Genomic DNA, 57,671 nt, shown 5'->3' with positions numbered 1-57,671 from the left:
TATGAAATTCACCACGATCTTCGTAGTTTTTTAAGGCAGTACCAACGCCAAAGAAGCCAGGAACGTTTTGTTTTAACTGACTCCATGACCCTACAAATGGAATGGCTCTTAAATCTGAAAATATTAATTCATCAGACTTTGAGCGTTTTGAAGGTCTACTACCAATATTGGTTTTTGCGTAATATTTTAACGTACTCATACGCTCTAAATACGGGATAAACATTGGGTGATTTTTAAAGTCCTTATAAACTTCGTAGCTGGTAACGGCCAAATCGTTCATTACGACTTTATCTTCTTCAGACATTTTATTTTTACTGCCATCAATGCTGTTCTTAATGCCAGAACTAATAAGTTGTTCGATGTTATATTGAGCAGAATCTAATGTTCCGAAGTTAGAGCTAATGGTTTGCCCTTGAATAGTAAGTTGTACTTCTTTGTCCTCAATAGTTGGGCCTAAAGATGCGTAGAACTGGTGGGTTTTTCCACCTCCGCGTGCTGGTGGTCCACCACGGCCATCAAAGAATATAGCCGTTACATCATATTTTCGTGACATTTCGGTTAGTAATTCTTTGGCTTTGTAAATGCCCCAGTTGGCCATTAAATAACCACCATCTTTGGTCCCATCAGAGAATCCTAGCATGATGGTTTGTTTATTTCCACGGCTTTTTAAATGTGCGGCGTAAGCAGGATTTGTATATAATTGCTCCATAACTTTTGGAGCATTTTCTAAATCGGTAATAGTTTCAAAAAGCGGTACAATGTCAACAGTTAATTCCTCTTTAAACGCTGCCATTTTAAGCATGGCATAAAGTTGCATAACGTTTAAAGCAGTTTGGTTATTACTTATAATGTAACGGTTAGCACCTTTTTCTCCGTTCGATTTTTGAATGTATTTTATGGCTTCAATCGTTTTTAGGGTGTTGTAAACCATTTCATCTGTGAAAGCATCAAAATCTAAATTTTCATTTGAAACTTTTGAAAGAATATCAATTTGTTCTGCTTCCGATAATTCGTGATAATTGGCAGGGAATATCGTGTCTCCTTTTTCTATCAGCTGATCAACAACGCCTGTAAACACCGAGTGATGGATTCTACTATCTTGTCTAATATCAAGAGTTGCGAAATGATATCTGAATAAGTGAACTCTGTTTATTAAGCTGTGAATTTCATTTACATATAGTGATTGGTGCTCATTAACCACCACATTTCGAATGCTTAAAAGTTCTTTTATTAATTCTTCGCAACTTATAGCATCAGGTGTTTCAAGATCGATACTATAATTATACATGATGGTTTCTAATCGAATCACGCGTTCTTCAACCCCTCTAAAGGTTAGTTTTCTACGCAATTGCTTTAAATCGGCATAATACTTTTTAAGAACCGCTTGTTTTAGTTTCTTAGCAACTTTTAGGGTCGTATCAGGTTTAACAAAAGGGTTGCCATCGCGATCTCCACCGGGCCAGAATCCTAAATTGATAATTTCGTTATGCTTTTTACCGTCGCCGTAAATATTTTGTTGAATGTAATTGTAAATTTGACCAAAGGTTTGGTAGTATACATTCTCTAAATACCAAATTAAGCTAATGGCTTCATCGTACGGTGTAGGTTTTTCATGCTTAAAGAAAGGTGTTTTTCCTAACTGAGCGAATAAGTTATTAATTTCCGAAAGGTTGTTGCTTTTAATTGCAGCGGTTAAATCGGTTATAATGCCTAGTACTGTTCCAGGGTAAAATTGTGTTGGATGTGCCGTTAAAACTATACGGACCTTAAATTCTTCTAAATAGGCTTTTAATGCTTCAAGTTGATTTTCAGAATTTGCAGACTCTTTTAAGTTTCTAAGGGTTCCAATACCTTCCATGTTATTTACAATGGGGAAAGCTGCATCTTCAACAGCATCGAATAACACCACCTGGCGTTCGATATATTGAATGAATCTGAACAAGAGGTTTATTTGGCTTTCTTTTGAGCGTCTGCCTTGGTATTTTTTAAAAAATGTATCTACTATGGTCGTTGGATCATCGCCATTTGCAAATCCTTTTTTACATGTTTCATGAAAAAGTGGTAACAAAACTCCCGTTTTTGTAATAGTATCGAAAGGTAAGGTCATAAATATACTGTTGTATATTTGATACTTCGATAATACGTTTTGTTTGAATCTTGCTAATTTTGGCTCTACTGACATAAATCTTTCTATTTTTTATTTAACCATAAAAGTAATGAAGCTATAATTAAAGCGTGCAGACTCAAAGAAGTTTTATTAATTTTTTTTAATAATTCAGTTCTTATTGTGAATAATTAAAAAAATGATGCGCTTAATCAAAATCTTTATAATCGCCTTACTTGCCTTTTCTTATAAAAACAGCGACGAGGCTTTAAGCCTATTATAATGTCGTATTATGGGAGTATGATAAATGTCATAGTTAGTCCGTAGCATATGTTATAATTTTGCTCACTTAACCAAAAAATAACTTAGATGAATAAAATACATTCATTTCATATTCCGGTAATGGGCATAGGTTTTACTATCGATAGTCCGATAAAAGTTGCGCATTTGGGAATAGACTCTGTTATATCTTTAGTTGATGATATTTTGATTGAGAAGATTAGAAAGATGTACAGTGAAAAATTTGAATTGCCGTATAAAGAAATAACAGAAAAAGTTGAAGATTTTAGAGCGAAGCGTATTACTTCTTATTTAAATCTAGTGAATGAACTTGTTGATAAAAACTTTGAGGCTTTAAAAAATGTTACTAACGAAAAGAGTGAAGCTTTAAAAACTTATCTAAACCTTTTGCCTTCAAATTCTTCTTTATTGGCAGAATATAAAAGTTTGGTTCAGAAAAAGGGATTTCATGTTTCTGAGATAAAACAGTGGGCTTCTCAGCATTTAAAAAAGGGAAGTATAGATGTTAATATCATGACGAAAGTCGATAAGGATAACTATGTTAAAGACGAACAATTACCTGTGGAATTTAACGATGCCCATGCAGCTTTACGTGGTTTTGCTAAAAGTGATTTAGAAGCTTCTGTAGTTCTATCGGCGGGTATGAATCCGAGATTATATGCTTACATGAGTGAGTTCGACGATTTTTATCCTAATGCACAAGGCGAGTTTAAAAAGAAGATTATTTTAAAGGTGAGCGATTATCGTTCCGCATTAATTCAAGGTAAATTTCTAGCTAAAAAGGGCTTATGGGTTTCTGAATATCGCATCGAATCTGGGTTGAATTGCGGAGGTCATGCCTTTGCTACCGATGGGTACCTTTTAGGGCCTGTATTAGCTGAATTTAAAGAAAATCGGGAAGAATTAAGAACGACTATTGAAGCTGTTATAGTAAAGGAATTGGAGCAGCAAGGGCGCGAAATTCCCCCAAGTGCATTACAATTTAATGTGTCGGCTCAAGGTGGTGTTGGAACCAATGAAGAGCACGAGTTTTTATTAAACGAATATGAGCTAGACGCCATTGGATGGGGAACACCATTTTTATTAGTTCCTGAAGCATCGACAGTAGATAGGGATACTTTAAATCAATTAGCTCAAGCCAATGAAGACGATTTATATTTAAGTGATATTTCTCCCCTAGGAATTCCATTTAATAACCTGAAGAATAATACAAAAGATTTAGAGAAGGAGTTAAATATTTCTAAAGGAAGACCTGGTAGTGCATGTCCTAAGAAGTTTGTGGCGCTTAATAAAGAGTTCAAGGAGAAAGGAATTTGTACTGCATCAAGAGAGTACCAGCATTTAAAACTAGAGGAGTTAGATAGCCAAGACCTTTCTGAACTTGAGTATAAGAAACAGTATAATAAAATTATTGAGAAGTCATGTACTTGTGTAGGTTTAGGGACTTCAGCTCTGTTAGCTTATAATTTGGAAACAAGGACAGAAGGAGCAGGGGTTTCTATATGTCCTGGACCAAATATGGCATATTATTCAAAAGTGATGAGTTTGAAAAATATGGTAGATCACATATACGGACGTGATAATATGTTAAATTCTAAATATAGACCAAACCTTTTTATTAAAGAACTCCATATTTATATAGATTATTTAATTAATAAAATCAACGACGTAAAAGAGTCGATGACAAAAAAGGATGAAAAATATTTATTCAATTTTATTAAAAACCTAAGCCAGGGAGTTGCCTATTATCAGGGGTTATTCCAAAAAGTGCAAACCTCTTTTTACTCTATTAAAGTAGAGGTTTCTAACGAATTGCATAAAGCAGAAAACATATTGGAAATTCTCAGGCTAGAAGTTGAATCGGCCGTTATTAAATTAGAGGCTTCTAAAGTCCTAGCTTAATACAAACTATAAATAGGATAAAATCCATTTCAATTTTGTTAATTAACTACGTGTTTAATTACTGAGAATTTAAAGATTTGATAAATAGATAAAATGTCCTTAAATTTCTTTTATTTTTTAAAGTAAACTCAAATACATATAATTTTAATTAAGATATTTGCAAAATATATGTTGAGCCAAGTTTAGGCTTCAAAAGAGTTGTTTTAAAGTAGATTAAAATTGAAATGGATTTAGTAAAGGAGATAAAACGTCTTAAAGAAGAGAAAAATGCTGTAATTCTTGCGCACTATTATCAGGTAGGGGAAATTCAGGATATTGCAGATTATGTTGGAGATAGTTTAGGTTTATCGCAAAAGGCAGCGGAGACCGATGCCGATGTTATTGTGTTTGCAGGCGTTCATTTTATGGCTGAAACGGCTAAAATTTTAAATCCATCAAAAACAGTTGTACTTCCTGATTTAAACGCAGGTTGTTCTTTGGCCGATTCTTGTCCGCCGGATGCTTTCGAGAAATTTACTAAAGCACATCCGGATCATGTTGTAATTACTTATGTAAACTGTTCTGCTGAAATTAAGGCATTGAGTGATATTGTTTGTACTTCATCTAATGCCCTTAAAATTGTAGAATCTATTCCTAAGGAAACGCCAATAATATTTGCTCCAGATAGAAATTTGGGTGCTTATATTATGAAAGAAACAGGTCGTGATATGTTGCTTTGGGATGGTAGCTGTATAGTTCATGAAGCATTTTCTATGGATAAATTAATAGAACTTCATAAAAAACATCCGGATTATAAGATTATTGCACATCCAGAGTCTGAGGAACATATTTTAAATACAGCTACTTATATCGGATCTACTTCAGGGATGATTAATTATGTAAAAGCACATCAGGATGAGAAATTTATCGTGGCAACTGAGGCGGGAATTTTACATAAAATGCAACAGGAAATGCCAAATACTGAAATGATTCCAGCACCTGCAAAGGAAGATAATACATGTGCTTGTAGCGAATGTCATTTTATGAAAATGAACACGCTTCAGAAATTGTACGATTGTTTGTTAAACGAATCGCCACAAATTAATGTACCTGAAAATATTATAGAACGTGCGCTGTTACCTATCGAGCGTATGCTAGAATTGTCGAAATAAAACATGATAACTGCAGATTATTTGGTAATTGGCTCAGGAATTGCGGGCTTAACATTTTCCGTTAAGATAGCCGAGAAATATCCTGAAAGAAAGGTTGTTGTTGTAACAAAAGCTAATGAAGATGAATCTAATACCAAATATGCCCAAGGTGGAGTTGCTGTTGTTTCAGATAAGGAAAACGATTCTTTTAAAAAGCACATAAAAGACACTTTAATTGCGGGCGATGGTTTGTGTAATGAGGAAGTTGTTGAGATGGTCGTTAAAGAGGGGCCAAAGCGTCTTCAGGAGCTTCTACATTGGGGCGCGAATTTTGATTTGGATGACAAGGGTGTTTTTGATTTAGGAAAAGAAGGTGGACATTCAGAGTATCGGGTCGTGCACCATAAAGACATTACAGGTTATGAAATAGAACGTGCTTTGTTAGCTAGGGCACATCAGTTACCAAATATTTCTATTTTACCGCATCATTTTGCGATCGATTTAGTCACTAATCATCATGTGAAAAATATTCAGTCTGAACAATTACAATGTTACGGAGCCTACGTTCTAGATCAAAAGTCAGGTGAAATATTCACAATAAGGGCAAATAGTACTTTATTGGCTTCTGGAGGTGTTGGATGTGTATATGGACATACTACCAATCCTAAAATTGCTACAGGTGATGGTATTGCAATGGCCTATCGTGCCAAGGCAAAAATTAGGGATATGGAGTTCGTGCAATTTCATCCTACGGCTTTATATGAAGAAAAAGGAGAGTCTTCTTTTTTAATTTCTGAAGCAGTAAGAGGTTTTGGGGCGTATCTTAGAAATAAGGACGGGGTTCGCTTTATGTTAGACTACGATGTGCGTGCCGAATTAGCTTCCAGAGATATTGTGTCACAGAGCATTGATAGTGAATTAAAAGAATCAGGTGATTCGCATGTATACTTAGATTGTACCCATTTAGATATGGATGAATTTAAAAAGCATTTCCCAAATATTTATAAGAAGTGTTTAGATCATCATATCAATGTAGAACGCGATTGGATTCCTGTGGTGCCTGCTTCACATTATTTATGTGGAGGTATAGAGGTGAATAAAAAAGGGCAAACCAGTATTGATAATTTATTTGCTTGTGGTGAGTGCACACGGACCGGTTTACATGGCGCGAATAGATTGGCGTCTAACTCGTTGTTAGAGGCTTTAGTTTATGCGCATAATATCTATAAGTACCTTTGCAAACATGGTTATGAAATGTCTGATGTGGAGATTCCAGACTGGAATGATGAGGGAACTACACTAACAAAGGATAATGTCGTTATTAGACATAATACGCAGCAATTGCAGGCTTTAATGCGTGATTATGTTGGTATTGTACGCAGTAATGAACGATTACATCGTGCTGTAAAACATCTTGATTTGATTTATGATGAGGTAGAAGAACTTTACAGAACGTCTAAAATTACCACCTCGTTATGTGAATTACGAAATATGATAAATGTGGCACACTTAATTATTGGTCAGTCATTAGAAAGAACAGAAAATAAAGGTGGTTATTACAATTTAGATAACGTAAAAAAGATGTAATTACTAATTGATATGCGCTAAAGTTTTAGTGCATAAAAAAGGCGAAACTTGCAAGTTTCGCCTTTTTTATTTTTGTATTCAGTAAGTTTTAGTCTGCTAAAACAATTACCTTATTATCCTTCATTTCTAAGGTTCCTGATTGAATTTCTAAATGCAATATTTTATTGTCATCTTTTGATGGAATAATTTTCCCATGCAAATCATCAAGAACTAAGTGGCTTTGGGTATGTGTGTAAATTTTAACGAACCCTGATTTTAAAGTTGAAACTATAGGGGCGTGATTATTTAACACTTGAAATTCTCCATTTACACCAGGAACAGCAACAGAATCAACTTCACTAGTAAATAATGTGGCTTCAGGTGATACAATTTCTAAATACATATTTCTTAATTAGATTAAGCCTCGGCTAACATTTTTTCTCCAGCTTCAATAGCTTCTTCGATAGTACCTTTAAGGTTAAACGCTGCTTCTGGTAAGTGATCTAATTCACCATCCATAATCATGTTAAATCCTTTAATAGTTTCTTTAATATCTACTAATACACCTGGAATACCTGTAAACTGCTCTGCTACGTGGAATGGTTGAGATAAGAAACGTTGTACACGTCTTGCTCTACCTACAGCTAATTTATCTTCTTCAGATAATTCTTCCATACCAAGGATGGCAATAATATCTTGTAACTCTTTGTAACGTTGTAATAACTCTTTTACTCTTTGCGCACAGTTATAGTGATCAGCTCCTAAAATATCAGCTGTTAAAATTCTAGATGTAGAATCTAAGGGATCTACCGCAGGGTAAATACCAAGCTCAGCAATTTTACGAGATAATACGGTTGTAGCATCTAAGTGGGCAAATGTTGTTGCAGGAGCAGGGTCAGTTAAATCATCCGCAGGTACGTAAACCGCTTGTACAGATGTAATAGATCCTTTTTTAGTTGAAGTAATACGCTCTTGCATTGCCCCCATCTCTGTTGCTAATGTTGGTTGGTAACCTACTGCAGAAGGCATACGACCTAATAATGCAGATACCTCAGAACCGGCTTGCGTAAAACGGAAGATGTTATCTACGAAGAAAAGTACGTCTTTCCCTTGTCCGTCTCCAGCACCATCACGGAAATATTCAGCAATAGTTAATCCAGATAAGGCAACACGAGCACGTGCTCCAGGAGGCTCATTCATTTGTCCGAATACGAAAGTGGCTTTAGATTCTTTCATTTTAGATTTGTCTACTTTAGATAAATCCCATCCGCCTTCTTCCATAGAGTGCATAAAGTCATCACCGTAACGGATAATTCCAGACTCTAACATCTCTCTTAAAAGGTCATTTCCTTCACGAGTTCTTTCACCTACACCAGCAAATACTGATAAACCACCGTGACCTTTTGCAATATTGTTAATTAACTCCTGAATTAATACTGTCTTACCTACACCAGCACCACCAAATAATCCAATCTTACCACCTTTTGCATAAGGTTCGATTAAGTCGATTACTTTAATACCCGTAAATAAAACTTCAGTAGAAGTTGATAAATCTTCAAATTTTGGAGCTTCTCTGTGAATTGGTAAGCCAGCTTCTCCTGCTTTAGGTAAATTACCAAGACCATCGATAGCGTCTCCTATTACATTAAACAAACGTCCATATACATCATCACCAATCGGCATTTGTATAGGAGCACCAGTAGCTGTTACTTCAATACCTCTGCTTAAACCATCAGAAGAATCCATGGCTATGGTACGCACAGTATTTTCACCAATGTGAGATTGTACTTCTAGTACTAATAAAGAACCATCAGGTCTTTTAATTTCTAACGAATCGTAAATTTTTGGAAGCTCTGCGCCTGCACCGAATGCGACATCGATAACCGGACCAACTATTTGTGCAACTTTACCTGTAACTTTAGACATTACTTATATGTTTAATATTATGCGTTTTAATTGTATGAAAACGGTTTTTGTTTTCGCGTGCAAAGATAGTTGTTTTAATTTAAAATAAAAGCGGTTTTTTCTTTTTTGCCCATAAAAAAACACCTTAATTATTAAGGTGTTTTTTATTATGGTTTATATTGTAAGGAATTAGTTGTTAATTGTCCAAGACAGGTAATACATGGAACCTATAAATCCAGTACCAAAAGCTGTGAAATATTCATGTCCGGTTAAATTGGTAGCTCCCGCTTTAAATACCGATTTGATTACTGGCACTTTGTAGTTTACCTGGGCGTCTATCGTATGGAATGCGGGTACATCACCATTACCAAAAGTGGCTTCCCAATAGTAATCGTCACTCCAACGCCATGACACATTAAATCCGAAGTTTTTAAATACTTCAGTATTACCAAAAGTAGCTTTTACTTTATGTTCTGGAGTATTAAAGTTGGTTGGGAAATCGGGATTGGCCGCTGTGTCAAAATCCTGTTTAGCATAGGTGTAATTAGCTTGTAAATCAAAATTACCAAATAATTTTTTCATGAATCCGATAGAAGCTCCATAAGAACTAATGTCGACATCGGCATTCGTATAAGCACCATATATTCTATAATCGCCATTGGCTATAGCCGCAATAGAAAGTGAATTGTCACCAACGGTACCATATAAAGGAGCTACTACGGTGGGTTGCGTAATAAAGTCTTTGTAGTTATTGTAATAGGCATTAAAGTCTATAATAAAGTCGTCAAACTTACCACGATATCCTATTTCATAGGAAGTTATCTGTTCTGGTTTTACTAATTCTGGATTAGCAATAGCATTTGGATCAGCCAATACGGCTGGGTTTCCAGTGGCCGATAAGGCAAGAACGGAAGATAATTTGTATGAGTTTTCATAGGCTGCTCGCCCCGTTTGAGTAAGTTGTGCGGGTACACCTATTTGTTGTCCCGCCGAACTTATATTGTAAATTTCAGAGTATCGATCCAGATTTGTTGGTGCAGCTCCTACTAGTACAGCAAGTCCGGCATCCAAGCCTATAAATAAATCCTGTGTGGTAGGGTTTCTAAAACCTGTTTGTACTGACGCTCTAAAATTATGATTTTCATTTAATGTAAAACCGGCCGAAAGTCTTGGAGAAAGAAATCCGTCGAAGAACTCAGACTTGTCATATCTTACAGAACCTGTTAGTTTTAAATCTAAGTTTTCACTTAAGTCTATATTTTTTTGAATCTGTGTATAAACTCCAAATTCTTCATAATTAATTGGTCCGTCAAAATCGGTGTATATGGTACCTGATGAGTTTAAACTATATTGTCTGTAGGATCCACCAACCTGAATTTCAGCCCAATCTAATAAGTGACCGAAATTATAATTTCCGTCTGCATGATAATATTTGGACTGGTCCTGAAATTTAGACCCCGTTACTAAACTAGGATCATTAATTGTTCTGTTAAACGCCGCTTGAAATTCCGGTGTTCCAGGTTCCAAACGTCCGATGTCTGCAAATGCTCTAGCCTGTTGATGAATGAGAACCGGATTTGGTGCCCCCCCACTTCCTAGTTCCGTTAAAAAGGTTGAAATATATGCTTGGGTATATTGGGTGTACCAATCTTCATCAGATTTCCAGGCTCTATTGATATTTGTTCCTGTAGAAACCATATCATAAGAGTCTCCTGCTTTATCGCCAACCAGATAACCACGTAAGAAGAAATTATCATTTTTAACTTCAAATTTATGCTGTTCCTGGAAGAATCCATTGATATTATAGCGATTCGTGCCTTGATAAATAGTTGATCCAACGCCTACTTTTCCAACGTATGAAATTTCAAAATCATTCGCCCACGGACGATAGTAAAGTCCCCAGTCGGCTTTAACGCTTTCTGCATTATAATTGGTTAAACTTCCTTCCTCATATCCAGTTCGAGTAATGGCTTGCGATCCCATTAAAATGGTACCAGGAGGTAAAAGACCTAAGCCTATGGCCACTTGATCAAAGTTGATAGGGACTGCTAATTCGTCCCCATATAGATTGATTCCATCATAATCAGGATTAACTCTTGTGTATCCGCGGTTAAGTTTGTCGGCATCATTGTTAGCAGCCCAGTCTGTACCTTTTAAAAATCCGAAATTTACTTTTCCGGCAAATTTATCGCTAAATTTATAAGCAGCACGTATACCTAAATCGGTATAATCATTGGTGCCGGAGGCTTCTTGAGATGTAGCCCCTTTTTTAATATAAGCACTAATCCCTGGAAAGTCAAATGGGTTTTTACTGCGCATAAACAGAATTCCGTTAAATGCATTGGCTCCATAAAGAGCTGAAGAAGCTCCAGGGAGTAACTCAATACTTAAAACATCTGTTTCATTCATTCCAACTAAGTTCCCTAGAGGAAAGTTAAGTGCTGGTGAGGAATTATCCATACCGTCTACTAATTGCATAAAGCGGTTATTAGCGAAGGTTGCGAAGCCTCTTGTATTGACAGATTTAAAAGTTAAACTATTGGTGTTAACATCAACACCCTTTAAGTTTTCTAATTCTCCAAAAAAATCGGCAGAAGCAGTTGATGCAATTTCTTTTAACCCAAAACGCTCAATAGTTACTGGAGACTCAAATAATTTTTCTGGTGTTCTCGACGCCGAAATTACAATTTCATCGAGGGAGGTACCTTCTGTAAGTATGAAATTTATAATTTGATTATTAGTACTAACTTCTTGTTTGTCAGATTCAAATCCTATGCTGCTCGCTTGAACCAAGAATGGAGGATTTTGATTGTAGGTCAATACAAATTTACCATCAAAATCGGTAACTGTCCCAGTAGTTGTACCTACAACTAAAATATTGGCGCCAGGAATAGGTTGCCCATTATTGTCGGTTACAATTCCGGATAGTTTCGTTTGTGAGTAGGATAGAGAGATAAATACTAAAAACAAAGGGAGAATAAATGTTTTCATGAATTAATTAGTTTAGTTGAAAATAGTTCTTGGATATTTAGTTGATTATAAAAATATAAAAAAAATTATGCACGCATAATAAATTTGATAAAATTTTAAGGCAACTATTGCTATATCTTAAATTAATGTGCAAAATATTAAATAAATTTAAATATTAAATGCAAGTAAAATATAATTATGGGAAATGGTGTCCTATAAAATAGTTCAGCGAATAATTAGGGTAACTTGGCTTAGGCTAATAAAAAAAAGCCTTTGACTGTAATGTCAAAGGCTTTTTAAATATTTATAATTCTGCTATTCTACCGTAACGGACTTTGCTAAGTTACGAGGTTGATCAACATTTTTACCTAACAAAACAGCTATATGATAAGATAATAGTTGTAATGGTATAGTCGTTATTAAAGGAGATAATGATTCTAAAGTTTCGGGAACTTCAATAACATGATCTGCTAAAGCTCTAACTTGTTCATCACCCTCGGTAACAATACCAATAATTTTTCCTTTTCTGGATTTTATTTCCTGAATGTTGCTAACTACTTTTTCGTAATGGCCTTTTTTAGTGGCAATAACCACTATCGGCATATTTTCGTCGATTAATGCAATAGGGCCATGTTTCATTTCGGCGGCTGGATAACCTTCAGCATGGATATATGAAATTTCTTTTAATTTCAAAGCGCCTTCCAAAGCGACAGGAAAATTATAACCACGTCCTAAATACAAGCAGTTGCGTGAATTTTTATAGATATCAGCAATTTCAGCTATGAGTTTGTCTGATTTTAAAGCTTGTTCTACTTTTTTAGGAATTAGCTCTAATTCTAACATATGCGTTCTGAAATCAGAACTACTAATGGTACCTTTTGCTCTAGCTAGTCTTAACGCTATTAACGTTAGAACCGTAATTTGCGTGGTAAAGGCTTTCGTTGAAGCGACACCAATTTCGGGCCCAGCATGGGTGTATGCGCCTGCATCAGATTCACGCGCAATAGATGATCCTACTACATTACACACGCCAAAAACAAAAGCGCCTTTAGATTTGGCTAATTTAATAGCAGCTAGTGTGTCTGCTGTTTCACCTGATTGTGATATGGCTATAACAACATCCTTCTCGGTAATTATTGGATTTCTATATCTAAATTCGGAAGCATATTCTACTTCTACAGGTATACGAGCCAAATCCTCGAAAATGTATTCGGCTACTAACCCCGCATGCCAAGAGGTTCCGCAAGCTACAATAATAATACGATTGGCGTTCAGAAATTTCTTCATGTTATCTTCTACGCCTGCCATTTTTATAATGGCTTCGTTTCTTAATAAACGACCTCTGTAGGTGTCAGTAATAGCTTTGGGTTGTTCATGAATTTCTTTTAGCATAAAATGGTCGAAACCATTTTTTTCAATTTGCTCCAGGTTTATTTGTAACTCTTGTATATAAGGGTCAACCAAAGAATCATCTTGAATCTTTCTTATTTTTATTTCTTTATTTAAATGAATAATGGCTAATTCTTCATCTTCAAGATAAATAGCGTTTTTAGTATATTCTAAAAACGGTGAGGCATCACTGGCAATAAAAAATTCATTTTCACCAATTCCAATGGCTAACGGACTCCCTAAACGCGCTACTACAACTTCATCAGGTCTATTTTTATCGAATACCGCAATAGCATAGGCTCCTATTACTTGATTTAGAGCTATCTGTACGGCTTTGCCTAATTTAACGCCTTCCTGCTTTTGAACGTCTTCGATAAGGTTAATTAAAACTTCGGTGTCTGTCTCGGATTTAAAAGAGTATCCTCGGGTGATTAATTCTTTTTTTAGTGATTCATAATTTTCTATAATTCCATTATGAATAATAACAAGATTGCCTGAGTTTGAGACATGAGGATGTGAATTTACATCATTTGGGACGCCATGAGTTGCCCATCTTGTATGACCAATTCCTATATTGCCAATAGTCGTGATTTCTTCTTCCGAGCGTTTTTCCAAATCAGAAACCTTACCTTTCGTTTTACAAACTTTAAGGTTTGTACCGTCGTATAAAGCTATACCGGCACTATCATAACCTCGATATTCCAGACGTTTTAAACCCTCAATTACAATAGGGTAAGCTTCTCTTTGTCCTATGTAGCCAACAATTCCGCACATAAATTTGTTCTTTGTGTTAGTGTGTAGTATGAATAATACGAGCATAACCTTTAGTTTGGTTCGATTAAAGGTTATGCTTTGTAAGTTTTAGAACGTGTCGTTGTAATTTACTAAGTCTAAATAGTTATAGGAATGGCTATTCGTTTAATTTAGACTCCGTAAAATAAACTTCGAGTTTCATTTTTTTATTTTCATCAGTAGACGAGACGTTAGTTCCATACAATACAGTTCCTCTTGGTGTAATCAGAGAAGAAGCAGGAACGGCGTTAATGTCGTCTTCGCCGTTTAATATTCTTGAGTTTGTTATGTAATTAACATTTGTAGACAAGCATAATCCAATTTTATTATTAGTTGAATCTCTTTTTAATACATTTATTAAATGTTCAGTTAATCGTATTTTATATTTTGATGTACCCGAATCTTCGTTTGTAATTCGTTGTCCTAAGTGAAGTATTTTCGAGTTGAATGGTACTTGAGTGTTTTCAAGCGGATCAACTGAATAATCTACAATGGGAATGTTATTCTTTACATCGTAAACGTATAACCTGTCATACTTGTGGAAATCCTCATTTTCACCTACCTCTATATTTTCATCTTCCGTTATGATTAGTTGAGCGTCGTTTATTAAACGTTTCAAGATAAATTCTCCATTTCTATCTTTTATGTATTCACCTGATTCATCTGTTTTTCGATAGGTTTTTTTGAAAGTTTCTAATTCAGCTTCAGATTTGAATAATTCCACAATACCTAAAGATCCTTCCGAGCCTTTTATAAATACTTTTTCATCACCGTCTGTGCTGTTACCGTCTTCTAATGGAATGCTAAAATCGTTAATCATCGGATTTAAAATATTGCCTTTAAAATTGAAGGTATATGTAGATTGTGTTCTTTCTCCTTCTACCGTTGAATCTTTAGAATAATAAATTACAATATTAGCATTTGAAGATTGCATATTAATTAAGATAGCGCTTCCAGTTTCTGGACTTATCGCTTCGGCCTTAAAATAAAGGCCTCTAAAATAATTAGCAAAACTGTTGGCGCTGCTTAATTCTGTACTGCCCTCTTTGTCTAAAATTGTAGTTTTCCAGAATGTAGGATCCAATTTTTCTCTTAAAGCAGGAGTCAGATATTCAGTGTCTGCGATTTCACCTTCATCATCGAATTTGTATAATTTAATACGTTTTGCACTTGGAGTAAAGTTTGGAATTTCTAAAATAGTTTCACTCTTATGTTCATCAAAATTTATAGTAGAAGACCCATTAAGCACAAAATTATCAGTCGCATTTATTTCCTTATCTCCTTTTGAAAAGTAGCGCTGAGATTGTGTAATATTTCCCGGATTAAAACTTCTTAAAAAATAATCGTTTTTGAATATTGATAATTTTATCTCTCCGCTGCCGTATAATGAATCACTTATAGTATAAGTAGAGTCAGTAATAGCTCTGTTGTAGTAAGGTATTTTCAATACCACCGAGTCAATAACAGGGTTGTCTCCAAAATCCGGATTGTAGGTTGTAGGGACAATTTGAGCTACAATACTAGACGTTGTGGTGCCAAAGGCAGGATCGTGGAACACACCTAGTACATTTGAATTTAACCCATTAATTTGTAGTGACTTTAATTTTTTACTATACGCTAGAATATTTAAATTTTCCTGACCTTTTTTAAAGTTGACATTGTCTTCACTAATAACATCGCTATCAATATTAGTGAAATCTTTATCACAGGCAATAAAAGACGATGTGATTAATATAAGAGCTGCAGAAAATTTAAGGGCTTTAATTGTCTTTTTCATATATATGTAATGAAGATATGGGTGTTTGTTTATAGAACGTTTTCTGTAACAAAACTTGTATAAGCAGGACCAAAATCTTCTTTGCTTTTGTATTCTAGAACAGGTTTGTCTGATGATTCAACATAATTTTTAAGCTCTTCAGGAATTTCTTCAGAACCAATAATTAAGGCATCAGAATAATCTATAGCCACTTTCATAAGATTTACATATGATGGCTCTTCTAGAACTTGTATTTTTTCTTCGTTTATTTCATCAAATTTAACCTTATTCAGCATATCTTCATTTAAGGTATTGTTAAAACTTTGATTATAAACAGAAGTTACAATTTTACTTTCGTTAAATAATGGTTCGTCTTTATAGTATTCTTTTAGGTATACTGGTAATAACGAAGCTAACCAGCCGTGCACATGAATAACATCTGGCGACCAGTTTAATTTTTTTACAGTTTCGATAACACCTTTGGCAAAGAAAATAGCACGTTCGTCATTGTCAGGAAATAAATTTCCATCTTCATCTGTTAGTGTTGCTTTTCTTTTGAAGTATTCATCGTTGTCAATAAAATACACTTGAATGCGTTCCTTTGGAATAGAAGCCACTTTTATAATGAGCGGCATATCCAAATCGTTAATTACTAAGTTGATGCCTGAGAGTCTGATAACCTCATGTAATTGATGTCTTCGCTCATTAATATTGCCGTATCGGGGCATGAATATTCTTATTTGTCCACCTTGTTGATTTACTAATCTTGGTGCTTCAAAAGACATTGAAGAAATCTCGGTTTCGGGTAAATAAGGTACTACTTCAGATGATACATATAATATCCTCTTATCTTTCATGTGTTTCTATTTATATCTTTAATAGGTAATGACTTACATTCAATTTCTTGAATGATTATTGTAATTATTTCCGTATTTTACAAATAAAATGAATGCAACATCCTTACCGCGCTTTCCTGCAAAAAGGATGCCGTAATTGTGTTACATTATGTTAGCACATTATAAAATATGAAATAAAAACCATGCAAAAGTACAAAAATTTATGCAGTTTGGATGTAAAATCTTAATTTTGCACAAGTTGATTTGAAATTACACTGTGAAAGTTTACTCGAAAAAAGAACAATTAGGTCAGGCTATTTCTGGCTTTAAAGGGCAAGACCTTACAATAGGTCTTGTGCCGACTATGGGGGCGCTTCACGAAGGGCATTTGGCCCTGGTTAAATCTGCTTTAAAAGATAACAACAAAGTGGTTGTGAGTATTTTTGTAAATCCTACCCAATTTAATAATCAGGATGACTTGAAAAAATACCCTAGAACTATGGAAGAGGATATTCGACTTTTAGAAGCGGTGGATGCTGAAAATATTCTTGTTTATGCACCAACGGTGGAGGATGTATATGAAGAAGGTGCAGTGTCAGAGCATTTCGATTTTGATGGGCTAGAATTTGAAATGGAAGGGAAATTTAGAGCCGGTCATTTCGATGGGGTTGGAACTATTGTAAAGCGATTATTCGAAATTGCTACACCTGATAAGGCGTATTTTGGAGAAAAGGATTTTCAGCAATTGCAAATTATTAAAAAGCTTGTTGCAAAGCATAATATCCCAGTCGAAATTGTTGCTTGCGAAATTTGTAGAGAACCATCAGGTTTAGCTATGAGTTCAAGGAATGTTCGATTGCATGGTGGTTATAAAGAAGCCGCACCATTTATTTATAAAACCTTAAAAAGTGCTAAAGTAAATTTCGGCATAAAAAGTGTTAATGATGTGGTGCAATGGGTTGAAAATCAATTTTATGAAAATGAGTTTTTAGATTTAGAGTATTTTATAATCGCAGAGGAGTCTACCCTAAAATCTATTGATACCAAGAATAACAATACAAATTACAGAGCATTTATAGCAGTGTATGCGGATGACGTTCGACTGATTGATAATATTGCTTTAAATTAATTATCTTTGCCACATGCAAATTCAAGTAGTAAAATCTAAGATTCATAGAGTTAAGTGTACGGGTGCTGAGCTCAATTATATTGGTAGTATCACTATCGATGAAGATTTAATGGAAGCCGCCAATATAATACAGGGAGAAAAGGTTCAGATTGTAAATAATGATAATGGTGAGCGATTAGAAACCTATTGTATTCCAGGACCACGTAATACAGGTGAGATAACTTTAAATGGCGCCGCTGCCAGAAAAGTATCGGTGGGCGATACACTTATTTTAATTACTTATGCCTTTATGGATATTGAGGAAGCAAAAGTTTTTAAACCTTCGTTGGTATTTCCTGATGAGGCTACAAACCTTTTAAAATAAAGGTGTGAACCGAAAGACAAAAAGAATGCTTAAAATTATACTCCCATTATTATTGGGAGTTTTTTTAGTCTGGTATTCACTGTCTAAAGTTTCTCTAAGCGATATCATGACTTACCTAAAAAAGTCCAATTATGGCTGGATTATAGCGGGTATGTTCTTAGGGTTGCTTAGTCATATGTCAAGAGCTTATCGTTGGAGGTTTCAGTTAGAACCTATGGGGTATAAAATTAAATATGCCAATAGCTTTATGGCGGTTTTTGCTACGTACTTAATTAATTATACGATCCCAAGGGCGGGCGAAGTAGCACGCGCATCTATTCTTGCTAATTACGAAAAAGTGCCTTTTGAAAAAGGTTTTGGTACTATAGTGGCCGAGCGTATAGCCGATTTGCTTGTTATGCTATTTATAATAGCGATTACATTGTTTCTGCAATATGATTTTATTTATGCATTTTTAGTTGAAAGATTTCATCCGTTTAAAATCGGTATTTTGCTTGTTATACTAATAATTACAGTCTTTGTATTATTCAGATATATTAAACAAAGTTCATCAAAATTCGCATTAAAAGTAAAGACTTTTATGAATGGTTTGTTGGAAGGTATACTTTCCATATTTACTATGAAAAAGAAATGGGCATTCATTTTTCATACCTTATTTATATGGGGTATGTATATTTTAATGTTTTATATCACTTCTCAAGCCATACATGATTTAAAAGATATTTCTATCGGAACTATTTTAATCGGTTTTATATCTGCAAGTTTTAGTATTGCTGCTACCAATGGCGGCATAGGATCATACCCAGTGGCTATTTATGCGGCATTTTCAATTTTTGGTATTGCGCAGGAGCCAAGTATTGCATTTGGTTGGATTATGTGGTCGTCTCAGACTCTTATGATTATTGTTTTTGGAGGGATTTCACTGGCTTATTTGCCTATTTATAATCGTAAAAATAACAGGTAAATCAATTTCTGTAGGTTTGAATTGTTCTGGCATATTTTATACCTTGCCAATAATAATTCTCAAATCGGATAATTATGATGAAAACCAAACTTGCTACTCTGTTTTTTTGTGTGTCTTGTCTGTTGTTAAATGCACAAGTTAAGTACGAATCTATCGAGTCTTCAAAATTAGGAGAAAGCAGACAATTAAAAATTCAATTACCAAGAAGTTATAATAGTAATGAAGACAAAAGCTATCCTTTGTTTGTGGTTTTAGATGGTGATTATTTGTTTGAGGTGGTAGCAGGAAATGTCGATTATTATTCTTATTGGGAAGATATGCCAGAGGCGATTATAGTTGGAGTTAATCAAAATGGTTTTCGTTACGACGACTGTATGTATTCACAACAGAACTCGTTACCTATCGAAACTGGAGCTAGCTTTTTTGAATTTATCGGGACAGAATTAGTCCCTTACATTGAACGAAATTACAGAACAGCAAATTTCCGATTGGCGGTTGGGCATGGAGAAACAGCGAATTTTATAAATTATTATTTATTAAAATCCAATCCACTATTTAGTGGTTATATTGCTATTAGTCCGGACTTAGCGCCCAATATGATAGATTATCTTCCTACGCAATTGGGTAAAATTCAAAGTACATTATTTTATTATCTGGCTTGCTCTGATGGTGATACAGCTACGGTTCAGGAAATGGCTTCAGCTTTAAATTTAGATATTTCCCTGTTGAGTAATGATAATTTAAAGTACAAGTTTAATAATTTCGAAGAGGCTTCACATTATTCGGCCCCTATGCATGCAATACCAAAAGCATTAGAGTCGATTTTTGAAGTGTATCGCCCAATAAGTAAGCATGAGTATAAAGAGACTATTCTAAAACTAGATGGTTCCCCAGTAGACTATCTTCAAAAGAAATATAATACAGTATATGAATTATTTGGTGTAAAAAAGCAGGTTTTAATTAATGATTTTCGTGCTATTTCTGCGGCAATAGAAAAAAATGAAACTTATGAATATTATGAAGCTTTAGGAAAGCTGGCGAGAGAGGAGTACCCAAGTACTATGTTGGGGAATTATTATTTGGCTAGATTTTATGAGGAAACAGGAGAGTCTAAAAAGGCTATGCGTACCTATCAAACCGCATTTACTTTTGAAGAGGTTGCTGGACTTACAAAAGATTTAATGTTAGAAAGAGCAGAGGCAATAAAAATTGATTTTGGATATTAATGGCGAAAGTAAAAACGACTTTTTTTTGTCAGAATTGTGGAACACAATTTGCAAAATGGCAGGGGCAATGTAATGCTTGTAAAGAGTGGAACACCATAGTTGAAGAGCTGATACAAACATCTGTCAAAAGCGATTGGAAGTCGCCAACTTCAGTTGTGAAAAAGGTAGCAGTGCCACTTAGAATAAAGGATATTGATTCCTCAAAAGAAGCGCGATTAGATACATTTGATGGGGAATTAAATCGTATTTTGGGAGGAGGTGTCGTGCCAGGTTCCTTAACGTTATTAGGAGGAGAACCGGGTATCGGTAAAAGTACTTTGCTGCTCCAAGTGTCTTTAAAATTACCATATAAAACCCTTTATGTTTCTGGAGAGGAAAGTCAGAAACAGATTAAAATGCGTGCCGAACGTATTAATCCTGACAACAGTAATTGCTATATTCTAACAGAGACTAAAACTCAAAACATTTTTAAACAAATCGAAGCCTTGGAGCCCGATGTAGTAATAATAGATTCCATTCAGACCTTACATAGCGATTATATCGAGTCTTCATCCGGAAGTATTTCTCAAATAAAAGAGTGTACGACTGAGTTAATAAAATTTGCCAAAGAAACAGCGACTCCAGTTATTTTAATAGGTCATATCACCAAAGATGGTAATATTGCCGGACCTAAAATATTGGAACATATGGTCGATACCGTTTTGCAATTTGAAGGTGACCGTAACCATGTGTTTAGGATATTAAGAGCGCATAAAAATCGTTTTGGGTCTACTAACGAATTAGGGATTTATGAAATGCAGGGTACTGGATTAAGAGAAGTGTCTAATCCTTCTGAAATCCTAATTTCTAAAAAAGATGAAGAGCTATCCGGTAATGCGGTAGCAGCTACTTTAGAAGGAATGCGTCCGTTAATGATTGAAGTTCAGGCGCTGGTAAGTACGGCAGTTTATGGTACGCCACAGCGCAGTGCCACAGGATTTAATTCCAAAAGGCTTAATATGTTACTTGCAGTTTTAGAAAAGCGAGCAGGTTTCCGTTTAGGCGCTAAAGATGTGTTTCTAAATATTACAGGAGGGATTACTGTAGACGACCCTGCAATCGATTTAGCAGTTGTAGCTGCGATTTTATCGTCTAATGAAGATGTGGCGCTTCAGAAAGATTTTTGCTTTGCTGCCGAAGTCGGATTATCTGGCGAAATTCGACCGGTACAACGGGTGGAGCAACGCATATTAGAAGCTGAAAAACTAGGGTTTTCGGCCATTTTTGTGTCTAAGTATAATAAAATTTCCTTGAAAAATACCGCTATCAAAATTCAGATGATTTCAAAAATTGAGGATTTGGTAGGTTTTATTGTTTAATTTACCAGTATTCAATCACGCTATTTTAGCAAAATTCATTAATTTCGCTGCTCGAAATGAAAATTGATATAATGAGTGCTAAATTCCCTGAATATAAAGGTCTTGACTTGCCAAAAGTAGCAGAAGAAATTCTAAACTACTGGCAAGAAAACAATATTTTTGAAAAGAGTGTTTCAACCAGAGAAAATAACGAATCGTTTGTGTTTTTTGAAGGACCCCCTTCTGCAAATGGTTTACCTGGGATTCACCACGTTATGGCACGAGCTATAAAAGATATATTCTGTCGTTATAAAACTCAGAAAGGTTATCAGGTAAAACGTAAGGCGGGTTGGGATACTCACGGACTTCCGGTGGAGTTAGGAGTTGAAAAAGAGTTAGGAATTACCAAAGAAGATATAGGGAAAACTATTTCAGTTGAAGAATATAACGCAGCCTGTCGTAAGGCAGTGATGCGCTATACAGATATTTGGAATGATTTAACAGAAAAAATGGGGTATTGGGTAGATATGGACGATCCATATATTACCTATAAACCAAAATATATGGAATCTGTATGGTGGTTGTTAAAACAGATTTACAACAAAGAACTTTTGTACAAAGGTTATACCATTCAGCCATACTCTCCAAAAGCAGGTACAGGTTTAAGTTCACATGAGTTGAATCAGCCAGGAACGTATCAGGATGTTACAGATACCACCATAGTAGCTCAGTTTAAAGCAAAAGGAGATTCGCTTCCGGAATTTTTACAAAATGAAGGTGATATTCATTTCTTGGCTTGGACGACAACACCTTGGACGCTCCCAAGTAATACCGCGTTAACCGTTGGGCCAAAAATTGATTATGTATTGGTTGAAACGTATAACCAATATACGTTTGAGCCTATAAAAGTGGTGTTAGCTAAGAAATTAGTGAGTTACCAGTTTTCAGGAAAATTTAAGCAGGTTGAAAATCAAGAAGAAATAGCAGCTTACAAGCAAGGCGATAAAAAAATACCATTTTATATTGTTAAAGAGTTTGTAGGTAAAGATTTAGTAGGCATTACTTATGAACAGTTATTGCCATTTGTTTTACCAAACGATAATCCTGAAAATGCTTTTAGAGTAATTTCTGGAGATTTCGTTACCACAGAAGATGGTACAGGTATTGTACATACAGCACCTACTTTTGGTGCAGATGATGCCTTGGTTGCTAAACAAGCAACTCCAGAAGTGCCACCAATGTTGGTTAAAGATGAAAATGGAAATTTAGTACCGTTAGTGGATTTACAAGGTAAGTTTAGACCTGAAATGGGTGAATACGCTGGTAAGTATGTGAAAAATGAGTACTATGCCGATGGGGAAGCTCCTGAAAAATCGGTAGATGTAGAAATTGCCATTCAGTTAAAAACAGAAAATAAAGCCTTCAAGGTTGAAAAATATAAACACAGCTATCCTAACTGTTGGAGAACCGATAAACCCATTCTTTACTATCCGTTAGATTCTTGGTTTATTAAAGTTACCGATGTTAAGGAACGCATGTTTGAATTGAACGAAACCATTAATTGGAAGCCTAAAGCAACTGGTACGGGACGTTTCGGTAACTGGTTAGCGAATGCTAACGACTGGAATTTATCGCGTTCACGCTACTGGGGAATTCCGTTACCTATTTGGAGAACTGAAGATGGTAAGGAAGAAATCTGTATCGGGTCGGTTGAAGAATTGAAAGCTGAAATGTCTAAGGCTGTTGAGGCTGGCCTTATGGCTAAAGATATTTTTGAAGGTTTTGTGGTTGGAGATAATTCTGAAGAAAATTACGATCTTGTCGATTTACATAAAAATATAGTTGATGAGATTGTTTTGGTTTCAGCTTCAGGACAGCCTATGAAACGTGAGAGCGATTTAATAGATGTTTGGTTCGATTCAGGGTCTATGCCTTACGCACAATGGCATTATCCGTTTGAAAATAAAGAATTGATTGATAACGGAACATCGTATCCGGCCGATTTTATAGCAGAAGGCGTCGATCAAACACGAGGGTGGTTCTATACTTTACATGCTATTGGAACTATGGTTTTCGATTCCGTAGCCTATAAAAATGTCGTATCAAACGGATTGGTATTAGACAAGAACGGACAAAAAATGTCTAAGCGTCTTGGTAATGCTGTTGATCCTTTTGAGACTTTAGGTAGCTACGGTGCCGATGCTACGCGTTGGTATATGATTAGTAATGCCAACCCTTGGGATAACTTAAAATTTGATTTAGAAGGGGTCGAAGAAGTGAAACGTAAATTCTTCGGAACTTTATATAATACCTATTCATTCTTCCAGTTATATGCTAATTTAGACGGCTTCAAATATCGAGAAGAAAATATTCCTTTAGAAGAGCGTCCTGAGATAGACCGTTGGATTCTTTCAGAATTACACACCTTAATTAAAAAGGTTGATGTATTCTATGCAGAGTATGAGCCTACACGTGCAGCTCGTGCTATTTCAGATTTCACACAGGATTATTTAAGTAACTGGTACGTGCGTTTATGTAGAAGACGATTCTGGAAAGGTGATTATCAAAAAGATAAAATATCAGCTTATCAAACGCTTTATACTTGTATGGAAACAATTGCCAAATTAGGAGCGCCAATTGCACCATTCTTTATGGATAGACTGTATTTAGATTTAAATAAAGCAAGTCAGAAAGAAACGTTCGAGAGTGTGCATTTAGCGGATTTCCCAACTTTCGATGAGTATTATGTAGATAAGGCTTTAGAGCGTAAAATGGAAAGTGCTCAAACAATATCTTCATTAGTGTTGTCGTTAAGAGCTAAAGAGAAGATAAAAGTGCGACAGCCGCTTCAAAAAATCATGATTCCAATTGCTAGTAAGCAGCAAAAGGAGGAGATTTCAGCAGTTTCAGATTTAATAAAACATGAAGTTAATGTTAAGGAAATTGAGTTGTTAGAAGAGGCTTCAGAAATATTGGTTAAACGTATTAAGCCTAATTTCAAAGCTTTAGGTCCTCGATTTGGAAAAGACATGAAAGCTATTGCTAATGCAGTAATTAACTTTTCTGCAGAAGATATTAACAAAATTGAACAAAAAGGCTCTTTAGACATTGTAGTTAACGAAAAAAATATAACTTTAGCCTTAGGTGATGTAGAAATTACCTCGCAAGATATTGAAGGATGGCTAGTGGCAAATGAAGGTAGTTTAACCGTAGCATTGGATGTTACAATTACCGACGATTTGCGCAGAGAAGGAATCGCTCGAGAACTGATTAATCGTATTCAAAACTTACGTAAAGATTCAGGTTTCGAGGTGACAGATAGAATAGATGTTGTACTTCAAAAAGATGATCAAATTGTAAATGCGATCGATTCAAACATGGCTTATATAAAAATGGAAACATTGGCAAATGAGCTTGAAATTATTGACAATGTAGAAAACGGTATAGAAATTGCTTTTGATGATGTAAATACCAAATTGTATATACAAAAACACTAACACTAAACAATTATGAGTGAAGATTTAAACGTAAGATATTCAGATAAGGAATTAGCTGAATTCAGGGAGATAATTCAAGATAAAATTCAAAAGGCGCAGCACGATTTAGAACTAATAAAAAGTGCATATATGAACGACCATAATAATGGTACAGATGATACTTCGCCCACGTTTAAAGCATTCGACGAAGGTAGTGAAGTAATGAGCAAAGAGTCTAATTCGGCATTAGCTATTAGGCAAGAGAAATTTATTCGCGATCTTAAAAATGCTCTTATTAGAATTGAAAATAAAACCTATGGTATTTGCCGTGTAACAGGTAAACTTATTAATAAGGAGCGATTAAAGTTAGTGCCGCATGCTACGTTAAGCATTGAAGCGAAAAACATGCAATAATAAATTAATAAAATAGTATATTTGAACGTCTCATATTTTATGAGGCGTTTTTTATTTAACCCTATGTCTTTAAAAAAATCGATAATTCTAATCGTTTTGGTTTTACTGCTCGATCAGATTAGTAAGATTTACATAAAAACACATTTTAAACTTCAGGAAAGTGTTGAGGTATTTAGTTGGTTTCAAATATATTTTATTGAGAATGATGGCATGGCCTGGGGAACAAAAATCAGTGATTTTATATCTTTTATTTCAGAAAGGTCGGCAAAAATAATTTTAACGCTATTTCGTGTCGTTGCTATTTTCGGGATTGGGTATTGGCTGTATGATTCTACAAATAAAAAAGCGACTAAAACTTTAATAGTTGCGGTAGCCTTAATTTTTGCGGGTGCCTTAGGTAATATAATTGATTCGGTTTTTTATGGTGTGCTGTTCGATGATAGTTTCAGTCAAGTGGCACAATTTTTACCAGAAGGAGGTGGTTATGATACGTTTTTACACGGTAGAGTGGTAGATATGCTTTATTTCCCCCTATTTGAGATTGATTTGCCAGAATGGATGCCGTTTTATGGTGGAAAGAGATTTAATTTTTTTGAGCCAGTATTTAATATTGCCGATGTGGCTATAAGTACCGGTTTTGTTATGCTTATCGTGTTTAATAAGCAAGCTTTTTCAAAAAAAGAGGCTTAAATACTGTATGATATGGAAAATACGTTTAGGTAGGTATTTTCGAGCAAAATATTTGTTTATCTTTATAGAATATTAATTTAATCTCTCTCAATTAAATGAAAGGTCAGTCCCTCCTGTTTGCCTTTATATTGCTCGTCGTGTCATTTGGATATGCTCAAAACTCCACTTTCGATATTAATATTCCTGGAAAAGATAGAGCTGAAAAGTGCAGCGAATGCTTAAAGGTTTTTAAACAAAAGCCGAAGGAAGTCAAGTTTTCTATAAAGCGAACTCAGAATAAACTCTACTTCGAAATTAATGATACATCCTGGTTTAACCTGTTATTTGATAAACCTGGCGATGGCATCGCAGTCGATGTGGTGACTAAAGATCGCTACGATTGTAATCTGAAATCAATTGAAAACGTACAAATAAAAGGTACTCTTCTAAAACCTGTGTATTCAAAGGCTTTAAAAAAGGGTCTTACTGATGTTGGCAATAATATTTTTACTGTAGAAGTAGGGACGATTCCAGATGTGCTATTGAATTCAGAATTGGAATTTAATATTCTTTTTTTAAGTGATAAAAATCTTTGTCAGTATTATGTGATCTATGATCTAGATGCTTACGATTGGGATTTACTAGATATGGGAGTTTATCTGGATTCTATATACTATAACACTAAGCAAATTAAAGCCTTAGGAGAACAAAGTTATATTACCAGAAGTAAAAGTTTAAAGTTTCAAATACCCTTTAAAAAAAATAAATCGAATTATTCACAGACCGATATAAAACCAATTTACGATTCACTTCGTTTAACAGATTTCAATATAAAGACTATAAATATTAAAGGTTATTCTTCAATCGAGGGTATTGAAAGTCGAAATCTAGAACTTCAGGATTTAAGAGCAAAAAGCATTGTGGCTGCCCTTCAAGCATTTCAAAAACCAACTATTAAAACTACCGTGTCGTCATCTGAAAACTGGGTGGAATTTTTTAATGATATAAAAGGAACTAAGTATGAGTTTCTGGCACCCTTAAGTAAAGTTGAAATAAAGGACAAAATAGCCGGTGCCTTATCCAGAGAGATGGAACCTATTTTTAAAAACCATAGAAAAGCAGTTATTGAGCTGGAGTTAGAAAAAAAGGACAAATACAGTACTGATTCAGAAGAGGAGTTATTAGCCAAGTTTAATGCAAGTGTTGCAAAAGAAAACCTGGTGGAAGCTAATGATATTCAAAACTCCATTTTTGAAAGGTTTTATATTTCTGAAGGGTTTCCTGAATATTCGCAAAAAATGTCACTTCCAAAACAAGGAAAGTACGTCAATATGTTAAATAAAAATTCTGTTTATAAATTCATGTTGGATTTCAGGCAAGCGGTTATTGTATACCATGAATTATTAGAGCTCGAAAAAATTGCACCCAACAACCCTGCTATTAATTATAATATCGTTGCCATTAAATTAAATTTATGGCGTTATAATGCTGTTGAAGTTACAGAGAATATGCTTGTCAATGAGATAAAAGCATTAAGAAATTATGGTATCGATTCGGATTTGATTTCACGAATGCTTGTAAATTATCACATTATTAAAGCTGAAAATTTAATGAAGACAAGAGATTATACCGATAAGGATAAATCTGTGGCATTTGTGAGAAATAATTATCATAAATTTAAATTATCGGATTTTGATTATTTAAGTTTAGCTCAGTTTTTTAGTTATTATGGAACCGTGGCTATGGCCGCAGAATCTTTGGAAGAAAAGGCAAGAAGTATCGATATAAACGAAAATTTATTGTTCTATTATCTTAACCTTACCTTAATAAACAAGGAGTTAACGAATGATGATGATTATAGAACCATCATGTTTAATGCTATTAACATAAACAAACAGCGTTTTTGCCAGTTGTTTAACTCTAATGAAGACGGTGGTATTACTTTTCAGTTGTTAGATGATAAGTATTTAAGAAAAACCTATTGCGAGAGTTGTGCCCATTAGAATTTGTAAATCTTTTTCGGAGTCACGCAATAATCTAACGGTATGTCGTTTTCGTAGGCATCCGAAATTACGGTTTCAGCTTCAAAAAACGATAGTCCAATTTTAAGAACGTGTGGTTTACATTTTGAAAGAAAACGATCGTAGAATCCTTTGCCGTAGCCAACACGTTGGCCTGTTTCATCGAAAGCTAACAAAGGAATGAAGACGACATCGATTTTATGGTCTGCTATTTCAATACCATCTACAGGTTCGGGTATATTGTAACTATTTTTCTTGATTACCGTATTGTCGGTAAGTAAAAAATGGTCCATCCCACCAGTTTTAAAATCACTTTTCGAAATTAAAATGTTTTTATCCTTGCCGGAAAGAATATTTAAAATGTAATCGGTATTTATTTCTTTTTGCTCTTCAATGGTTAAGAATATATGGTAGAAATTGTAGGTCCAAATAGGTAATTTTAATAGCTGATTAGCAATGTCAATACTAAGCTCATCAGTTTGTTCTATACTTAAAGGGTTACGAAGATGTTTGTATTTTTTTCGTAATTCTGATTTTAGCATAAATGGAAATTTATCGTTTTAATTTTTTTGAAATATGAAATAAAGCATCACCCTGATAGACAATGGGAGATTCGTTCACGTTAATTATGTAGCCAGAATGCGGAGCTTTTACAGGATGATTAAACTTTCCATAGGGATCCGTGATATTGCCTAAAATATCTCCTTTTTTAACAAGACTACCTATAGCAATGGAAGCACGGAACATACCCGAATAATTAGCACGAATCCACCGGCTTTCATTTATAAAAACGGTATCATTTTTAGGTTTTCTGGCTTTTAATTTCGTGTTAAGCATACCTAAATGCTGTAAGAGACGTTTTGAGCCATTTACGCCTGATGCCGTAACAGACTCATCGATATGATAGGATTTTCCACCTTCAAAAAGAAGCATGGGTTTCCCCATCTTGTAGCAGGAATTTCTAAAGGATTTATTCAGGTTTTTAGAATATAAAACAAACGGGGCGCCAAAAACTTTGGCAAGTTCATTAAGGTCTTTATTCTCTTTAGAAATGCGAATTTGAGGCGCATTAAAACGTCCGGCACCACCGGTATGAAAATCGATAATGTAATCGACATGCGGAATAATTTCTGCAATGAGTTTATAGGCCACTCGACTGGCTAGCGAACCGTCTGCAGTACCCGGAAAGACACGATTTAAATCACGTCCATCGGGGAATTCTCGCTTTAAATTGATGAAGCCAAAAATATTAATAACCGGCATGCAAATAATGGTGCCTATTTTGGGTTTATTAATTCCTTTAGAGATGAGCTGTCTAACAATTTCTACCCCATTTACTTCATCACCGTGTATGCCGGCAGTAAACAATACAATAGGGCCTGGTTTTTTAGCTCTTTCTATAATAACAGGGACATTAACATTAGAAGAGGTATGTAGGTTGGCTACATCAAAATTTACTTCCTTACTTTCGCTAGGGTAAACCTTCGTATCTAATATATGTAATATGTTATTTGGAGGTAGTGGCATTTATTTTCTATGGCGATTTCTTTCTATATACGTAATAATACTTTTAGCAATATTACGCCCGGTGGCAGCTTCAATGCCTTCAAGTCCGGGTGTAGAGTTTACCTCTAATAGTAATGGGCCGCGTTCGGATTGTAGCATATCAACACCACAAACAGGCAGTTTTAAAACTTTAGATGCATTGTTAGCTAATTGTAATTCCTCTTTGCTTAATTTTATTATGTTGGCGGAGCCACCACGATGTAAATTAGAACGGAATTCACCTTCTTTGCCTTGACGCTTCATGGCACCAACAACTTGTCCATCAACAATTAAAGCACGTAAATCGGCGCCTTTAGCTTCTTTAATAAATTCCTGAACAATTACTCGGGCTTCCAGTCCATTAAAGGCTTCTAGTACCGATTCTGCAGCATTTTTTGTTTCAGCTAAAACAACTCCAAGTCCTTGAGTCCCCTCCAGTAATTTAATAATCACTGGTACGCCACCAACATGCTCTATGACCTCTTCAACATCACGAGAATAATTTGTAAAAACCGTTTTAGGCATACCAATACCAGCCTTGCTTAAGCGTTGTAAACTGCGAAGTTTATCACGTGAACGCTGAATGGCATCTGAAGTTGCTATGGTAAAAACATTCATCATTTCAAACTGGCGCACAACGGCACAGCCATAAAATGTAATCGACGCCCCTATTCTTGGAATTACGGCATCGACATAGTCTAAATAGCGGTCTTTATAATAAATTGTAGGTTTTTCCTTTTCAATGATAATATCACATTTTAAAGGATCGATAATTTCCATTTTATGTCCTCGACGTTCACCCTCTTCAACAAGTCTGTCGGTTGAGTATAAATTAGGGTTTCTGGATAAAATGACTATGTTCATATGGGTTTGTAATTATAGGAAGCATTTTCTATGTCTACATCGACTAAAAATTTACGTTTTAGAAACTGTCTTCCAATTAACACGGGAAACTTCATGTCGTCTCGTGTGCTTAAAGTTAGATTAATCTTATAAGTTTTACCAAAAAAAATGACTTCAGATTTAACTTTGTAGCGATTTTCTTTGAATCCGTTACTGCTACGAACATTGGTTCTTGAGAATTCGTTAAACACAATTTCGGTTTTACCAAAGTTATTATGAACATCACTATTGAAAACACAGCGCAATTTGTCTTGTTCTACAATAATTTCAGAGCAATGAATAGCCGAGGTGTAAGCTCCTGTGTCAATTTTAACATCGATGTTGAAGAGTCCTAACTTAGGAAAATCAACGCGATCTTTTCTTCCAAGAATTTTTTTACTCATAACAATTTATAAAAGTGGCGCAAGGTAGCAAATTAGTTAATTCTAAAACTAATACAATATAAAAGATTAAATAATTTAATTAAAGGTAATAAAAGTTAAAAACCTTAAAATAATTACCTTTGAAATAATGGATAAACCTACCCTAGAAATACAGTTGAAAACCTTGCCAAATCAGCCTGGAGTGTATCAGTATTATGATGCCAGTGGCACAATAATTTATGTAGGAAAGGCAAAGAATTTAAAAAAGCGGGTGTCCTCGTATTTTACAAAAACACACGAACAAGGGAAAACTCGTGTTTTGGTAAAAAAAATAGCTGATATTAAGCATATTGTTGTAGATAGCGAAACAGATGCTTTGTTATTGGAAAATAATCTGATTAAAAAATACCAGCCTCGCTACAATGTGTTGCTTAAGGATGATAAATCTTATCCTTGGATATGTATAAAAAAGGAACGTTTCCCACGTGTGTTTTCTACCCGGCGTGTCATTAAGGATGGGAGTGATTATTTTGGACCGTACACCAGTGTTAAGACGGTGCATACTTTGCTTGATTTAATTAAAGGCTTATATTCCTTACGTACCTGTAATTATGATTTGTCTGAAGACAAAGTTAATTCCGGAAAATATAAAGTGTGTTTAGAGTATCACTTAGGAAATTGTAAAGGCCCCTGTGAAGGATATGAAACAGAGGAAGAATATCAAACGAATATTCAGGATATAAAGGAAATTCTGAAAGGAAATTTTAAAGATTCTTTATCGCAGTTTCGAAACCAAATGAAGCAATTAGCGGTCGAAATGCGTTTTGAAGAGGCCCAAAAAGTTAAGGAGAAGATAGAAATATTAGAGAATTATCAGGCTAAATCTACAATTGTTAATCCTAAGATAAGTAATGTTGATGTTTTTTCAATTGTAAGTGACGAAAGTTATGGATACATCAATTTTTTACAAATATCTTACGGCTCTATTATTAGGTCGCATACATTGGAAATAAAGAAAAAATTAGATGAAACGGATTTAGAGTTATTAGAGTTGGCTATAACGGAAATTCGACAACGATTTCATTCAAAATCCAGAGAAATTTATGTACCTTTTAAAGTAGATATAGGAGAAGATATAAAAGTGACTGTGCCACAGCTAGGCGATAAAAAACACATTTTAGATCTGTCTGTTAGAAATGCTAAATATTATCGTATGGAGCGTTTCAAGCAAATAAAAATTACTGATCCGGATAGGCATGCCAATCGTATTATGGCGCAAATGAAAGTTGATTTGCGATTACATGAAGAACCGAGGCATATTGAATGTTTTGATAATTCTAATATTCAAGGAACCAATCCTGTAGCAGCCTGTGTAGTTTTTAAAAATGGAAAACCTAGTAAAAAGGATTACCGTCATTTTAATATAAAGACTGTTGAAGGACCAGATGATTTTGCTTCCATGGAGGAGGTGGTATACCGAAGGTATAAGCGCTTGTTAGAAGAAAATCAACCTCTACCACAATTAATAATTATTGATGGCGGTAAAGGACAGTTGTCATCGGCTTTAAAAAGTTTAGATGCCTTAAATCTAAGAGGAAAAATTGCAATTATCGGAATAGCAAAACGTTTGGAAGAATTATTTTACCCGAATGATCCAATTCCCTTATATTTAGATAAGAAAAGTGAAACTTTAAAAGTAATTCAGTTTTTAAGAAATGAGGCGCATCGTTTCGGTATTGAGCATCACAGAAACAAACGTAGCAAAAATGCTATAAATACGGAATTAGAAACGATTCCTGGTATTGGCGAGAAAACTATTGTTGAATTATTAAAAAAGTTTAAGTCCGCTAAACGTGTTGCAAATGCAAAATTAGATGAATTAGAAGATGTTGTAGGAGCTTCAAGAGCTTCAAAAATTTATAATTATTATCATGAAAAGTAAAACGCCTACTAAAGCAAAATAACCCTATGAAGTATGCAGTCTTTATCTTAATGGTGTTTACTGTTTGGGAAGGGTTCTCCCAAGAGACTTCACATGAAGATATAAAAGTGGGCTTGGTGTTAAGTGGTGGAGGGGCTAAAGGTTTAGCTCATATTGGTGTTTTAGAGGTAATTGATAGTCTGGGGGTAAATATAGATTATATTGCTGGAACCAGTATGGGGGCTATTGTTGGTGGGTTGTATGCTTCAGGGTATTCAGGGAAGCAATTAGATTCTATTTTTAGATCTATAGATTTCGAAACCTTAATAAGTGATGATTTACCAAGATCTTCAAAAGCTTTTTTTGAGCGTAATAATTCCGAGAAATATGCTGTTTCATTACCGTTTGAAAATTTCAAAATAAAGTTGCCATCTGCTATATCCAGAGGGCAAAATATGTATGATTTGTTTTCAGAATTAACTTTGCATACCAGTGGTATTCGTGATTTTAGTCAGTTATCCATTCCGTTCTTTTGTGTTGCTACTAATGTAGAAACAGGGGAGCCTGTGTTTTTAAAAGAAGGTAGTTTGGCCAGGTCCATTTTAGCGAGTGGTTCGTTTCCTTCTTTATTTCAGCCAGTTAATATTAATGATCAGGTGTTAATTGATGGAGGTGTGGTAAATAATTACCCAATTGACGAGTTAAGAGCCAAGGGGATGGACATTATAATTGGGGTAGATGTTCAGGATGGGCTTGCAAGTCGCGAGGAATTATCATCGGCAATCGATGTTTTGGTTCAAATTAATAATTATCGAACAATAAACGACATGAAGCTAAAGGCCGATAAGACTGATATCTATTTAAAACCAGATATAAAGGAATATGGCGTGATATCATTTGATGCAGGAGCTCAGATTATAGAAAATGGGAAGCAATCGGCAATTAATAAAATTCAAGATTTAAAGCATCTTTTAGTAGTTGATGGCGTTCATTTTAGAGAAAAGTTGAAAATAGAAAAGCAAGATTCTATTACTATAAATGAGATTCAGGTAAAAGGCTTAAAAAATTACACCAGAGCTTATGTGTTGGGTAAGTTAAAGTTAAAAACGAATGAAAGAATTAGTTATAAAAGTTTTGTTGATGGAATTAACAACCTGATTGCGACAAATAATTTTGATGCTTTTCAGTACGAATTGCATGAATCAGAGGATCAAAAGGGCTATAATTTGTTATCTAAAGTGGAGGAGACCAAGGCTAATACTTTTTTAAAGTTGGGCGTGCATTATGATAAGCTATATAAGTCGGCGGTGCTATTAAATTTAACAAAAAAGAGATTGTTATTCAATAATGACGTGGCATCATTAGATTTGATTTTAGGAGATAATGTGCGTTATAATTTCGAGTATTTTATAGATAAAGGATTTTATTGGAGTATTGGGGTTAAATCGAGGTATCAGCAATTCGATAAAAATATTAATGCAAGTATGCTTTTATCTGAAGACGAGCTAAATACAAGAGGAATCAATAAATTAGATGTCGAATTGGGAGACCTAACAAATCAGTTTTACTTACAGACTCTTTTTAGAAAAGACGTTGCTATAAGTGCAGGTATTGAGCACAAACGATTAAAAGTTACCTCGGAAACTTTTGTTGATACTTCAGAAGATTTCGAAACGGTTTTTGATAACACCAATTATTTAAGTCTGTTCGGACAATTAAAAATAGATACCTACGATAATAAATATTTTCCAACTAAAGGAGGCTTTTTTAAGGGTGATTTGCATAATTATTTTTATGCATCACATTTCAATGCTGGTTTTAATAACTTTACTCTGGCAAAGGCTAATATGGGGTATGCTTTTACGCCATTTCGTAATATGTCTTTCATTATCCAGTCCAGTGGAGGTTTTAAAGTTGGTGATAAATCAACCAAAACTTTAGATTTTGCACTAGGTGGATACGGTAATAATCTTATAAATAATTTTGTGCCATTTTTGGGCTATGATTTTATATCTCTTACAGGAAATAGTTATGTTCAGGGGTCTTTAACTGTGAATTATGAATTTTTAAAAAAACACTATATTTCGTTAATAGGTAATTGGTCTAATATTGAAGATGATATTTTCGATTCAGGGGAGTGGTTCACTGCCCCCGATTATAGTGGTTATTCCTTGGGGTATGGTTTCGATACATTTTTAGGGCCTATTGAAATTAAATACACCTATTCTCCTGAATTGCATGATAGTATCTGGTTTTTTAATGTAGGCTATTGGTTTTAGCAGGTTAATGCTAATTGTTAAAAGCTTTTTTAATTATTGAAATTTTTGCGATATTTGTTCAGATATGAAACTTTTTTGGCAGGACCTTTTACTATTACTTCATTTTCTTATCAAGAGAAATCCTGAATAAGTTTTCTTTATTGTATCTTTATATGTAGTTCATTTTTAAGATGTTCACCTTAAAAATGATTAGATTTTATTAAATTTTAAATTTAAAGTTATGCCTTTTTATCATAAATTAGGAAGCATTCCGCATAAACGTCACATACAGTTTAAAAAAGCTGATGGTAGTTTGTATTACGAGCAGTTATTTGGAACTATTGGATTTGATGGTATGTCCACAAACAGTTATCACGAGCAGCGTCCTACACAAGTAAAAGAAATTAAAAAACAATATAGCGTAGCGCCTAAAATAAGTAAAGCTAATAATATTCAATCGTATCGATTCAAAGGGTTTCAGGTGGCACCGGAGACCGATTATTTAGAAAGTAGAAAAACAGTTCTTGTTAATTCTGATTGTGCTATTATTTTGGCTGCACCAATGCAAAAATCACAGGATTATTTTTATAAGAATACCGATGCCGATGAGCTAATTTTTATTCATAAAGGTTCTGGTAAGCTTAGAACCCATTTGGGAAATCTTGATTTTAAATACGGCGATTATTTGTTAATCCCGCGTGGAATTATTTATAAAATCGATTTCGATTCCGAAGATAATCGCCTCTTTATTGTAGAGTCACGCCGGCCAATATATACTCCCAAAAGATATAGAAACTGGTTCGGACAGTTGTTGGAACATTCACCATTTTGCGAACGTGACATTCGTCGTCCGGAAGAATTAGAAACATATAATGAATCAGGTGATTTCACAATAAAAGTTAAAAAACAAGATGATATTATTGAAATGGTCTATGCCTCACATCCTTTCGATGTGGTGGGGTACGACGGTTATAACTATCCCTATGCTTTTTCAATTCATGATTTCGAACCTATAACTGGTCGTGTTCATCAACCACCCCCAGTGCATCAAACTTTCGAGACCGATGCCTTTGTAGTGTGTAGTTTTGTGCCGCGCTTGTATGATTATCATCCCCAGGCGATTCCGGCACCATACAATCACAGTAACATTGATAGTGATGAGGTGTTGTATTATGTCGATGGCGATTTTATGAGTCGTAATGATATCGAAGCCGGGCATATTTCGTTACATCCTGCTGGTATTCCGCATGGTCCACATCCTGGAGCAACAGAGCGTAGTATTGGTAAAACAGAAACGGAAGAACTTGCCGTCATGGTCGATACGTTTAAACCGCTAATGGTGACTGAAGAGGCTTTAAAAATTGCCGATGAGGATTATTACAAATCTTGGTTAGAGTAATTTTTTAAGAAATTGAAACAGGCTTTTGACGATTTCTTTTTAAAAAAAGGATATCGTTGCTATCATGGCTATAAATATTAATACCTAGTAAACTAAAAGATAAAAACTAAAAGCAATGAGTAAAGAAATTAAATCTGTAAACTACGGATTAGAAAAAATATTTGAAGGTGCACAAGATTTTTTGCCCCTTCTAGGGACCGATTATGTAGAATTTTATGTGGGTAATGCTAAGCAAGCTGCACATTTTTATAAAACAGCCTTTGGTTTTCAGTCGTACGCCTATAAAGGTCTGGAAACAGGATCAAAAGATAGTGTGAGTTATGTGTTATTACAAGATAAAATCCGCTTGGTGTTAACCACACCATTACATAGTAAGTCACCAATTAACGAGCATATCGTTAAGCATGGCGATGGTGTAAAAGTTGTGGCGCTTTGGGTTGAAGATGCGAGAAAAGCCTATGAAGAAACCACGAGCCGTGGTGCAAAATCTTATATGGAACCGGTGGTAGAAACCGATGAGCATGGTGAAGTTGTAAGGGCAGGAATTTATACTTACGGTGAAACAGTTCACATGTTTGTAGAACGTAAAAATTATAACGGATCCTTTTTGCCAGGATTTAGAGCTTGGGAGTCCGATTATAATCCAACTCCGGTAGGATTAAAATATATTGATCATATGGTAGGTAATGTTGGTTGGGGGCAAATGAATACCTGGGTAAAATGGTATGAAGATGTTATGGGTTTTGAGAACTTTTTGTCTTTTGATGATAAACAAATTCATACAGAGTACTCGGCGCTCATGAGTAAAGTGATGAGCAATGGTAACGGTCGAATTAAATTCCCAATAAACGAACCAGCGAAAGGAAAGAAGCGTTCGCAAATTGAGGAGTATTTAGATTTTTATGAAGGTGCCGGTGTACAGCATATTGCAGTTGCAACTGATGATATTATTGAAACCGTAAGTCAATTAAAGGCGCGAGGGGTTGAATTTTTATCGACACCACCTGAGGCTTATTATAAGGCCGTGCCGGAACGTTTGCAGGCGCATGATCATGAATTACGTGAGGATATCGAAACTTTGAAGTCGCTTGGAATTATGATTGATGCTGATGAGGAAGGCTATTTATTACAAATTTTCACCAAACCAGTAGAGGACAGGCCAACATTATTCTTTGAGATTATTCAACGTATGGGGGCGCGCGGATTTGGAGCCGGTAATTTTAAAGCCCTTTTCGAATCTATAGAACGTGAGCAAGCCAATCGTGGAACCTTATAAGTAATTAAAACATAACTAAATTATAAAGCGTCATCAATGTTTTGATGGCGTTTTTTGTGTAACAAATTATTGTTAAGCTCGTCATGTTACAACTAAGAGTCTAAGTTATTTTTATATTTTTGGAATAGTAATTGTAAATAGCTTTATTGTACAATGAGTGTAAAAAATTAAAGTTACTTTACTATTACCCAAAATCACATGAAAAAGATAATTGTTATAATCCTTACTTTGTGCCTGTTTAATGTTGTTTCTTCACAGCAGGAATCGGCATTTAAAGATGGTGAATGGTTTCAATTTAGAATGAGTTACAGTGGTTTTTTAAAGGCCGGAAATGCCACACTGAAAGTTAAAGAAACCAATCTTGAAGGGCGTGAGGTATATCATGTGATGGGAAAAGGTTGGACAACGGGTATGATTAAGTGGTTCTTTAAAGTGAAAGATCGTTATGAAAGCTATTTCGACAGAGAAACTTACCAACCGTACAAGTTTATTAGAAATATTGATGAAGGCGGATATACCAAAGATTTAGAAATTCATTTCGACCATGATAAAAATTTAGCTCGAGTAACAGATAAAAAGCACAATACTGTAAAGGAATTTTCTACGCCGGATAATATACAGGATATGGTATCGACTTATTATTATTTGCGAAGTAAGATAGATATTAATAGTTTAAATAAAGGTGATGAAATTAGAACCGATATGTTTTTCGATGAAGAAAATTATGGTTTTAAATTGAGGTATCTGGGTGAAGAGATTATTGAAACCGATTTTGGTAAAATACAAACATTAAAATTCAGACCTTATGTTATGGCGGGTCGTGTATTTAAAGAGGAAGAAAGTTTGACGCTTTGGGTGTCAAAAGACAAAAATAAAGTACCTTTGCGAATTAAGGCAGATTTGGCGGTTGGATCATTAAGAGCAGATTTAGAGGCTTTTAAAGGATTGAAGTATCCGTTTAAAATTTTTGTAGAGCGTAGATAATTAGTAAGAGATCTTGAAAGACGATATAACAAAAGCATTACAAGAAAAATACGAAGCATTAGGTCAGGATTTAGAAGATCATCTGGAAGGCTTATTGCATAGTAAGCCATTAAATTATTGGGATTATATTCAAACAGATGCCTTATTAAATCTTCAAACAACACGTAGTAGTTATCCGGATGAGATGGTATTTATTATGTATCATCAGGTAAATGAACTTCTTTTTAAAATGGTATTGGTTGAGATTGATCAACTGGCCAAAAGTAGACAAGTTAATGCCAGTATTTTTGCAGATAAATTACATCGTATAAGTAGGTATTTTGATATTTTGACCTCTTCATTTAGTATTATGAAAGATGGTATGAGTGTCGAGCAATATAATAAGTTCAGAAAAACTTTAACACCTGCTAGCGGATTTCAAAGTGCACAGTATCGTAAAATCGAGTTTGCCTCAACCGAGTTAATAAACTTAATTGATAAACGCTTTAGAGATACCATCGACAGAAATTCCTCTTACGAAAATGCCTTCGAACATTTATATTGGCAAGCCGCCGGTAAGGACTATAAAACGGGAAAAAAAAGTTATACTTTAAAGGTTTTTGAAGAAAAATATAAAGACGAATTTATTAGATTTACCAAATTTTATTATGGTAATAATTTATACTCTAAATATAAGGGGCTTCCAAAGGAAGCTCGAGAGGATAAAAATCTAATAAAAGCCATGCGCCACTATGATTATACGGTGAATATTAAATGGGTTATGGCGCATTATAATACAGCAAATCATTATTTAAATATAGGTGGGGAAACCGCCGAAGCAACAGGAGGAAGTGAATGGGTAAAGTACATGCATCCAAAATATCAAAAGAGAATATTTTTTCCAGAATTATGGACAAAACAAGAAAAAGACAATTGGGGAGTAGATATTTAATTGCAGCACTGGGCTTAACGTTTTTAGCATGTAAAAATGAAGTTAAGCCAGTTGAAGTTGAGCACGAATTAGCAATCGTAAAAGAAGAACCAAAGGAAATTCATGAGTTTGGTTTCAATTTAAACGACTATGTCGTTAAACGGGATACAATAAGAAAAGGAGATAGTTTTGGGCAAATCTTAGAACGAAATAAAGTAGGCTATCCTAAAATTTTTCACATTGCAGAAAAAACTAAGGATACATTCGATATTACGAAACTTCAGATAGGTAAGCCATATACTCTTTTATGTGGAAAAGATTCATTAGAATTACCAAAATGTTTTATTTATCAGCCATCTTTGGAAGAATATGTGGTTATTAAATTTCACGATTCTATTCACGCGTATACTAGTAGAAAACCTATTAAGTATGTCGAAAAAACGGCTACTGGGGTTATAAATAGTAGTATTTCTGAAACATTAGAGGAAGCTGGATTAAGTCAGGTGCTTGCTAATAAAATGGCCGATGATATTTATGCATGGACTATAGATTTTAGAAGGCTACAGCCAGGTGATCGATTTAAGGTTATTTATACGGATAAGTATATCGATGATAGTGTTTATGTAGGAGTTCATAATGTGAAAGCGGCTTATTTTGAGCATAACAATGAACCTTTTTATGCTTTTAGATTTCAAACCGATAGTGTAAAAGGTATAGTTGATTATTTTAACGAAGAAGCTAAAAATTTACGACGTGCGTTTTTAAAGGCGCCAGTTAAATTTAGTCGTATATCCTCCCGATATAATTTAAAACGTCGTATAGCGGTTTACGGTTATAAAGTGCGTCCGCACAAAGGAACCGATTTCGCAGCTCCTATTGGCACGCCTATTATGGCAACGGCTAATGGAACTGTTACGAAATCAAGTTACACAGGTGGAAATGGAAATTATGTAAAGTTAAGACATAATGCTACCTATGAAACACAGTATTTACATATGAAAAAGCGCAATGTAAAAGTAGGGCAGTTTGTAAAGCAAGGCGATGTGATTGGCTGGGTTGGTATGACTGGAAATACGGGAGGTCCGCATGTGTGCTACCGCTTTTGGGTAAACGGCCGACAAGTAGATCCTTTCAAGCAAAAATTACCCGAAGCTAAGCCTATTTCAGACAGTTTAAAAGTGAAATATCTAGAGTTTATAAAACCTGTTAAATATCAATTAGATAATATTTATTTTAAACCAGATATTAAGAAAGAAGAAAACACACAACAACCAACAATAACACAATCAAATTCATAACATGGCATTACCAAGCATCAACCCGACAACAACAGCCTCTTGGAAAAAGCTTCAGGAGCATTACCATAAAATATGTGGGACCCATATGAAAGATTTGTTTTCTGAAGATGCAAATCGAGCAAATAAATTCACTATTAAATGGGATGATTTTTATGTAGACTATTCTAAAAATAGAATCACTGAAGAAACCATCGGTTTATTACTTGAATTAGCCGATGAGGTAAAACTTAAAGAGGCCATTAAGAGTCAATTTTCAGGTGAAATTATAAATCAAACAGAAGGTCGTGCTGTTTTACATACAGCTTTACGTGCTTCTAAAGAGGCTAATTTTAAGGTGAATGGAGAAAACGTAATGCCTGAAATATATGCGGTAAAAAATAAAATTGAAACCTTTACAAACGAAGTTGTATCTGGAGAAAGAAAAGGGTTTACAGGGAAATCTTTTACCCACGTGGTAAATATAGGTATTGGTGGATCGGATCTTGGACCAGCAATGGTGGTTGATTCATTACAATATTACAAGAACCATTTAACAACGCACTTTGTGAGTAATGTGGATGGAGACCATGTAAATGAAGTTATTAAAAAATTAGATCCGGAAACCACCCTATTTGTTATAGTTTCTAAAACATTTACCACGCAGGAAACTTTATCAAATGCGAATACTATAAAAGACTGGTTTTTAAAATCTGCCGATGCGGGTGCCATAGCGAAACATTTTGTTGCAGTATCAACAAATATTCAGAATGTAAAAGCCTTTGGTATCGATGAAAATAATATTTTCCCCATGTGGGACTGGGTTGGTGGCCGATTCTCATTATGGAGTGCGGTTGGTTTATCTATTAGTTTAGCCGTAGGTTATGACAATTTTGATAGTTTGCTTCAAGGAGCTCATAAAATGGATGAGCATTTTAAAAATGAAGCTTTCGAAAGCAATATTCCTGTGGTATTAGCTTTATTAAGTGTTTGGTATAACAATTTCTTTAATGCAGAAAGCGAAGCTATTATTCCTTATTCGCAATACTTAAATCAGTTTGCAACTTATTTGCAACAGGGTATTATGGAAAGTAATGGTAAAAGTATCGATAGAAATGGCAATCAAATAGATTATCAGTCAGGAACAATTATTTGGGGAGAACCAGGTACTAATGCGCAGCATGCGTTCTTTCAATTAATTCATCAGGGAACTAAATTAATTCCTGCCGATTTTATTGGTTTTGCTCAGTCGTTGCACGGTAATCAAGATCATCAGGATAAATTAACATCCAACTTTTTAGCACAAACAGAGGCCTTGCTTAACGGTAAAACTGAAACAGAAGTAAAAGCCGAAGGGGCAAGTGCCAATTTGGTACCATTTAAGGTGTTTGAAGGTAATAAACCTACTAATACATTATTTATTAACAAATTATCTCCGGAAAGTTTAGGCAAATTAATAGCCATGTACGAGCATAAAATCTTTGTTCAGGGTGTTATTTGGAATATATTTAGTTATGATCAGTTTGGGGTAGAATTAGGTAAGCAATTGGCTAACAAGATTTTGCAAGAATTTAATAATACTGCGGCAAACAGCCATGATTCATCTACAACAAATTTGTTAGAGCATTATAAGAGTTTTAGATAGATTCTTTCTTCTAAAACAATTTAAAAAGGGAAAAGTATAGCGTTACTTTTCCCTTTTTTGTTTATGTGTATTTATTGTTTTCTTAATAAAAAATTAATGTTATTGTGTTATTTATCAGTATTTTAGATACGACTAATTCAATTAATTAATCTTATGAAAAAAATTACGCAATTTTTCTTGGTTGCTGTGGTAATGCTATTTGCTACAGCAAGTATGGCACAAAGTACGATTAAGGGTACTATTATTGATGCCGAAATTAAGGCGCCTTTACCTGGGGCGAATATTATTGTAAAGGGGACAACAAATGGGGTGTCTTCCGATTTCGATGGAAATTTTATTATAGAATCGGATAAAACTTCCGGTCAGATTGTTATTTCTTATGTGGGTTATGAAACAGTTACACTAACGTTTAGCGGAACTACAGATTTAGGGAAAATAAATCTGTCTACTGATAATACTTTAGAAGAGATTGTCATTACGGGGAGTGGCGTAATCGATTTAGCTGAAGATAGAAAAACGCCCATCGCGGTTTCTACAATTAAAGCAAATGAAATTAGAGAAAAAGCCGGTAACTGGGATTTACCTGAAATATTAAAATCTACCCCCTCAGTTCAAAATATAAAAGGAGGAGGATTTGGTGATGGTCAAATGTTCTTACGTGGATTTGATCAAACAAATACAGCTTTTATGTTGAATGGGCAGCCAATAAATAGTCCTGAGGATGGGCGTATGTTTTGGTCTAACTGGTCTGGAGTTTTAGATGTAGCCAACGCGGTACAGGTACAGAGAGGGTTGGGGTCTTCTAAGCTAGCTATATCTTCAGTTGGTGGAACGGTTAATATTGTTACCAAAACGGTAGATCGTAAACAAGGAGGCTTCGTGCAACAAATGATTGGTAATGACAACTACATAAAATCTACGGCTTATTACTCTACAGGTTTAATGGAAAATGGTTGGGCCTTTTCCGGTATGTTAGGACATTGGCAAGGTGATGGTTATGTAGACTATACCGACGGTCAGGGTCAAACTTATTTTTTATCTTTTGGATATAAGCCAAATGAGAATCATTTATTAAACTTTTTAATAACAGGAGCTCCGCAATGGCATGCGGCCGCCGGTAGTGGAAGTATACAGGAATTTTTAGACAATGGAAGACGCTACAATTCATGGAATTTTGCAAATGTAGATAGTCCAAATCTGCTTCATGGTGGTCGGTACCCTGGAGGTAGAAATGTATATCATAAGCCTGTAGCAAATTTAAGCTGGGATTTTAATATTAACGAAAATTCATCACTTTCCACTATACTTTATGGCTCTGTGGGTCGAGGTACGTTTGCTCAAGCGAGGACCTCAGGTAGTAATGTAACCTATGCTCGTGGTTCAAATAATAATCATAACTGGTATGGTCTTGTAACTAATTATGAAAATCAAATTAGTGAACATTTTAATTTTAATCTGGGAGCAGATATTCGTCTATATAATGGAATTCATTTTAGAAGTGTAAATGAATTTATAACAGTAGATGCTGTAAATGCATTTAGTAATTATAACGGTGGTGCCTATCAGTTAACAAATGCTTTTGGGGGCATAAACCCATGGAATGTTACCTTTAATACTAATGATGATCATGGTGAAAGATTCGGATATGATTATGAAGAAGATATCAATTACTATGGTGTGTTTGGTCAGTTAGAATATGAAAATAATAATTTTACAGCGTTTTTTCAAGGATCGGTTTCATCGCAATCACATGTTCGGACAGAATATTTAAATGCTCAGAATGAAGGTGTTTCCGAAGAGTCAGAAAAAGTTAATAATCCAGGATTTAATGTAAAGGCCGGTGGGGCTTATACGATAAGTGAATTACATAAGGTCTTTGTTAATTTAGGATATTATTCGCGCCAACCTTTTCACAGTGATTTATTTATTAGTGATAGAAATGGTAATGAATTGATTGAGCCTGCGGTAGAAAATCAAAAAATTACAGGTATAGAAGCGGGTTATCAATTAGGAGGTACAGCTGTTTCTGCCAATTTAAACGTTTATTATACCATTTGGGATAATAGAACCTTGTTAGATACCAATGGTGAGGACCAAGGAGATCCGGCATTTAGATTATTTCAAACGCAAGGGGTAAAGCAAATTCATTCAGGTGTTGAATTGGAAATTTTTACCCGCCCTAGTGACAATCTTAAATTAAATGGGTTTTTATCTATCGGAGATTGGAAATTTGATGGCGTAGGTATTCAAAGAACGTTTGATGAAGCCGGGAATATTACCGATCCGGAAACAGAAGTTAATTTAGACGGTGTTGAAGTAGGTGGTGCAGCACAATTTACGGCCGGACTATTTGCAGATTATATGTTCTTGCCACGTTTTAGTGTTGATGGTACGTGGAATATTTATAATAATTTATATTCTCAAGGACAAACAACGGTTGAAAGCCCACCGATTAAATTACCAAATTACAACACCATGGATATTGGGTTGTCGTACAAAATGTTATTAGGAGAAAATCGTCAAAATTCATTACAGTTTAGAGTTAACATTAATAATTTGTTTGATGAAGTTTACTTGGAATCTGTAAGTGGTAATACACCACTGTCTTCTAACCCTACCGAAAACTGGAAAGGTGTAAATACCTCCAATACGGGTAGATTTGGATATGGAAGAACATGGAATGCTAGTTTAAGATATAGTTTTTAGAATAATTATATACTATTTTAACCCGCTTCTTAAGAAGCGGGTTTTTTATGCTTTTAATTATTACATTTGTTTTTTAATTCTAAAATTAATTTTCATGTATAGTATTATAAAAAATTTACATTCTTATTGGGCGTATTTAGTCCTTTTGGTATTACTAGTAGCTTCAATAAATGCTCTTATTAAAGTATTTGGAGGTAAAGAATATGAGGCTAAAGATTTTAGAATTTCATTATTCACCTTGATTGTTTCTCATATTCAGTTACTTATAGGTCTGGTGCTGTATTTTGTAACACCACGGTTTGAATTATGGGGCGAATTAGGGTCTGAAGTTATGAAAAATAGTATGGCTCGATTATATTTAGTAGAACATCCATTAGTTAATATTATTGGTGTAGCTTTAATTACAATCGGATACTCAAAACATAAAAAGAAGCTAACATCGGCAGCTAAATTAAAACCTATTGCGATTTTATATACAATTGCACTAGTATTATTCTTGTCAAGAATTCCTTGGAGTACATGGATAGGATAGAACAGTAAATAAAAAAAGCGACTTTTAAGTCGCTTTTTTTATTTACTGAGGACAGTGTTATTTGTTGGTTTCACGAATTACATAAACATATACTGGAAAGTGGTCGCTGTATCCATTAGTAAAGCTGCCATTAGAAAAACTTCGCATAGGGTAACCTTTGTATCGTCCTTTACTGCTTATTAAATAGTTTTTGTTGTAAATGCCCGCTTTGTAATAACGGAATGAAGAATAATCTTTATCTAATAGGGGTTGGGTTATTAAAATTTGGTCAAACAAACTCCAGGCATCTCGGTAAGCTGTTGTTCCAAGGCCATTATTAAAAAAGTTTTCATAGGGATTGTAAATTCCTTTAAGCTTTACTTTTTTTCTATTTTTTTCTGCTTTTAAAATATCTTTTACACTTTTATTCGTAGGGTCGTCGTTTAAATCGCCCATGATAAATACTTTGGCATAAGGGTTGTGAGCTTGGACAGAATCTACCAGGTGTTTTGTTAGTTTAGCCGCGGCAACACGTTTAGGTCTGCTTTTTGCTTCGCCGCCGCTTCTTGAAGGCCAATGATTTACTATGAGGTGTATAGGGTCGCCTTCCAACTCACCAGATACTAATAATTGATCCCTTGTGTAAACACGTTTTTTAGGATTATCATCGTAAATTTTTAATTCGTGACTGCTTGTAGTTACCGGGTTAAATAGTTTTTTTTGATATAATAAAGCAACATCAATACCTCTGGCATCGGGTGAAGAATAATGAATAATGCCATAATCTTTGTTCCTTAATAACGAATCGTTTACTAAATCTTCAACAACTTCTCGGTTTTCAACTTCAGAAATTCCTATAATGGCCGGGCTATTGTGGGCTGTTTCGTAACCAATGTCGGCAATAACTTTAGCCATGTTTTTTACTTTTTGTTTATAGACATTAGAGCGGTTGGTTTTTAATTCCATTATCGGACTGGCCTCGTCAAATTTATTCGGGTCGTTTATAGTGTCAAACAAGTTTTCTAAGTTGTAAAAAGCAATGGTATGTACCTTGAATGTTTTTTTTTCTTGACAAAGTCCCTTGTTTTGAAAACTTAAAAAGGTAATGATTAAAAAGAACAGTTTAATTAGCTTCATTATTGAAATATTATGGTTATAAAAACTGAATATTATTCATCAAAAATAAATATTTGTGAGAAAATATGTAACTTAGTGTGGTAAATTTAATATACAACAAATATTTTAAAGATCAATTAACCTTAAATTAAAGTATGGATAAAAAGTTACTCTTTTCTTTATTTGGAACGCTTTTATTTTTTTCATCTTATGCGCAACAAACACTTATAAAGGGAAGTGTTAAAGATGCCGTTTCATTTAAGCCTATTCCCGAGGTAACTATTTTAATTGAAAACACAGAGCATACCGCCCTGACCGATGCGAATGGAGCATTTGTGTTTGCTGTTAATGTGCCTTTGGGTGAGCAGATTTTAAAGATTTCAAAAGGAGGATACATTAGTAAGCGCTATCCTATTGTTGTGAATGAATCTCGTACGGTTGACATTAGTGATATGACTCTGGAATACGATGCAACGAGTTCTCAGGATTTGTTTACAATCACTTTAACCGACGATGAGTTGAACGATGATACTAGTGGTGCGGATAACATTTCGGGTTTACTCATGTCGTCGTTAGATGTTTTTCAGCGTACAGCAGCTTTCGAGTTTAGCGCTTCATTTTTTAGAATGCGAGGATTAGATACAGAAAATAGTTCGGTATTGATTAGCGGAATTGAAATGAATAAAATGTATAACGGGCGACCGCAATGGAGTAATTGGGGAGGTTTAAACGATATGGGAAGAAATCAGGAATTAACCGTGGGTTTAACACCTTCGGCTTATAATTTCGGAGGTGTTTTAGGAACTTCCAATATCAACACACGGGCTTCCAGTTATCGAGAAGGCGGGCAGCTCACCTATTCGTTTTCAAACCGAAGTTACACCAATCGAGCCATGGCAAGCTATGCCACCGGCCTTTTAAAGGGCGGCTGGTCTATGGCATTTATGATTTCAAGACGTTGGGGAAACGAGGGGTATCAAGATGCCACGCTATATGATTCTAATTCATTTTTTGTTTCTATTGAAAAACAATTTGGTGATAAGCATAGTATAAATTTTACATCTATTTACGCGCCTAACAAACGAGGTAAGTCCTCCCCTAATACTCAGGAAGTTTACAATTTAAAAGGCATTAAATATAATGAATACTGGGGGTGGCAAAATGGACATAAACGCAATTCCAGAGTTAAAGAGGTTGAAGAGCCTATTTTTATGTTAAATCACTATTGGGACATTTCAAGCAAAACGACTTTAAATACCAATGTCGGTTATCAGTTTGGAAAAATAGGTAATAGTCGTATTGATTTTGGAGGAACCCGTTTAAATGATGATGGTTTACCAATTGGAGGAGGTTCTAATCCTAGTCCCGCTTATTACCAGAAGTTACCGAGCTACTGGTTAACACTTGAAGCAGGTCCAGATTACGAAAAGGCGTATTTAAGCCTAGAGCAATTTGTAAATGATGGTCAGGTAGATTGGGAAAGTATGTATCTAACGAATCTGGAGAATATTGGGAATTATTCAACCTATGCCCTATATGAAGATAGGAATGATGATAATCAATTTACAGTCAACACTATTTTAAATTCGCAGTTAACAGATAATATCTTATTAAATGCTTCTGTAAATTATAAAAACTTGGTGTCCAACAATTTTGCGGAAATTATTGATTTGCTGGGAGGTAACGGGTTTTTAAATGTTGATTCTTTTGGCGGGTTTCAATACGATTTAAATAATCCAAATCGAATTGCAGGAGAGGGTGATACATTCCGGTATAATTATAAGTTATTCGCCGATGTAATTTCTGGGTATGCTCAAGCACAATTCAAATACAATAAAATAGATTTTTATTTATCGGGAAGCATTTCACAAACTAATTATCAACGTGAAGGGCTGTACGATAATGAAGCCAATACAGGGAATTCATTTGGTAAAAGTGACAAGGTCAATTTTACTGGCTTTGGTGGTAAAGGAGGCTTCACTTATAAAATATCGGGAAAACATTTAATTGATGTCAATGCTGGGTATATAACAAGAGCTCCCAATTTAAGGAATACCTTTTCTAATGCCCGTGTAAATAATAATATTGTACCCGATATCGTTGAAGAAAAAATTACTGCAGTAGATGCAAGTTATATATACCGATCACCCATACTAAAAGCTAAACTTACCGGGTTTTATGTGAAAACAGAAGATGCTAATGACATCTCGTTTTATTATGCCGATGGTGTTATAGGGTTCGAAGATGATGCCGAATTTGTAAATGAAGTACTTCAGGATATCGATAAACAGCATATTGGGGCCGAAATTGGTATCGATGCTCAGGTAACCCCAACTATAAAGTTAAAGGGGGCGGCTTCAATAGGGCAATACACTTATGCCAATAATCCTAATTTAAAATTAACGGCCGATGCTGTATCAGCATCAATAGGTAAAGCAAATTTAAAAGATTATAAAATTGCGAATGGTCCACAAAAAGCTTATTCGGTAGGTTTTGAGTATCGCGATCCTGATTACTGGTGGTTTGGAGCAACGGCTAATTTCTTTGCTGATACTTATGTGGATGTTAGCCCATTAACAAGAACTTCAAATTTCTATACAGATCCAGTAGACGGTTTACCATTTAATGATTATGATGAAGATTTAGCCAGAGACCTTTTAAGACAAGAACGGTTCGATAATTATATGGTTGTAAATTTAATTGGTGGTAAATCCTGGAAACTGGACGATTATTACATTGGTTTTTTTGCAAGTATCGGTAACGTATTGGATAAAGAATACAAAACGGGCGGATTCGAACAAGGTAGAAATGCTAATTTCCGTCAGTTAAGAGATGATGCTAGTAATGACACTCCAGTATTCGGGTCCAAATACTGGTATGGTCGTGGTGCAAACTATTTTTTAAATCTGTATTTCAGATTTTAACCCATGTTCAAAAACATATTAAAAGTTATGATGTGCAGTGCATTAGATAAATTCAATAAAAATAATATCATGAAAAAGTTAAATACATTTTTATTCATGACACTTTCCATAGTGTTCGCCCTGGCTTTTACTGCTTGTGTAGAAGACGACGATTATAATATTCCTGAATTGGAAATTACCGAGCCTGATATAACTCCTAACACAACCATTTCACTAGTTAAAGAAATGTATTCGGGAAGTTTCGTCGATTTTGATGAAGCTAACAATGGAGGCGAATTAATAATTGAAGGTTACGTGGTCTCTAATGATGAAGCTGGCAACTTATATAAAGTACTTATTATTCAGGATGCCCCTGAGAATCCTAGTGCTGCTATTCAGTTAGATGTCGATCTTACTTCCATGTTTGCACTCTACAGGCCAGGAAGGAAAATATATGTCAAATTGAATGGTTTAGGTATGGACGATATGAATGGAGTGCTTCATATTGGGGCTATCGAAGGAACTTCGGTAGGAAGAATTTCTGCCTTTGATTATACCAATTATATTATTCGCTCGGCTGAAGTTGCAACGATTGTTCCTAAAGTAATTACTCCTTCTGAATTTAATGATAGTTATATTAACATGTTGGTACAAATTGATGATATGCAATTACGTAGCGAGGAAGTTGGGCAGCCTTATGGATATCCCGATAATACTTTTACGATAAATCGTTATCTAAAAAACTGTAATGATGATTCTGAAACTATTTTAAGAAATAGTGGGTTTTCAGATTTTAAAAATCAGATGTTTCCAGAAGGAAGAGGCTCGGTTGTAGCCATTTTTAGTAAGTATAATGCAGATTATCAATTATTTATTCGTGATACTAATGATGTGATGTTCGATAGTGATCGTTGCGATCCTTTATTTGAAGAAACTTTTAGTGCGGCTGTAGATAATACGACTTTAGATTTGCCAGGCTGGACGAATTTTGTCACTGAGGGTACTGAACTTTGGACGGAGCAGGTGTTTAGTGGTAATGGTTATGCCGAATTAAACCCTTATAATTCTGGAGATGCAACAGTGGTATCTTGGTTAATAACACCAGGCATAGATTTAGATACTCAGGAAGGCGAATTGTTGTCGTTCCAGACGGAGCATGCATATCCTGATTCAGGTCATGATCCATTGGCTGTTTTAATTTCAACAGATTTTGATGGTACAACAGCGGGTATTGCCACAGCCACTTGGGAGCCTTTAACATTCGATGTTAGTTATAAAGTAGATTATGGTGAGTGGTACAGTTTTACAGATTCAGGAGCTATAGATTTATCAAGTTATTCGGGGATGGCTTATATCGCTTTTAGATATACGGGCAGCGATACTGGGAATCAAAATATGACCTTACATGTCGATAATGTAAAGGTATATGTGCCTTAAATATTATCTTATTACAAGGAAAAAGACTGCTAATTGGCGGTCTTTTTTATTTAATTCTTTTTGAGAATAGCATACACTGGAAAATGATCGCTGTAACCGCCATGGTATTTTTTACCTACGTAAGTTCTAAAGGGAGAACCTTTAAATTTTCCTTTGAATTGCTTAAGAAAATCTACATCAAAAATATCGGCCGTTTCGTATTCTAATGCATTGGTTGTTGTTGCTATAAAATTACTTGTGAAAAATATCTGATCGAACAAAAACCACTGCCGGTTATGTAATACTGTACCACGACTAAACGAACGTAGGGTATTCATAGGGTTATATAAATTGAAATTGTTAACTAGGTTTTTAATACTTTGGTTCGAGGGGTTATCGTTAAAATCGCCCATCACAATAATTTTAGCATCCGAATTCTGGGTTTGTAAAGAGTCTATAATCTCTGCAACCTTTTCAGAAGACACTAAGCGTTTTTGTTCGGTTTCTTTTTCACCTTCATGGCGTGAAGACCAGTGATTAACAATAATATGAATATAGTCACCATGCAAGGAGCCTGAAACGAGCAGAATATCCCGAGTGTAGTCTGGAGTGCCATCGGCATGTTCTAAATAAATGCTAAAGGTATCGGTAGTGTCTATTTTAAACATGTCTGCGTTATATATCAACGCCACGTCGATACCACGTTCATCAGGAGAATTATAATGTACATAGTTGTAATTATAGGATTTTAAGTGCTCGTAGTTTATTAAATCTTCTATGACTTTGGCATTTTCAACTTCAGCTAAACCCATTACAGCCGGTGGTTTTCCAGTTTCTAATCGACCAATATTAGCAATGGTAAAGCTTAATTTTCTTAGCTTATTATCATAGCGATTGGGAGTCCACTTTTTAGCCGAAATTGGAAGGAAATCATTATCATTCGTGCGTTTGTCGTCATATATGTCAAATAGATTTTCAACGTTATAAAAACCTATTGTATGCAAATCGGGGCGCTCAGGAGCATCTTCGAAATTATCCATCTAAATTCATTAATCTGAATTAAAAATATAAAAATTAAAATGATTGCAATTATGTAACTTTGTACATTAATTATTTTTTATGCTAGAGAAGAAAGATATTTCATTAGAAAAGGCAGTTTTAGTGGGTGTCGTAACCAGGGAACAAGATGAAGCTAAATCTAAAGAATATTTAGATGAATTAGAATTTTTAACCTACACGGCTGGCGGTGAAGTTGTAAAACGCTTTACACAGAAAATGGATATGCCTAATCCGAAAACCTTTATCGGGACAGGTAAAATGGAGGATGTAAAAGCATTTATAGATGAGAATGATATAACCACAGCTATTTTTGATGACGAGTTATCCGCAGCGCAGGAGCGTAATATTAGTAAAATATTAGAATGTAAAGTATTAGATAGAACGAATTTAATTCTGGATATTTTTGCACAACGAGCTCAAACAAGTTATGCAAGAACTCAGGTTGAACTAGCCCAATGTGAGTATTTATTACCGCGATTACGAGGGATGTGGACGCACCTTGAAAGACAAAAGGGGGGTATTGGAATGCGTGGTCCAGGTGAAACTGAAATTGAAACCGACCGCCGTATTGTTCGTGATAAAATTGCTTTATTAAAAGAACGTATTAAAACCATCGACAAGCAAATGTCCGTGCAACGTGGTAATCGAGGCTCTATGGTGCGTGTCGCTTTGGTGGGATATACTAACGTAGGGAAATCTACCCTAATGAATGTTATTAGTAAAAGTGAGGTATTTGCGGAAAATAAGTTGTTTGCAACTCTGGATACAACGGTTAGAAAAGTTGTTATACAAAATCTACCTTTTTTATTAAGTGATACCGTTGGGTTTATTCGAAAGTTGCCAACCCAGTTGGTTGAAAGTTTTAAAAGTACCTTGGATGAGGTAAGGGAAGCCGATTTGCTACTTCATGTGGTTGATATTTCACATCCTAATTTTGAAGAGCATATCGAATCGGTAAACAAAATTTTAGGAGAAATAGATAGTATTAATAAGCCTACCATCATGGTTTTTAATAAAATCGATGCCTATAAAGCGGAGCCTTTCGATGATGAGGATGTAGAAATGGAACGTACCGAAAAACATTATAGTTTAGAGGAATGGAAAAAAACCTGGATGAATAAAATAGGGGAAAATGCCTTGTTTATTTCAGCCATTAATAAGAGTAATCTCGAAGATTTTAAAAAACGCGTATATGATGAGGTTCGTGAAATTCACGTAACCCGATTCCCTTATAATAAGTTTCTTTATCCAGATTACGATGGAAACACTATAGAGTAAAAGAGTAATCTAAAAATACCGCCCCAATGAAACTATTAAAATCCCTTTTAAAAAGTAAATGGTTAAAGCGGTTAGCAATTGCGGGTATTGCAGTCGTTGCTTTTTTTGCTGTTATTTATGGTAGCGTTTACCTGGGTGTTTTTGGAAAAATCCCTACTATCGAAGATTTAAAGGCTATACAACAGGCAGAAGCCACGCAGGTGCTAGATAGGAATGGCGAATTAATTGGTAAATTCTACATTTACGACAGGCAACCACTAACCTATAATGACTTTCCTAAGCATCTAATTGATGCATTGGTAGCGACAGAAGATGTTCGGTTTTTCGAACATGATGGTGTCGATAATGTTAGTTTACTCCGTGTATTTATAAAGAATATTATTCTTCAAGATAAATCGGCTGGAGGTGGAAGTACTATAACACTTCAGTTGGCAAAAAATCTTTTTGGTCGCCGTAAGTATGTTATGTTGAGTATGCTAATTACCAAGTTTAAGGAAGCCATTATAGCAAAACGAATGGAAGAAATCTATTCAAAGGAAGATATTTTAACTTTATATCTTAATACGGTGCCGTTTCCAGATAACACCTATGGAATAGAGAGTGCAGCCCTGAAGTTTTTTAATAAACCTGCTTCTGAATTAACATATCCTGAAACGGCAACACTTATTGGAACACTTAAGGCAACCCATTATTTTAATCCGAGATTGTATTCAGAACGTAGTGTAGGTCGCCGAAATGTGGTATTACAGCAAATGCTTAAATACAATTATATAAGGGAAGATTCATTACAAGTTTATTCGGAAACACCTTTGGTTTTAGATTATACTTCTTATAGTCATGATATGGGGCTGGCACCTTATTTTAGGGAATCAGTAAAAAAGCAATTAAAAACGGTTTTAGATACTCTAAAAAAACCTGATGGAACGTCTTACGATTTATATCGAGATGGTTTGGTAGTGTATACCACTTTAGATAAAACCATGCAGGCTATGGCGGAAGCAGCTATGAAAGAACATCTTTCCAAACTACAGTTGCAGCATGAAAGGGCTTATGGGGCGTCTGCACCATGGTTAACAGATAAAAATATGTTGAATGCTGCGATGAAAAATTTATCGATCTATAAAACCTTCAAGAAACAAGGACTTTCCGATGAACAAATTAAAGACTCCCTAGCCGTAAAGCGTCAGGTTGAATTGTTTAATTGGTCTGGCGATACCATCGATAATGTTACAGTTTTAGACAGTTTAAAACACTTTATGAAGTTTTTAAATACAGGCATGTTATCCGTTGAGCCATCAACGGGCGCTATTCGAAGCTATATTGGTGGTATTGATTATCAATTTTTTAAATACGACCATGTATCTCAGAGTAAGCGCCAGGTAGGATCAACCTTTAAACCTTTTGTTTATACAGCGGCTATTGAGCATGGTATGAAGCCCTGTACTTATTTTTCATTGTCAGAGGTAACTTATACAAATTTTGAGGACTGGACTCCAACGAATTCTGGTAAAGAAGAGGAAGTTGAGCATCTTAATTACAATCTTGAAACAGCTTTGAGTAAATCTGTAAATACCATTGCTGTGAAAGTTTTAAATAAGGTTGGGATTCCAAATACGATAGATCAGGTAAATAAACTAGGAATCGAAACAGCATTGCCCAAAGAGCCATCTTTAGCATTAGGTGTTGCTGAAATAAATCTTAAAGATTTAACAGGAGCCTATACGAGTTATGTTAATGAGAGTAAGCCCGTAAGACCTTATGCTATTTCAAAAATTGAAGATAAACATGGCAATGTCATAGCGGCGTTTAAACCAGAAATATTGGAGCCAGCTTACAGTGATTATACAAGACAAATAATGCTTAAAATGATGCAAGCTACTGTTAATTCTGGTACAGCAACAAGATTAAGGTCTAGTTATAACCTTAGTAATGCCATTGCTGGTAAAACAGGAACGACTCAGAATAATAAGGATGGTTGGTTTGTGGGAATTACTCCTAAATTAGTCACAGTAACGTGGGTTGGTAATGATAATCATGCCATTGGTTTTAAAAATACAGGGATAGGTCAGGGGGCAAATTCGGCATTGCCTTTATTTGCTAGGTTTTATCAGAAATTGAATAAAGACGACTCGTTTAACAATATTACTAAAGCGCATTTTGAAGATATACCAGATGAGGTCTTGAAAGATTTAAATTGTGACCCTGAAAAGAAGGATGGATTTTTTAAACGCTTGTTTGGTGGTAGTAAAAAGAAAAAATTCCGAATAGATGATTAGAATAAAAAACCCCTTAAGAAAAACTTAAGGGGTTTTTATTATTTATTTAAACGTATTACTATTCGTTTTCTTCGCTAATGGTAGCGGGTTTTACAGAGGCATCGTGTGCATTGTAATACTCTTCAAGTAAGTTCATAGTAGCGTTTAATAAATCTTTAGTTTCTAATAGTAAACTAAAGTAAAGCGTTGTGTTTTTCGGGCTCGATTCTTCCGTACGAGTTCGTTCAACTTGTTTTTGAATTTTGTTAGAAACCAAAGATGTTATTTCTTGTTTTCTACTTAGAATAACACCAATTTCATCAAATGATTGGGTCTCGAATGCTTGTTTGGTATTATTGAATAATATTTCAAAGCGTTCGTCAACCTCCTTAAGTTCTTTTATTTGATTAAACTTAAGTTTTTTATGGTTGTTCTGAACATGTTTATGGCTCACTTTAGTAATATATTCTAAAGATTGAGTCATATCCTGAAGGTATCCTAAAATGTGGATGTAGAAATTACTAGCCCCAATGCTCGATTCATCTAAGTTCTTAATAAAATAGAAGATGTTGTCTCTAAGTTCGTCAACCTCGCTAGAAAGTTTTACTATTTGTTTTTTATTCTTTTTAAGTAAAACTAGATCTTGTTTTGCAAGACCATTAATAGCATTGGTGTATACACGATTACCACGTTTTACAACATTGGCTATGTTGCCAGCACTTTCTAATATAACACCCTGTATTGAGCTGCTTTCTGCTTTTGTTAAAGTGTCTTCTGCCTTTGCTTCTTTTGCTTTTTTACTATGAGCAACAGAACTTCTTATTAATAGTACAATAGCAGCTAGCAATAAGATAGGGAACATGACTTTTAAATTCAAGTTTAATAAGTATGCTACTAATGCTGAAGCAATAAAGGCACTAAGCGCTGTAAAAAACCATCCCCCAATGACGTTGATTACTCCTGCTACACGATATACTGCGCTTTCTGCTCCCCAAGCGCGATCGGCTAATGAAGTTCCCATAGCGACCATAAAGGTTACATAAGTAGTTGAGAGTGGTAACTTATATGACGTAGCAATGGAGATTAATACAGCAGCTACCATTAAGTTCACTGCCGCACGAACTAAATCGAAAGCAGGGAGGTCAATTTTTTTGTCTTTACCTACTACGATTACAGGTTGTTCAAATTGTTTGTCGATTTTAGCTTGCCAGGATTCGGGTAAGATATATGAGGACATCTGAGACATTAAAACCGCAAATCTTACGAAACTTCTAGATAAATAATTTGGTTGGAAACGTTCTTTAGTTTCTCCTTGACTAGATAAATCTAATGAGGTTTTTACAACATCCTTAGATTTTGAAGAAAACCATAAAGTAAGAACCATTACTAAACCAGCTCCAAAAAGGAGTATATTATTTGTTGGTACTTTTGCTGCTAAAACATCCATAGGGAAGTCTGCTGCAGCAATACCAGAAGCAGACCATTCGTTAAAGGCATTGTATGCGGCTACCGGAACCCCTATAAAGTTTACTAAGTCGTTACCGGCGAAAGCCAATGCTAAAGCAAAGGTTCCTACGATAATAATGAGTTTGTAGATATTAGTTTTAGCAAAAACAATGAGGGCGTAAGATAATAGCGACCAAAAAGCAAAGCTAACTGCGATTATCGGTAATACATTGGTTTCTAAGAAATCGCTCATT

General features: G+C 34.9%; 40 protein-coding genes (2 of these 40 cut by a window edge). 26 read left to right on the top strand and 14 right to left on the bottom strand.

Annotation, left to right across the window (positions count from 1 at the left end; translation table 11 throughout):
* On the bottom strand, positions 1-2,182 hold the 5' portion of the coding sequence (locus H611_RS0108150; protein ID WP_027137898.1) for a phosphoenolpyruvate carboxylase. The gene continues 407 nt to the left of window position 1, outside the view; only the first 2,182 of its 2,589 coding nucleotides appear in the window; its start codon is at positions 2,180-2,182; the stop codon falls past the left edge of the window.
* A gap of 291 nt (positions 2,183-2,473) precedes the next feature.
* Here H611_RS0108150 and H611_RS0108145 point away from each other — a divergent pair, with 291 nt between their 5' ends.
* The 3 genes from H611_RS0108145 (at position 2,474) to nadB (ending at position 7,023) form a co-directional block, all read left to right on the top strand.
* Positions 2,474-4,306 carry a hypothetical protein gene (locus H611_RS0108145; RefSeq protein WP_027137897.1) on the top strand — a complete coding sequence of 611 codons (1,833 nt, stop codon included), beginning with the start codon at positions 2,474-2,476 and terminating at the stop codon, positions 4,304-4,306.
* A 224-nt stretch (positions 4,307-4,530) separates the two neighbouring features.
* On the top strand, positions 4,531-5,457 hold the full coding sequence (gene nadA, locus H611_RS0108140) for a quinolinate synthase NadA (protein WP_027137896.1): 927 nt from the start codon (positions 4,531-4,533) through the stop codon (positions 5,455-5,457).
* Between the two features lie 3 nt (positions 5,458-5,460).
* On the top strand, positions 5,461-7,023 hold the full coding sequence (gene nadB / locus H611_RS0108135; RefSeq protein ID WP_027137895.1) for an L-aspartate oxidase: 1,563 nt from the start codon (positions 5,461-5,463) through the stop codon (positions 7,021-7,023).
* 88 nt (positions 7,024-7,111) lie between these two features.
* On the opposite strand, the gene H611_RS0108130 is transcribed toward nadB, so the two are convergent.
* The 6 genes from H611_RS0108130 to H611_RS0108105 form a co-directional block, all read right to left on the bottom strand.
* Positions 7,112-7,405, bottom strand: coding sequence for a F0F1 ATP synthase subunit epsilon (locus tag H611_RS0108130; protein ID WP_027137894.1), 294 nt, complete (start codon positions 7,403-7,405; stop codon positions 7,112-7,114).
* Positions 7,406-7,419: 14 nt separating this feature from the next.
* Positions 7,420-8,928: a F0F1 ATP synthase subunit beta gene (gene atpD / locus H611_RS0108125; RefSeq protein WP_027137893.1), complete on the bottom strand. Its 1,509-nt coding sequence runs from the start codon at positions 8,926-8,928 to the stop codon at positions 7,420-7,422.
* Between the two features lie 168 nt (positions 8,929-9,096).
* Complete coding sequence (locus tag H611_RS0108120; protein ID WP_027137892.1) at positions 9,097-11,898, bottom strand: TonB-dependent receptor; 2,802 nt, start codon at positions 11,896-11,898, stop codon at positions 9,097-9,099.
* 294 nt (positions 11,899-12,192) lie between these two features.
* Positions 12,193-14,040, bottom strand: coding sequence for a glutamine--fructose-6-phosphate transaminase (isomerizing) (gene glmS / locus H611_RS0108115; RefSeq protein WP_027137891.1), 1,848 nt, complete (start codon positions 14,038-14,040; stop codon positions 12,193-12,195).
* A gap of 136 nt (positions 14,041-14,176) precedes the next feature.
* Positions 14,177-15,835, bottom strand: coding sequence for a DUF4270 domain-containing protein (locus H611_RS0108110; RefSeq protein WP_027137890.1), 1,659 nt, complete (start codon positions 15,833-15,835; stop codon positions 14,177-14,179).
* Between the two features lie 29 nt (positions 15,836-15,864).
* Positions 15,865-16,671 (bottom strand): glycogen/starch synthase, encoded by an 807-nt coding sequence (locus tag H611_RS0108105; protein ID WP_027137889.1) that lies wholly within the window; start codon positions 16,669-16,671, stop codon positions 15,865-15,867.
* A 256-nt stretch (positions 16,672-16,927) separates the two neighbouring features.
* Between H611_RS0108105 and panC the strand changes: the two genes are divergently transcribed.
* The 9 genes from panC to H611_RS0108060 all read left to right on the top strand — a co-directional run bounded on the left by panC (position 16,928) and on the right by H611_RS0108060 (position 28,232).
* Positions 16,928-17,779, top strand: coding sequence for a pantoate--beta-alanine ligase (panC, locus tag H611_RS0108100; protein ID WP_027137888.1), 852 nt, complete (start codon positions 16,928-16,930; stop codon positions 17,777-17,779).
* A gap of 13 nt (positions 17,780-17,792) precedes the next feature.
* A complete protein-coding gene (gene panD, locus H611_RS0108095) occupies positions 17,793-18,143 on the top strand; it encodes an aspartate 1-decarboxylase (RefSeq protein ID WP_027137887.1) in 351 nt (116 codons plus the stop codon).
* 4 nt (positions 18,144-18,147) lie between these two features.
* A complete protein-coding gene (locus H611_RS0108090; RefSeq protein ID WP_027137886.1) occupies positions 18,148-19,107 on the top strand; it encodes a lysylphosphatidylglycerol synthase transmembrane domain-containing protein in 960 nt (319 codons plus the stop codon).
* 74 nt (positions 19,108-19,181) lie between these two features.
* Positions 19,182-20,333, top strand: a complete 1,152-nt coding sequence (locus H611_RS0108085; RefSeq protein WP_316928845.1) for an alpha/beta hydrolase — start codon at positions 19,182-19,184, stop codon at positions 20,331-20,333.
* Positions 20,333-21,691: a DNA repair protein RadA gene (gene radA / locus H611_RS0108080; protein ID WP_027137884.1), complete on the top strand. Its 1,359-nt coding sequence runs from the start codon at positions 20,333-20,335 to the stop codon at positions 21,689-21,691. The genes H611_RS0108085 and radA overlap by 1 nt, the downstream gene beginning before the upstream one ends.
* 71 nt (positions 21,692-21,762) lie before the next feature.
* Complete coding sequence (gene ileS, locus H611_RS0108075; RefSeq protein ID WP_027137883.1) at positions 21,763-25,167, top strand: isoleucine--tRNA ligase; 3,405 nt, start codon at positions 21,763-21,765, stop codon at positions 25,165-25,167.
* Between the two features lie 12 nt (positions 25,168-25,179).
* A complete protein-coding gene (locus H611_RS0108070) occupies positions 25,180-25,560 on the top strand; it encodes a TraR/DksA family transcriptional regulator (protein ID WP_027137882.1) in 381 nt (126 codons plus the stop codon).
* Between the two features lie 63 nt (positions 25,561-25,623).
* Entirely contained in the window at positions 25,624-26,250 is a 627-nt protein-coding gene (locus H611_RS0108065; protein ID WP_027137881.1) for a lipoprotein signal peptidase, read from the top strand.
* Positions 26,251-26,345: 95 nt separating this feature from the next.
* Positions 26,346-28,232, top strand: a complete 1,887-nt coding sequence (locus H611_RS0108060; protein WP_027137880.1) for an OmpA family protein — start codon at positions 26,346-26,348, stop codon at positions 28,230-28,232.
* On the opposite strand, the gene H611_RS0108055 is transcribed toward H611_RS0108060, so the two are convergent.
* The 4 genes from H611_RS0108055 to H611_RS0108040 are packed head-to-tail and all read right to left on the bottom strand — an operon-like array spanning position 28,229 to position 31,081.
* Complete coding sequence (locus tag H611_RS0108055; RefSeq protein ID WP_027137879.1) at positions 28,229-28,792, bottom strand: 5-formyltetrahydrofolate cyclo-ligase; 564 nt, start codon at positions 28,790-28,792, stop codon at positions 28,229-28,231. The two genes, H611_RS0108060 and H611_RS0108055, sit on opposite strands and share 4 nt — an antisense overlap.
* A gap of 10 nt (positions 28,793-28,802) precedes the next feature.
* On the bottom strand, positions 28,803-29,777 hold the full coding sequence (locus H611_RS0108050; RefSeq protein WP_027137878.1) for a succinylglutamate desuccinylase/aspartoacylase family protein: 975 nt from the start codon (positions 29,775-29,777) through the stop codon (positions 28,803-28,805).
* Complete coding sequence (gene rimK, locus H611_RS0108045; protein WP_027137877.1) at positions 29,778-30,659, bottom strand: 30S ribosomal protein S6--L-glutamate ligase; 882 nt, start codon at positions 30,657-30,659, stop codon at positions 29,778-29,780.
* Entirely contained in the window at positions 30,656-31,081 is a 426-nt protein-coding gene (locus H611_RS0108040) for an ATP-dependent zinc protease family protein (protein ID WP_027137876.1), read from the bottom strand. The genes rimK and H611_RS0108040 overlap by 4 nt, the downstream gene beginning before the upstream one ends.
* 127 nt (positions 31,082-31,208) lie before the next feature.
* Between H611_RS0108040 and uvrC the strand changes: the two genes are divergently transcribed.
* From uvrC to H611_RS0107990, 10 genes are all read left to right on the top strand, one after another.
* A complete protein-coding gene (gene uvrC / locus H611_RS0108035) occupies positions 31,209-33,002 on the top strand; it encodes an excinuclease ABC subunit UvrC (RefSeq protein ID WP_027137875.1) in 1,794 nt (597 codons plus the stop codon).
* Positions 33,003-33,028: 26 nt separating this feature from the next.
* Positions 33,029-35,260 carry a patatin-like phospholipase family protein gene (locus H611_RS0108030; protein ID WP_051238765.1) on the top strand — a complete coding sequence of 744 codons (2,232 nt, stop codon included), beginning with the start codon at positions 33,029-33,031 and terminating at the stop codon, positions 35,258-35,260.
* 220 nt (positions 35,261-35,480) lie between these two features.
* Entirely contained in the window at positions 35,481-36,638 is a 1,158-nt protein-coding gene (locus tag H611_RS0108025; RefSeq protein ID WP_027137873.1) for a homogentisate 1,2-dioxygenase, read from the top strand.
* A 115-nt stretch (positions 36,639-36,753) separates the two neighbouring features.
* Positions 36,754-37,914: a 4-hydroxyphenylpyruvate dioxygenase gene (hppD, locus tag H611_RS0108020; protein WP_027137872.1), complete on the top strand. Its 1,161-nt coding sequence runs from the start codon at positions 36,754-36,756 to the stop codon at positions 37,912-37,914.
* A 198-nt stretch (positions 37,915-38,112) separates the two neighbouring features.
* On the top strand, positions 38,113-38,898 hold the full coding sequence (locus tag H611_RS0108015; RefSeq protein WP_027137871.1) for a DUF3108 domain-containing protein: 786 nt from the start codon (positions 38,113-38,115) through the stop codon (positions 38,896-38,898).
* 13 nt (positions 38,899-38,911) lie between these two features.
* Positions 38,912-39,829 (top strand): tryptophan 2,3-dioxygenase family protein, encoded by a 918-nt coding sequence (locus tag H611_RS0108010; protein WP_027137870.1) that lies wholly within the window; start codon positions 38,912-38,914, stop codon positions 39,827-39,829.
* Positions 39,787-41,106 (top strand): peptidoglycan DD-metalloendopeptidase family protein, encoded by a 1,320-nt coding sequence (locus tag H611_RS0108005; protein ID WP_035483674.1) that lies wholly within the window; start codon positions 39,787-39,789, stop codon positions 41,104-41,106. Before H611_RS0108010 ends, H611_RS0108005 begins: the two co-directional genes overlap by 43 nt.
* A gap of 1 nt (position 41,107) precedes the next feature.
* Positions 41,108-42,727, top strand: coding sequence for a glucose-6-phosphate isomerase (gene pgi / locus H611_RS0108000; RefSeq protein WP_027137868.1), 1,620 nt, complete (start codon positions 41,108-41,110; stop codon positions 42,725-42,727).
* Between the two features lie 153 nt (positions 42,728-42,880).
* Positions 42,881-45,433: a TonB-dependent receptor gene (locus H611_RS0107995; protein ID WP_027137867.1), complete on the top strand. Its 2,553-nt coding sequence runs from the start codon at positions 42,881-42,883 to the stop codon at positions 45,431-45,433.
* A gap of 94 nt (positions 45,434-45,527) precedes the next feature.
* Positions 45,528-45,965: a hypothetical protein gene (locus tag H611_RS0107990; protein ID WP_027137866.1), complete on the top strand. Its 438-nt coding sequence runs from the start codon at positions 45,528-45,530 to the stop codon at positions 45,963-45,965.
* Positions 45,966-46,022: 57 nt separating this feature from the next.
* Here H611_RS0107990 and H611_RS0107985 read toward each other — a convergent pair whose 3' ends face one another.
* Positions 46,023-47,081: an endonuclease/exonuclease/phosphatase family protein gene (locus H611_RS0107985; RefSeq protein ID WP_027137865.1), complete on the bottom strand. Its 1,059-nt coding sequence runs from the start codon at positions 47,079-47,081 to the stop codon at positions 46,023-46,025.
* Between the two features lie 134 nt (positions 47,082-47,215).
* Here H611_RS0107985 and H611_RS0107980 point away from each other — a divergent pair, with 134 nt between their 5' ends.
* Together H611_RS0107980 and H611_RS0107975 are read left to right on the top strand one after the other, a co-directional pair.
* Positions 47,216-49,984: a TonB-dependent receptor gene (locus tag H611_RS0107980; RefSeq protein WP_027137864.1), complete on the top strand. Its 2,769-nt coding sequence runs from the start codon at positions 47,216-47,218 to the stop codon at positions 49,982-49,984.
* Positions 49,985-50,053: 69 nt separating this feature from the next.
* A complete protein-coding gene (locus H611_RS0107975) occupies positions 50,054-51,400 on the top strand; it encodes a DUF5689 domain-containing protein (RefSeq protein WP_169515988.1) in 1,347 nt (448 codons plus the stop codon).
* 50 nt (positions 51,401-51,450) lie between these two features.
* Here the strand turns inward: H611_RS0107975 and H611_RS0107970 are convergent, their stop codons facing one another.
* Positions 51,451-52,419, bottom strand: a complete 969-nt coding sequence (locus tag H611_RS0107970; RefSeq protein WP_027137862.1) for an endonuclease/exonuclease/phosphatase family protein — start codon at positions 52,417-52,419, stop codon at positions 51,451-51,453.
* Between the two features lie 79 nt (positions 52,420-52,498).
* Here H611_RS0107970 and hflX point away from each other — a divergent pair, with 79 nt between their 5' ends.
* Positions 52,499-53,716, top strand: coding sequence for a GTPase HflX (hflX, locus tag H611_RS0107965; protein WP_027137861.1), 1,218 nt, complete (start codon positions 52,499-52,501; stop codon positions 53,714-53,716).
* Between the two features lie 26 nt (positions 53,717-53,742).
* Positions 53,743-55,992 carry a transglycosylase domain-containing protein gene (locus tag H611_RS0107960; RefSeq protein WP_027137860.1) on the top strand — a complete coding sequence of 750 codons (2,250 nt, stop codon included), beginning with the start codon at positions 53,743-53,745 and terminating at the stop codon, positions 55,990-55,992.
* A 58-nt stretch (positions 55,993-56,050) separates the two neighbouring features.
* Here the strand turns inward: H611_RS0107960 and H611_RS0107955 are convergent, their stop codons facing one another.
* Positions 56,051-57,671, bottom strand: the 3' portion of a protein-coding gene (locus H611_RS0107955; protein WP_027137859.1) for an inorganic phosphate transporter. 680 nt of this gene lie beyond the right edge of the window; the window shows 1,621 of its 2,301 coding nt (coding positions 681-2,301); its start codon lies off the right edge, out of view — the gene reads right to left on this strand; it ends in the stop codon at positions 56,051-56,053.

The organism is Gaetbulibacter saemankumensis DSM 17032 (genome assembly GCF_000425645.1).
GTDB classification, from domain to species: domain Bacteria; phylum Bacteroidota; class Bacteroidia; order Flavobacteriales; family Flavobacteriaceae; genus Gaetbulibacter; species Gaetbulibacter saemankumensis.
The sequence above is the reverse complement of the archived record's forward strand: the minus strand, read 5'-3'. Positions and strand labels throughout refer to the sequence as shown.

Excerpts from the sequence above, each read along its gene's own strand:
- H611_RS0108145 (WP_027137897.1), top strand. The coding sequence starts at position 2,474 with ATGAATAAAATACATTCATTTCATATTCCGGTAATGGGCATAGGTTTT.
- nadA (WP_027137896.1), top strand. The coding sequence starts at position 4,531 with ATGGATTTAGTAAAGGAGATAAAACGTCTTAAAGAAGAGAAAAATGCT.
- nadB (WP_027137895.1), top strand. The coding sequence starts at position 5,461 with ATGATAACTGCAGATTATTTGGTAATTGGCTCAGGAATTGCGGGCTTA.
- H611_RS0108130 (WP_027137894.1), bottom strand. The coding sequence starts at position 7,405 with ATGTATTTAGAAATTGTATCACCTGAAGCCACATTATTTACTAGTGAA.
- atpD (WP_027137893.1), bottom strand. The coding sequence starts at position 8,928 with ATGTCTAAAGTTACAGGTAAAGTTGCACAAATAGTTGGTCCGGTTATC.
- H611_RS0108120 (WP_027137892.1), bottom strand. The coding sequence starts at position 11,898 with ATGAAAACATTTATTCTCCCTTTGTTTTTAGTATTTATCTCTCTATCC.
- glmS (WP_027137891.1), bottom strand. The coding sequence starts at position 14,040 with ATGTGCGGAATTGTTGGCTACATAGGACAAAGAGAAGCTTACCCTATT.
- H611_RS0108110 (WP_027137890.1), bottom strand. The coding sequence starts at position 15,835 with ATGAAAAAGACAATTAAAGCCCTTAAATTTTCTGCAGCTCTTATATTA.
- H611_RS0108105 (WP_027137889.1), bottom strand. The coding sequence starts at position 16,671 with ATGAAAGATAAGAGGATATTATATGTATCATCTGAAGTAGTACCTTAT.
- panD (WP_027137887.1), top strand. The coding sequence starts at position 17,793 with ATGCAAATTCAAGTAGTAAAATCTAAGATTCATAGAGTTAAGTGTACG.
- H611_RS0108085 (WP_316928845.1), top strand. The coding sequence starts at position 19,182 with ATGATGAAAACCAAACTTGCTACTCTGTTTTTTTGTGTGTCTTGTCTG.
- radA (WP_027137884.1), top strand. The coding sequence starts at position 20,333 with ATGGCGAAAGTAAAAACGACTTTTTTTTGTCAGAATTGTGGAACACAA.
- ileS (WP_027137883.1), top strand. The coding sequence starts at position 21,763 with ATGAGTGCTAAATTCCCTGAATATAAAGGTCTTGACTTGCCAAAAGTA.
- H611_RS0108070 (WP_027137882.1), top strand. The coding sequence starts at position 25,180 with ATGAGTGAAGATTTAAACGTAAGATATTCAGATAAGGAATTAGCTGAA.
- H611_RS0108065 (WP_027137881.1), top strand. The coding sequence starts at position 25,624 with ATGTCTTTAAAAAAATCGATAATTCTAATCGTTTTGGTTTTACTGCTC.
- H611_RS0108060 (WP_027137880.1), top strand. The coding sequence starts at position 26,346 with ATGAAAGGTCAGTCCCTCCTGTTTGCCTTTATATTGCTCGTCGTGTCA.
- H611_RS0108055 (WP_027137879.1), bottom strand. The coding sequence starts at position 28,792 with ATGCTAAAATCAGAATTACGAAAAAAATACAAACATCTTCGTAACCCT.
- H611_RS0108050 (WP_027137878.1), bottom strand. The coding sequence starts at position 29,777 with ATGCCACTACCTCCAAATAACATATTACATATATTAGATACGAAGGTT.
- rimK (WP_027137877.1), bottom strand. The coding sequence starts at position 30,659 with ATGAACATAGTCATTTTATCCAGAAACCCTAATTTATACTCAACCGAC.
- H611_RS0108040 (WP_027137876.1), bottom strand. The coding sequence starts at position 31,081 with ATGAGTAAAAAAATTCTTGGAAGAAAAGATCGCGTTGATTTTCCTAAG.
- uvrC (WP_027137875.1), top strand. The coding sequence starts at position 31,209 with ATGGATAAACCTACCCTAGAAATACAGTTGAAAACCTTGCCAAATCAG.
- H611_RS0108030 (WP_051238765.1), top strand. The coding sequence starts at position 33,029 with ATGAAGTATGCAGTCTTTATCTTAATGGTGTTTACTGTTTGGGAAGGG.
- H611_RS0108025 (WP_027137873.1), top strand. The coding sequence starts at position 35,481 with ATGCCTTTTTATCATAAATTAGGAAGCATTCCGCATAAACGTCACATA.
- hppD (WP_027137872.1), top strand. The coding sequence starts at position 36,754 with ATGAGTAAAGAAATTAAATCTGTAAACTACGGATTAGAAAAAATATTT.
- H611_RS0108015 (WP_027137871.1), top strand. The coding sequence starts at position 38,113 with ATGAAAAAGATAATTGTTATAATCCTTACTTTGTGCCTGTTTAATGTT.
- H611_RS0108005 (WP_035483674.1), top strand. The coding sequence starts at position 39,787 with ATGGACAAAACAAGAAAAAGACAATTGGGGAGTAGATATTTAATTGCA.
- pgi (WP_027137868.1), top strand. The coding sequence starts at position 41,108 with ATGGCATTACCAAGCATCAACCCGACAACAACAGCCTCTTGGAAAAAG.
- H611_RS0107995 (WP_027137867.1), top strand. The coding sequence starts at position 42,881 with ATGAAAAAAATTACGCAATTTTTCTTGGTTGCTGTGGTAATGCTATTT.
- H611_RS0107990 (WP_027137866.1), top strand. The coding sequence starts at position 45,528 with ATGTATAGTATTATAAAAAATTTACATTCTTATTGGGCGTATTTAGTC.
- H611_RS0107985 (WP_027137865.1), bottom strand. The coding sequence starts at position 47,081 with ATGAAGCTAATTAAACTGTTCTTTTTAATCATTACCTTTTTAAGTTTT.
- H611_RS0107980 (WP_027137864.1), top strand. The coding sequence starts at position 47,216 with ATGGATAAAAAGTTACTCTTTTCTTTATTTGGAACGCTTTTATTTTTT.
- H611_RS0107975 (WP_169515988.1), top strand. The coding sequence starts at position 50,054 with ATGAAAAAGTTAAATACATTTTTATTCATGACACTTTCCATAGTGTTC.
- H611_RS0107970 (WP_027137862.1), bottom strand. The coding sequence starts at position 52,419 with ATGGATAATTTCGAAGATGCTCCTGAGCGCCCCGATTTGCATACAATA.
- hflX (WP_027137861.1), top strand. The coding sequence starts at position 52,499 with ATGCTAGAGAAGAAAGATATTTCATTAGAAAAGGCAGTTTTAGTGGGT.
- H611_RS0107960 (WP_027137860.1), top strand. The coding sequence starts at position 53,743 with ATGAAACTATTAAAATCCCTTTTAAAAAGTAAATGGTTAAAGCGGTTA.